Raw genomic sequence first — 57,671 nt, 5'->3', positions numbered from 1 at the left:
GCTGATCGAAGACGAATTGTTCGGCCACGTGAAAGGTGCCTACACCACGGCACACGCGTCGCGCTCCGGCCTGGTCAGCGAGGCCGAGGGAGGCACCCTCTTCCTCGACGACATCGACTGCCTGCCATTGGCGGCCCAGGCCAAGCTGCTGCGCTTCCTGCAGGAACGCGAGTACCGCGCGGTCGGCAGCAACAAGGTGCAGCGCGCCGACGTGCGTGTCATTGCGGCGAGCAACCTGCAGCTCTCCCAGCTGGCCATGCGGGGGTTGTTTCGCCAGGACCTGTACTTCAGGCTCAACGTGCTGTCGCTCCATTTGCCCCCGCTGCGCGAGCGCACCGAAGACATCCGCCCGCTCGCGCTCCATTTCATCGAGCGCTTCGCCACGCAGTGCAAGCGACCTCTGAGGGGCTTGTCTCAGATCGCACTGCAGCGGCTCATCAACCACACCTGGCCCGGCAACGTGCGCGAGCTCCAGCACGTGATCGAGCGAGCGGTCCTCCTGGCTCAGAATTCCCTGCTGACGGCCGCCGACATCGAGCTGGGCGACCACTCCCGATCGGCCCTCTCGCCGAATTCCTTCCAGGCCGCCAAGGCGCAGGTGGTGCAGCAATTCGAGCGCGGCTTCATCGAGCAGTTGCTCGCCGAACACGCCGGCAACGTGACGCACGCGGCGCTTGCCGCCCAGAAGAACCGCCGTGCGTTCTTTGCGCTGATGCGCAAGCACAACATCCAACCCCAGCGCTTCCGCCCCTCCCCCGCTTGAGGCGCGGACGGCGCCCCACTCCCGCTCCTCCCTCACCTCGTGCGCGTGCCCTCGCCGTGGTGCGAGTGCGCCGCTGCGGCGGGCGGGTACCCGCTCGTCCGGGCGAACGGGCAGGACATTCCAGAGAACACGTGGACAAACTTGTCCGCCCTCTCGTGCAGCCTGCCGATGCGCCCGGCGCAGCACGCGACGCCGCGGATCGGCAGGACAAATCCATCCTCGTCCTCGAGGCATCGGCCCGTGCGGAGCCAATCAGATCAAGCACTTGCGCACATGCAGGCGGTGGCACATCACTTGCGAAGTCAGACGCAAATGCCACGCGCCTGCCGCCATGCCACATGCCACCGTGAACCCGGCGATCGTGCGGGCGGTGGCGCGCTATCTCAGTGCGAATCCGCTTGCGAGCGACACGTCTCAAGGCATCGCGCAATGGTGGCTGCACGACCGGCGCCATTGGCCCGAGGCCGACGTGCTCATCGCGCTGGAGTGGATGCAACGGTGGCAGCTGCTCGAACGAATCGTCGCCCCGGATGGGCGCGTTCGTTTTCGTCGCGACGCCGCAGTTCCCGACGAGGCATGGCAGCAGCGTCTGCAAGGCGCGCTGCAGACCCTGCCGCCGATTCCTTGACCCCTTCCCTCCCTGGAGCCCGTCATGCCTGAAGTCAAAATGTCAGTCAGCCTCAAGGTCGCCGGTGGTCCCGCGCTGGCGGTCAATTTCGCAGAGAACGTCGAAGCCTACGACGTCATCGAAGTGACCGTGCCACCCGCCACGCCTGAGCTCGAGGTCCAGCTGCAACCTGCCGCGGCGTCACGTGTGAACCTGATGCTGGTCCAGTCCGATCGCTACGGACCCGAGATCACCTACATGGCCAGCGACGGCGCTGCCGATTCCGACCCGGTGACGCTGCACGGGCCACAGCTCTTCGGCCGTGGCGTGCTGTCGCTGTTCGGCCTCGACGTCCTCACCCTGAAGTTCGGCAACGCCCATCCAGCCCCTGCGGCCGGTGCCGCGCCGCTGGCCGCTCGCATCCAGATCGTGGTGGGTCGCGACGCAACGCCCTGACCGCCCCCCACTCTGCCCTTCGACTCCGACGAGGAACCGCCATGCCAAGCTACCTGACCCCCGGCGTCTACATCGAGGAGCTGCCCAGCGGCTCGCGCCCGATCGAGGGCGTCGCCACCTCCACGGCCTGCTTCGTCGGCTACACCGAACGCGGGCCGATCACCGTGCCCACGCTGATCGGCAGCTGGGACGACTACGAGCGCAGCTTCGGAAGCCTGCGCCGGGCCACCACACCCGTGATCGGTTCGGCCGCACCGCTGGGCGACCCGATGGGTCACGCAGTCAGCACCTTCTTCCTCAACGGCGGCGGCAAGGCCTACATCGTGCGCCTGGCCACCAACGCGCTCGCGGCCACGGCCGACATCAACAGCGGCAGCGTGCTGCTCACCGTGACGGCGGCCAACCCCGGCACCTGGGGCAACGGCCTCGTGCTGCGGCTCACCGAACGCACCGAAGGCGGCGCGACGGTGTTCGACGCGCGCGTCGGCCGCGTCGTCAACGGCGATTTCGAGGTGCTGGAGGCGCTGGGGTCGGTGGTGCCGGAAACCGGCCAGGCCAACACCATGGGTGCGGCCCTCGGCGCGGCCTCGAAACTGGTTCGTGTCACCGTGCCGGCCGGTCGCGAAGCCGCCTTGCGCACCCACCTCGAAGCCGCGGTCACCTTCACCGACGTGACCCTGGCCGGCGGCAGCAACGGCACCGCGCCCGGCAGCGACCAGTTCGAGGACGCCTTCGCGGCGCTCTCGCGCGTGCGCGACGTCAACATCCTGCTGTTGCCCGGACAGAGCTGGAGCGCCGCCACCGGCCGCCCGCTGCTCGAGCAGGCGATCGCGCATTGCGAGTCGCAGCGCAACCGCATGCTGATCGTCGACGTGCCGCCCGGACAGGAGCTGGACGACGAGAACGAGGTCAACGCGCTCGACCTGCCGACCTCGACCTACGCCGTCACCTATTACCCGTGGCCGCTGGTGGCCAACCCGTACTACAGCAACGACGTCAACCCGACCACCGGCGCCGGCCCGGCCGAACCGCGCACCGTGCTGGTCTCGCCCTCGGCGATGGCGGCCGGCCTGTGGGCCAAGACCGACACCCGGCGCGGCGTGTGGAAGGCGCCGGCGGGCATCGAGTTCCCGCTGCTGGGCGCCAACGCGCTCGAGTTCACGGTCGACAACACCGAGCAGGACTTCCTCAACCCCGCAGGTGTCAACGCCCTGCGCCGGATGCCGGGATTCGGTCCGGTGGTCTGGGGCACACGCACCCGCTCGACACGCGCCAACCCCGAGTGGCGCTACGTGCCGGTGCGGCGCACCGCGATCTTCATCGAGGAGAGTGTGTTCGGCGGCATCCAGTGGGCGGTGTTCGAGCCCAACGACCACCGCCTGTGGTCTTCGCTGCGCGCCAACATCGAGTCGTTCATGAATGGCCTGTTCCGCGCCGGCGCATTCCAGGGCGAGAAGGCCACCGACGCCTTCTTCGTCAAGTGCGGCCTCGGCCAGACGATGACGCAGGACGACATCGACCGCGGCCAGGTCATCGTGCTCATCGGGTTTGCGCCGCTCAAGCCCGCCGAGTTCGTGATCGTGCGCATCCAGCAGAAGGTCGGCCAGCAGTAAGCCGGCGAACGACGAACAGCAGCCTCAAGGAGAGCGTTCATGGCAGCCCCGATGTTTCCGGTCAACACGCACCGCTACGACCCGTACCGCACCTTCAAATTCCAGGTGCTGATCGACGGCAAACCCGTGGCGGGCCTGAAGAAGATGGGGGCGCTGAAGCGCAAGACCGAACCGATCAAGTGGCGCGCAGCCGGCGACCCGACGCAGGAACGCATCCTGCCCGGCGGCACCAGCTACGAGCCGCTGACGCTCGAGCAGGGGCTGTCGCACGACCCGGTGTTCGAGAACTGGGCCAACCTCGTCAACAACATCACCGGCGATGCCGCGATGTCGCTGAAGAATTTCCGCAAGGACATCATCATCAACGTGCTCAACCTGCAAGGCCAGGTGGCGCTGTCGTACAAGGTGTTCCGCGCCTGGGTCTCGGAGTACCAGGCCGTGCCCGAGATGGATGCCGGCACCATGAACGCGGTCGGCATCCAGACCATGACGCTGCAGCACGAGGGCTGGCAGCGCGACACGGCGGTCGCCGAGCCTGCGGAGACCTGAGCGGCCGGGCCATGAACCATCCGCCCCGCCCTCCCGCGCACAGGCCGCTTCCCGGTGGATTGGGTGGCGGTGATGTCCTGGCGCGCGACTACGCCTTCCGGCCACTCGACGGCACGCTCGAACTGGCGTTGGCCACCGCGGCCGGCGAAGCGCGCCACACACCGGACGCCGTGACGGGTGTGCTGGCGAGCGCGCTGGCCACGCTGGCCGGCGGCGAACCGAGCCGCGAACGCGTGGCGGCCCTGTGCATGGCCGACCGGCAACTGCTGATGCGCGAACTCGAACACCACCTCGGCGTCGCGCAACGCTGGCTCAGTGCCGCCTGTGGCGTCTGCCGCGCGCGCTTCGACCTGCAGATCGATCCGGCCGCGCTGCCRGTCAAGGCGGCTGCCGCCGGTTACCCGCAGGCGCGCATCGCGTGGGATGGCCACGACTACGTGCTGCGCGTGCCCTGCGGCCAGGACCAGGCCTGGCTGGCCGAGACGCATCCGGCCGATGCGGCGCGCGCACTCGCCGCGCGCCTGGTGCAAAGCGTCGACGGTGTGCCGGTGAACGGCTTCGACGCCGCATCACTTCCCGAAGGCTGGTTGCACGCAGTCGACGAAGCCCTCGACGAGATGGCGCCCGCCGTCGCCACGCAGGCGCTGGCCTCGTGTCCCGAATGCGGCCAGGCCAACACCGTGGCGCTCGAGCCCTACGGTGCACTGGCACGCACCGACGCCGATCTGCTCGACGACATCCACCGGCTGGCGAGCCAGTACCACTGGAGCGAGCGCGAGATCCTCGCCTTGCCGCGCGCCCGCCGCAACGACTACCTGCGCCGCATCGACGACGAGCGCGGGTTGACACACTGACGGAGCAGCCGGACATGGGACTGCTTCTCGACACCGTGAACGACGCCTGGCGACCTCTGCCAACCGGCGCGCTCGTGCTGCGTCGCTCCGCCGCGGCCGACCACGACCTGCCGTCGGAAGACGTGGGCAGCTCGGCCGATCCCGGCGCGTTCACGGTCTACCGACTTCAGAAGGAGGGTGGTTCGCCACCCGTGGCGCCGCTGCAGGGGCCTTCCATCCTCGGACAAGGAGCGCCTCACGGTGCAACCGGACCCGAGGGTGTTGTGAATAGCATCGTCCACCCATTGGTTAGCCGAAAGGACGGCCTCGAAAGAGGAGAGAAGATCACGCGAGAAGTTCACGCACAGGATGCTTTGTCGAATCAGCGGTTGGAGTCGTCGTCCGTTTCACCGGGTCTTTCGGGTGCACAGTCTCCCGAGTTTTCCGCTTCGGTTTCGTCTTTGATCGCAACGAGCGATGAAGAAGCTGTACCTGCCGTCACCAACGCGCCTGCTCAACGTAGATACGGAAAAATTGGTGGGAGCCAGGTGGCCCCTGGTGCCCCTTCTGAAGACCTCTCCGGCAAGCCGGCGCATGGGGCGGCCGTCCGCGTCGCGGCAGCCGCCGTTGTCGAAGCGATCGACGCCATCGACGAGGCCGCCCCGGTCGACGCGTTGAACAGCCTCGCGGCGATCGACACCATCGAGTCGCAGGCCGTCACGACGCAGACGGTGTCTCGTGCGGACCGCGCGAAGCCCGAAGCCGGCACCGCTCGCGCCGTGCCGGCGCAGGTGTACGCGCAGCCGCAGCCGCGGTCGCAGCCCGCGAGCCGCGCGCAGACACCGACGACCGCATCCGGACCCCGCGCCGCCATGCGTGCGGACCCGCCCGCCGCCGCCGGACTGCACATCGGCCGCATCGACGTCACCGTGCTCGCCCAGGCGCCGCGCCCGGCCCCGGCGGCGCCGACCAGCCCGCTGCTCGACAGCCAGTTCCTGAGCCGCAACTACCTGCGCAGGACCTGAAGCCATGGCCGTCGGCATCTCCTCTCTTTCCGCCGTCTGCCGCCAGTTCGGCCAGGTGGTGTCGGCCGGCATCAACGACGTGGTCGACAACTCGCGCATCGAGGTGCTGGTCGGCACGCCCGCGGCGGCCGCCACCGCCACCGGCGAAAGCGATGCGGACCACCGGCTCAACCTGTTCTTCTTCCGCTTCGAGCCGTCGGGCTTCTTCCCCGACACCCTGCCCGGCCAGACCTGGCTGTTGCGCATGCACTGCCTGATGACGCCGTTCTGCGCCGACGAGGACAGCATCTCCGCGGGCGAGAACGACCTGCGCGTGATCGGCGACGTGATGCGCCTGCTGCACGAACGTCCGGTCCACCTGGTGACGGTGGAAGACGAATTGTTCGAGGTGCAGTCCGTGTTCTGCACGCTGGGGCTCGATCAGCTCAACCAGCTGTGGTCGACCCAGGGCGACACCGTGTACCGGCCCTCGGCCTTGTTCGAGGTGTCGCTGGCGCCGGTGATCCCGCGGGTGGCCGCGGTGCCGCCGCCGCTGGTCGGCAGCCTGGGTCTCGGCGTGCGTGCCACCCTCGCCGCGCGCCACGGCCTGCCGGCGTCCGGGCAGATCGGCACCCATGTGCCGGTGACGCGGCGCGCCCAGCCCGACACCCGCAGCGGCGAGTGGATCCCGGCCCTGTGCCTGGTGAGCGCAGGCCTGTGCCTGCGCTCGGTGTCGCTGCCGCTCGGCGAACTCGCCGGCTTCGAGCCGCGCGCCTGGGTCGCCGGTTTGCCGGGCGCCGAGGTGTCGCTGCATTGGCAGGTGTGGAGTTCGGTCGACGGTTGGGTGCCCGCCGGCGCGGTGGACGAATTCGCCGTCATCGACATGGTCATCGATCCGGGTGCGGTGGACAGCGCCAGCACGCGTTCCCTGACCCTGCCGTTCGACGACCGCACCGGACAGATGCTGCTGACGGTGCAGCGCGAATTCGTGCGGCCCGCCGACGGCGTGACCCTGACCTTGCGCAGCGAGCCGGTGCTCATCACTGTCTTCGAAGGTCCGTGATGAACGCGCCGCGCCTCGAGCTGCCTGCGGCCTGCCTGCTCGGACCCGAGTGGGATCGGCTGCACCTGCTGGGCTACTTCGCGTCGCTGAGCCGGCAGGGCCAGGCACTCGGCGAAGAACAGGTGGCGCAGCTGCGCGAGCTGCAGGCCCAGGTCGACGTGTTGCGCGGTCCGGGCGGCACCTGGCAGCGCGCCCTCGGCACCCTGCCCGACCGGCTGGCGCTCGACGTGCTGGCCTGCGTGGCCGGTCCCGAACTCGAACCCCGCTTCGGCTGGGTGGTGCAGCAGCTGCAAGGCGGCTCGCCCTATCCGTCACGCGCATTGATCCAGGAACTGCTGGCGCTCGACCCCACGCAGGCCCATGCACTGCGCGCCGCGCTCGAACGCGACAGCCCGCTGGCCCGTTCGGGCTGGCTGCGCGGCGTGCACGACGATCCCTACAAGCCGCTGCAGCCCGACGCGCGGCTGATGGCTCGGCTCGGCGACCATGCCCACAAGCCGCCGCCCCCGCCGGGCGCCGAGCTGGTTCCGCTGGTGGCCGGCTGGCAGGACCTGGTGCTGCCGCCGGACCGCCTGCAGCTGCTCAACGAGTACCTGCTGTGGATCCGCGAACGCGACACCGTCGTCGGCCGCTGGGGCGGGCAACGCGTGGGCGGTCCGGTGGCCCTTTTCGCAGGTCCCTCGGGCACGGGCAAGACGCTCGCGGCCAGCGTGATCGCCGGCGCCCTCGGCTGGCCGCTGTTCCGCATCGACCTCGGCCGCCTCGTCAGCAAGTACGTCGGTGAAACCGAAGAGAACCTCAACCGCCTGTTCGAAGCGGCGCACGAACGACCGATGGTGCTGCAGTTCGACGAGGCCGACGCCCTGTTCGCCAAGCGTGGCGAAGTGAAGGAGGCGCGCGACCGCTACGCCAACATGGAGGTCAGCCACCTGCTGACGCGCATCGAGTCGCACGACGGCCCCTGCATCCTGACCACCAACCTGCGCCGCCAGCTCGACGCGGCCTTCCTGCGTCGCATCCACATCGTGGTCGAGTTCCCGCGGCCCGATGCCGCGGGACGCACCCTGCTGTGGCAACGCCTGCTGCCGCCGCGGGCGCCGCGCGCCGGCGACCTCGACGCCGAACTGCTGGCCGCTGCGGTGCCGCTCACCGGTGGACAGATCCGCAACGCCGCGCTGCACGCCGCCTACCTCGCGGCCGGTGAAGGCGGCGTGGCCATCGAACGCCGCCATGTGGCCGTCGGCGCCTGGCGCGAGCTGTCCAAGGACGGACGCGAGAACTCGCGCACCGACATCGGCGCCCTCGCCGCCCACCTTCCGCCGGAGATGTTCCGTGACTGAGATCGATCGCCTGTCCTTGTCCCTGCCCGCCGGCTTCGATCAGCGCGCCACACGCCTGGCGCGACTGACCGCGCAGGCCCTGGCGCGGCACGAGCTGCCGGCCCGCGGCGTGCTGCCCGCGGTCAGCGTGGCGCCGTTGCAGCTGGACGCACGCCGTTCTGATCATGCCCTGGCCGACGTGCTGGCCCGCCACATCGCGGCCGGCATCGGCGCGGCCGCAGGAGGCCTGTGATGCTGAACGAAACCCGCGGTTTCCTGCTCGAGTACGCGCTGTCGCTGCCGCCGTTGATGCTGGCCTTCGAGTTCAACCCGCAGCAGATCACGCGCAACCGCAGCGTGACCATCACGCTGGGTTCGACGCCGGCCACGCGCGGCGGCTATGACTTCGCGTTGCCCACCGAGACAGCGCGCGTGGCGCAAGGCGTGGCCATCGAACCCGAAAGTTTCGATGTCGAGATCCTGCTCGACGTGACCGACCGCATGAACGACGGCGACCCGATCGCGCGCACCTTCGGCATCGAACCCGAACTCGACACGGTGCGCAGCATGTGCGAGCCCAAGGCGCAGGGACCCGGCGGACTGCAGATGCTGTCCAGCCTCGGCCTGGGCGGCGCGCGCGCCTTCCAGAAGAGCGAGACCGCGTCGGTGCTGCTCTTCGTCTGGGGCACCCACGTGCTGCCGGTGTTCCTGAAGGCGGTCGACGTGACCGAGTCGCAGCACCTGCCCAGCCTGGTGCCGTACCGCGCCACGGTGAAGCTCACGCTGCAGGTGATCGAAGGCCGCAATCCCTTCTACATGGCCGAGAAGGTGCGACAGGTCGCCTCGGCCGCGCTCAACACCGGCCGCACCGCCGCGGCCGCCATCGGGGGGCTGCTCTGATGTTCCTCAAGAACTCGCGTTACCTCGCCAGCCAGCGCTTCGCGCCGGACGCCGACGGCATCCTGCCCTTCAAGGGCGTGCGGCCACGTCCCATCGGCACCGCCACCGGCGTGGTCGAGCACGGCCTGCAGGCGGGCGAACGCATGGAATCGCTGGCCACGCATTTCTACAACGACGCGCGCTTGTGGTGGCGCATCGTCGACGCGAACGCCGACGTCCTCTGTGCCGCCGAAGTCGAACAGCTCGGCCTCGATCCGCTGCCCGGCGAGCCACGCGAGCTCGCCTCGCAGGATCCCGCCGAGACCGAATACGGCGAAGTCCTGCTGGTGCCCAAGGCGAAGGAGTGACACGTGCTGCTCGACTTCCTGTCCGGCAAGGAACGCGCTCCCGCCGAGTGCGTGATCGAGATCGACTCGCGGCCCATCGTCGAGCTGTATCCCTTCCTGATCGAGGCGACGGTGGAAACCAGCCGCACCGAACCCGCCACCGCCTCGCTGGTGTTCGAGACGCGCCGCGACGAACACGGCGAATGGACGGTGCAGGACGCCTACGGCCTGGACCCGCGCGAGCCCATCCTGGCCGACTGGAAACCGATCACCATCCGCGCTGCGTTCGGCGTGCGCGAGGAAGAAGTGCTGCGCGGTTTCATCCGCCAGATCCGCACCGAGTACCCTGAGGACGCTGGTGCCGCACGCGTCACGGTGGAATGCCAGGACGAGTCGATGCAGCTCGACCGCGAGCACGTGCGCAAGGCCTGGGGCACCGAGCAACTGCCCTCGAGCGACCGGCTCATCCTCACCGAGCTGCTGGCGCCGTATGCGCCGCTGGCTTCGGACCCGGAAAGCGCCGCCGGACAGGACGGCCTGGTCGGCCTCAACCAGGACGGCACCGACATCCAGTTCCTCAAGGCCCGTGCCGAAGCCAACGGCCACGAGCTGCTGTTCCGCCGCGGCCTCGTCTACTTCGGCCCGATGCGACTGACCGGGACGCCCCAGCCGACGCTGATGGTCTACGCCGGTGCCGACACCAACTGCCTGTCGCTGAACATCACCAGCGACTCGCACCAGCCCGACGCCGTGCAGTTCCAGGCGCCGGCCGCCACCGGCACGACCGGCCGCACGGAAACCGTCCAGCCCGACCTGCCGCCGCTCGGCAAGGCCCGCGCCACCAGCAGCGAACGCGGCCTGCGCCCTTTCACCTGGACGCTGAGCGCCGAGGCCGGTGCCGACGAAGCCCGCCTGCGCCTGCTGGCGCAGCGCAAGGCCAACGACTTCGACATCCACAAGGTGCAAGGCGAAGGCGAACTCGACGGCACGCTGTATGGCCACGTGTTGCTCGCCGGCCAGCTGGTGGGCGTCGACGGACTGGGCAGCCGCCTGTCCGGCCAGTACTACGTCGACACCGTCGGCCACACATTCAACGCCCAGGGCTATCGCCAGCGCTTCAAGCTGCTGCGCAACGCCTACGGCGACAACCTCGAAGGCGCGTCGTCCCTGATCGGCGCCGCGCTTTCGGCCGTGTTCTGAAGGAGCGCATGCCATGGGCGACATGAACCGCGAACTGGCGCAGGTGCTGCGCGAGCGGCGTGCCGTCGGCAAGTTTCGCGGCATCGTGGTCGACAACGCCGACCCCGACAAGCGCGGCCGCGTGAAGGTGCGCGTGCCGGCCCTGCTGGGCGAGAACGACACCGACTGGGCGCTGCCCTGCTTTCCCTGCGGCGGCCTGGCCGACCAGGGCTGGTATGCGGTGCCGCAGGTCGACGCGCAGGTGTGGGTCGAGTTCGAAGGCGGCGACCTCAACTACCCGATCTGGACCGGCACCTTCTGGCAACAGGGCAGCGACGTGCCCGCCGAAGTGCAGGACCCGCCCACCACCACGCTGGTCAAGACGCCCAAGGGCCACAAGCTGCTGCTCGAGGACAAGGACGACAACGAGGCCATCGAGCTGGTCCACCTCGGCGGCGCCACCATCACCATCGACAAGAACGGCAGCGTCGCGCTCACCGACCAGGGCGGCGCCAAGGTCACGCTCGATGCCGACGCCGGCAAGATCCTGATCGAGGACGCCAACGGCAACTCGATCGCCATGAGTTCCAGCGGCACCAGCGTGAAGGACGGCAACGGCAACGAGATCGAGATGGCCGCCTCGGGCGTCAAGGTCAAGGGCCAGCAGATCGTCGTCGAGGGATCACAGGTGATGCTCGGCGGCCAGGGCGGCGAGCCGGTGATCAAGGGCCAGAGTTTCCTGACCCTGTTCGCGACCCACGTGCACACCTGCACCGCACCGGGCAGCCCCACCTCGCCGGCCATCCCCCAGGGCGAGATGTCCAGCCTCTCCACCAAGGTGATGGTGTCCTAGCATGCCCCGCTTCGGTCACCTGCCCTCGCGCCGACTGGCGGACCCGCCCTACCTGGCGTTTCCGCTGCGCATCGAGCATGCGCGTGGCGACGGCTCGGCGCCGCGCCCGCGCCTGGCCACGCGTGCCGAGCATGTGCGCGGGCAGATCGAGCAGGTGCTGTTCACCGTGGCCGGCGAGCGGGTCTACCGCCCCGAGTTCGGCGCCGGCGCGAAAGCCCTGCTGTTCGAACCGAATGCCACGCCGCTGTGGCAGATCACGCAGCGGCGGCTCGCCGCCTCGCTGGCCGAGGCACTGGCCGGTGAGGTCGATCCGAAGTCGCTCGAGGTCGAGGTGCGTGGCGACGATGCGCAGCTGCATATCCGCGTGGCCTACACGCTGGCGGCCATCGGCGAGCGCGAAGACCACCTGTTCCACGTCGGAGGCATCTGATGGCCGACACCCCGCTTCCCGTGTTGAGCTACAGCACCGACGGCTGCCCCGACTGCGGCCGCCGCGAGGTGCCGCCGCCCCGYGTGCTGCCGGCCATCGGCGACGACTTCGACTGGGACGTGCGCGACCACGACGGCCTGCGCCTGTTCATGCTCGAGGAGCTCGCGGCACGTTTCCCGAACCGCACGCGCTGGACGCCGGCCGACGTCGAAGTGGTGCTGGCGGAGATCCTCGCCTCGCAGCTCGACAAGCTGTCGGACATGCTCGACCGCATCGCGGCCGAGCAGACGCTGTCGACCGCGCGCCGGCCCGAGAGCGTGCGCCGCCTGCTCTCGCTGATCGGACACGACGCACTCGGCCTGGCCTGGAGCCGCCGGGAAGCGCCGTTCGAGCTCGATGCGCATGTGCTCTCCGGCGTCCCCGACCCGCTGCCCGACAACGCCCGCAGCCGGCTCGAACAGTACTGGCTCGACCACCCCGACAAGATGGACGAGGCGCGTGCCACCGGCCCGCGACAGATCCGCACGCAACGCCGCATGGTCACGCTGGCCGACTACGCCTTGCGTCTCGAAGGACCGCCCAACCATCCGCTGGTGCAGCGCGCCTATGCCTGGGCCGAATGGGACGGCGCCTGGCAGGTGGTGCGCGTGGCGGTCATCGCGACCGACCGCCGCGGACTCGACACCTTCGCCACCTACCCCGACGACCTGTGGGCGGCGATCGACATCTTCCACGACGAGCGCCAGGTGCCGTTGCCCGCGCGCGCATCCAGACCCAGTGTGCGCGCCGTGCTGCAACCCTTTCTCGACACCTACCGCATGGTTGGCCAACCGGTCGAGCTGGTCGCCGCGGTGGAAGTCGGCGTGGTGCTGTTCCTGTCGATCCAGGTGGGGCGCCACCACTTCCAGTCGGAAGTGCGGCACGCCGTCGAACAGGCGCTGGGCACCGGCCCGAACGGTTTCTTCCGGCCCGGACGGCTGCGCTTCGGCGAGGACCTGCGTGCCTCCGACATCATCCAGGCGCTGGTGGCGCTGGACGGCGTCGACAACGTCTGCCTCAACCGCTTCAAGCGGCTGGGCAACCGCTTTCCCGACCAGTCGACCTCCGGCCACATCCCGCTCGACGGCCTGGAAGTCGCGGTGTGCGACAACGATTCGGCCGACCTGGCGCGAGGCTACTACCGCCTCAAGCTGCACGGCGGCCGGCGTGGCTGAGGAATCGTCATGGCAACCCCCGGCACCAAACCCGACCTGACCCGCTTCAACCGCGCGGGGCTCGCGCGGGTGCAGTACGTCGACGCCAACGCGGCGGTGCTGCTCGAACGCCTGCGTGCCGGCCTCGCGGAACGTTTCGCACACTGGCCCGCCGTGCAGGCCGACACCTCGCGCGACCATGAGGCGATCGTCTTGAACGAACGCCTGCTGACCCAGTACCACGCGCCGCGCGACGACATGTTGTGGCAGCTGACGCGCAGCTTCTCGCGCGCCACCCACGTGCTGACCGCCACGCTGGACGCCTATGCGAACGAAGGCTGGATCGGCACGGCCACGCAATGGGAGAGCCTGCGTCGCCTGGTCGCGATGCTCGACTACGCGCCGCATCCCTCCGCTTCGGCCTACACGCCGATCGGCCTGTTCTACAAACCCGGCGTGGCCGGCCGCATCGCGCCCGGTTTGCAACTGCGCCACGCGCCGCCCGACGGCTCGCCGCCGCTGGTTTTCGAGACGCTGGAAGAACAAGACGGTGACGCCGCGCTGAACGAACTGCGACTGGCCGGCCACGACCGCAACCCGGCCACCTTCACCGGCACCCGCCTGCGGCTCGAAGGCAAGCTCGAGAAGCTGAAGGTCGGCGATCCCATCGTGCTGGAGGACGAGCGCACGGGCCGCGCCTCGACCCACCTGGTGCATTCGGTCGACCCTGGCGAGACGCAGACCGAAGTCGTGTTCTCGCCGCCGGTGCGGCACGCCGAACCCCACACGCTCGGCTGGTTGCGCGTTCACGGCGTGCCCAAGGACAAGCTGGCCGTGAAGGCGCCCATCACGCACGGCGCGCAAGTGGAGCGCGCCCTGCAGCTGGCCACGCCGGCCGACGGCCTGGCGCCGGGCGACATCGTGCTGGTCGGTCGCACCGGCGCCAAGCCGCTGTACCGGCGGGTGCAGCGGGTCGACACGGCGGCGCGGCAACTCGTGTTCCATCGGCCGCTGGGCAACGTGGACCTCGACCGCGCGAGCATCGCGCGCCCGGTGCCGGTGCCGATCTCGCGCCGCGAGACGGCGCGCGAGACGGCCGAAGGCACGGGGCTGCGTTTCCTGCGGCTGGTCGGTGACTGGAGCCGGCTGCTCGGCCTGTGGCTGGCCGACATCCGCCTCCACGACGGACGCGAATACCTGCCGGTCTACGAGTGCGTGCGCGCCGAGTACACGCCGGTGGTCGACGGCAACGACGAGCGCGAGGGCTACACCGTCATCGGGCTGGCCTGGGACCCGGAAGAAGACGGCGTGTCCGTCGACGGCTTCGAACCCGATTTCTCGATCGGCAACCCGCAGTCGCTGCTGGCCCCGCCGCCCGGCGACGGGCCGTGGCGGCCCGACACCTTCCTGCAGCAGAGCGAACACGGCACGCTGAGCGAACCGCTGGTCGTCGCGGCACCGAAGCACACCCGCGCCGGCGACTGGGCCGTGCTGGTGCGCGGCACGCGGCTGGCCTGCGCGAAAGTGCGCAGCGTCACCATCGACAGCGATGCGAACGAGGCCCGCATCGCCAGCATCGACGGCTGGCACAACCAGCCCGAGGGCAGCGCCCAGCCCTTCTTCGTCACCACCACGCATCTGCGCGGCCACTTCGACGTGGTCGCGCGCGCCGTGGGCTGGAACATCAACGGCACGCCGATCACCGGCAGCACCGAAATCGTCCTGCCCGCGCTGCCGCCGGGGCTGCGTGCCGGGCTGGCCGTCATCGCCGCCAACCCGACACGTGCGCTGCGCACCGTGATCGACGAAGTGAAGGTGGCGTCCACCAGCATCGTGCTGCGCGACGCGCTGCCGCGTGCCAGCACGGCAGGCAATCTGCGGGTGTACGGCAACGTGGTGCTGGCGGGTCACGGCGCTGCCCGACCGATGCGGGTGCTGGGCAGCGGCGACGCGACGCGCAGTCGTCAGCGTTTCCTGTTCGACGCGAGCGACACCAGCTTCGTCGCCGACGCGCGCATGCCGGCCGGCGTGCGTGCCGACGTGCAGGTGCAGGTCGGCGACGAGTTCTGGACCCAGGTCGGCAATCTCAACGACTCCGGCCCGGCCGACGCGCACTACCAGACCCGTTTGAACGAAGACGGCCGCCTGTGGGTCGAGTTCGGCGACGGCACGCACGGCCGGCGCCTGCCCACCGGCGCCAACAACCTGCGCATCTTCTGGCGCCAGGGCGTGGGCACGACCGGCAACCTGCCGGCACACGGGCTGTCCGGCCTGGTGAAGCCGCACGCCTTGCTGGCCGGCTTCGCCCAGCCTCTCGCTGCCGCGGGTGGTGCGGCGCGTGAAGGGGTCGAGGCCATCCGCGAGAACGCCGCGTCGTCGCTGCTGGCGCTCGAACGTGCGGTCTCGCTGGAAGACCACGCGAGATTGATGCGTTCGCATGCCGCGGTCGTGCAGGCACGTGCCTTCGCGCCGGCCACCGGACTGGCGCGGCGCGACCGGGTCGAGGTCCACGTCGTGCCCGCGGGCGCTGCCACGCTGACGGCCGAGCTGAAGGCGGAACTGACCGAGTTCGCCACCGCGCACTCGGCTCCCGGCGTCGATGTGTCGGTGCATGCGTACACGCCCTTGCTGATCGGTTTCAGCGTGGTGATCCGCGTGCGCCGCGAATCCTTCGACGCCGACCTCGTCGCCGCACAAGTGCGCAACGCCTTGCAGGCGGCGTTCGGAATCGACCGGCGGGCGCTCGGCCAGGTGCTCTACCGCGGCGAGGTCTTCGCCGTGGTCGAACAGGTGACGGGTGTGGAGAACAGCGACTGCCGCATCGTCATCGATGCGGCCACCACCGCGCTGGCGCGGCGCGTGGCCATTGCCGCGCCCGACGTCGTGCTCGCCGTCGTGCCCCAGCCCACGCAGTGCGTGCACGTGCCGCACACCACGCCCGGCCAGCCGATGCCGCACATCGACGTTCGTGTGGAGGCCTTCGCGCCATGAAGACCATTGCCTTCGCCGCGTTGCAGTACCGGCACCTGCCCGAGGTCTGGCGCGATCGCGACAACACGCGCACCGACGGCAGCGGCGCCTTCGTGCCCGGCGACCTGCACCAGCTGGTCTCCGTCTACGGCGAACTGCTCGACGCCTTCTATCGCACGCTGCGCCAGCGCTACTACGACAGCTTCCCCGGCTTCGACGACGGCGTGCCCGACGACGAAGGCCGCCTGCGCGGCTGCCAGCCCTGGGTGCTGCCCTACATCGCGCAGCTGCTCGACGTCGCGCCGCTGTCGCCGCTGGAGAGCGGCCGCCGCGCCGAAGTCGACGAGGCGATCGGCTGGCGCCAGCGCAAGGGCACGCTCGACGTGGCCGAACGCATCGCCGAGAAGGTTGCCGACTTCGAAGCCGAGATCCACGAAGGCTGGCGCCGCGTCGCCGTCGCCGCGCGGCCGGGCCTGGCGCTGCTGCCGGCCGCCAGCTTCGGCGAAGCCGAGCTGCAGGTGACCGGCAGTGCGGCCGCGAGTGCCTGGCTGGCGCCGGCACGTGCACGCCACCCGGGCCTGCCCAACGGCACGGTCGACCTGCGCCGGCATTCGCGCGCCGTGCGCAGCGACGGCACCGACCCCACCGTGCAGCTGACGCGCTATCCGCACATCGAGTTGTCCGGCCTGTCGCCGAGTGCCGCGGCGGCCGAGCGCGAACGCGTGCGAGAGAAAGGCCTGCTGTGGCGCCAGGTCCATCGTCACGGCGTGCCGTGTTTCCCCGGCAGCTACCAGGACGTCAGCGCGCGCACGGTCGACCTGCGCACACCCGACTGGCGGCGCGGCCATGCGCATCCGAAGCGGGTGGTGCTGCACCTGCCGCCTTTCGAGGGCCTGTTCCCGGGCAACGCGGTCGGCAAGGCCTGGTCGGTCATCGCCGCGGTGGTCGATGCCTCGCTGCCGCTGCCTGCGGCGCTGCCGCTGCAACTCGAATCCGCCGACGGCACGGTGACCCTGCGTGCCGCGCAGGCCACGCACCGTGTGTGGGTGCGCGGCCCGGTGGTGCTGGCCGGAACCGGCCGCTGGCGTTTCGTCGACCTCGACTTCGACACCGCGCCGCTGGCCCCGGCCGGCCACGTCGAGCTGCAGAACTGCCAGGTGCAGGACATCGACGGCTTCGCCTTCCAGGGCAGCGCCACGCAGGCGAGCTGGGCCCTCGACCTGGCCACGCCGGTGCAGGCGCTCGCCGCCCTGCCGACGGGGCACCCGGTGGCCCTGCAGCTGGAGGCCGACGCCATCACTGTGCGCCGCCGCGAGGCGAGGACGCCGGTGCGGGTGACCGGCACCGTGAACCTCACCCTGGTGCGCCGCTGGCGCTTCGAGGACCTGTGGCTGGACGGCGAACTGAAGATCTCCAGCGGCCGCGTTTCACTGGAACGCTGCGCGTTGCGGCGCGTGCATTCGCACATCATCGATGCCTTGCAGCCGGTGCTCGTCGCCCGCTCGTGCCTGTTCAACGAGTTGCTGGCACCGCGCGGAAGCGTCGAACTCGAATACTGCAGCGTGCTCGACCGCTGTGTGGCCGAGGCCTTGTGGGCGAGCGACTGCATCTTCATGCAGTTCCCGCGCAAGGACCTGCCTGCGGCCGACACCGACGTGCCGAAGGCCGGCTGCCTGAGGTATGCCCGCCTTCCCGAACCGTCCGACCTGCCGCTGTGGATGGCCGGCATGGTCTCGCACCTGCGCGTCGCGCTCGGCACCTGCACCTCGGCCACGCCGGTGTTCGTCTCCGACACCTTCGGCGAAACCGGCTGCGGCGTGCTGCATCCGGCCAGCGCCACGGCGCTGCGTCACGGCGCCGAGGACGGCGGCGAACTCGGCGCGCACCACGAGCAGAAATACACGCTGCGCGAACAGGCCGTGATCGACAAGCTGGCCGACTACCTGCCCCTGGGCATCACGCCCGTGCTCGTACCCGACGACACCTTGCTGTGCGCGCCGCCGGCTGCCGCCTGAGCCGGTTTCTTCCGAAGCATCACCTGAACCCACGAGGCCCTTCATGAAGACCCAGATCTCCAGAGACAGCTTCCGCCCCGCGGCCGGCTTCTCCGGCGTGTACCTGCAACAGGGACGCATGATCGTCGACGCGGACTGGAACGAAGCCACCGACATCGGCAAGACACGCCTCGAAGCCGCCTTGCGTGATGCGATCGCCTCGGGGTCGCCGCGCACCGGCGGTCTTGCCATCGTCAAGCCGGCCGCCACGGTGCTGATCCGCCCCGGCGCCTTGTACGTCGAAGGCGTGCCCGCGCGGCTGGACGGCCCGGCCGCCGGCCTCGCGCTGACCGCCCAGCCCGACTACCGCAACCCGCCCGTGCTGCCGGCCAACGACTACCGCCTGTATGCCGATGTGTGGGAGCGCCCGGTCAGCGGGCTCGAGGACGATTCGCAACTCGACGCCGGCCTGCACGGCGCCGACACCGCCACGCGTACGCGCACCATGCTGCAGGTCAAGTGGTGCGCGGCCGGCATCGATCCCGCCAACGCGAGCGTCAACCCGCCGATCGGCACCGCGCCACTCGCGCTGCGGCTGCGCCAGGTGGTCAATGCGCTGGACAGCTGCGACCCCTGCGCCGCCGAGGTCGAGGTCGACGAGCGCATCGGCAACTACCTGTTCCGCGTCGAAGTGCACGATGTGTTCGACGATGCCGGCAGCCGCATGCTGGTGCTCAAGTGGTCGCGCGACAACGGCGCCGAAGCCTATGCGCCGACGAGTTTCCCGGCCGGCTTCGACCAGGGCGGCTGGGTGTGGGAGTTCTTCGACGTCGACAGCGAGAACCTGCTGGGTCACCACTTCCCGGTCGGGCAGGCGCGGCGCCGCGGCGTTCTCTCCAACAGCTTCACGGTACCGGGCGGCTCCGCACCCAGTGCCTTCGTGCGCCAGTGGGACGGCTTCGCGAAGTTCAACCTGACGACGCGCACGCTGGTCGAAGGCCGCGATCGCGGCGTCGTGCTGTCGGGCGCGCTGGCCGGCGATGCCCACGGCCATGTGTCCGTGTCGGCGACCGCGCTGTCGGTCAATCTCGAACTGATGGAGCTGCACCTGGTCTTTGCCGGCGCATTGTCCCTGGCCGGCGACTACTGGCAGGCCCCGGTGCGCGAAGCCGTCGACACCAGCGGCGACTGGGTGCTGGGCGCCAGCGCCGTCGCAGGCGAAGCACCCCGCGGCATCCGCCACCACTACTTGCCGCTGGCGGTGGTGGATGCGGCCGGCAACCTGGTCGTGCAGACCGACCCCGAGCGGCGGCGCATGAACTTCCCGCCACTGAGCGACATCCGTGCCATCGACGTCGGCTTCACGCCCACCTGCGCCGGCCTGTACGGCACGGCGCCCAACGTGCAGGCGGCGCTCGATGCGCTGTGCGGCATCGGCGCCGAGGACATCGGCTACACCCTGCCCGGCTGCGGCACGGCGCCGGGCGCCGCACCCACCGTGCGCACCCTGATGGCTTCGGTGCCGAACTTCCCGAACCTCGACCTGGTGGAGAAGAACCCCTCGGTCAAGGACATGATCGACGCCTTGATGTGCCACCTGAATGCGGCACGCCTGCCCTACGACGGCACGGCGGCGGCGGTGCTGGCGCGCTGGCGCGACCTGCTGGAGAACCCTGCAGCGACCGCACCCACGACGGCGCAGCAGGCCATCGACACCCTGCTGCTGCAACTCGACAGCACCGACATCCCGCACGACCTGGTGGCCTGCACCGGCACGGCCGGCATGGTGCGCACGGTGCGCGAGCTGATGGGGGCACCTGCCGGCATCCAGCCGGTGGCCCAGCTGCTCGAAGCCTTGTACTGCCACTTCAACGCGACCCACCTGCCACTGAAGAAGGACACGCTGGCCTGCCCCGACCTGCGCACCGATGCCAATGTCGTCACCGTGCAGGACGCCATCGACAAGCTGTGTGAACAGGCCGGCGACTGCTGCACGGTCACCGTGGCGGCGGGGCAGCTCGAGAGCCGCCTGACCGAGTTCGCCGCCAGCAGCCTGCAGGACCTGTCCTTGTGCCTGCTGCCGGGCACCCACACGCTGGCCGCGAACGTGACGATCAGCGGCAAGCGCAGCCTGCGCATCGGCGCCTCCGCGCCGTCGGCCAGCACCTTGTCGCTGGGCGGGACCACCTTCACGTTCACGGGCACGGAGTTCGTGCTCGACAGCTTGCAGGTGCAGGCCAGCGGCCTCGGACACATGCAGCTCAACGCGTCGCGCGTGACGGCCACGCGTTGTTCCTTCTCGCGTTCCAGCGCCATCGAGGGCGCGCTGCCGATGGTGCGCGTCGGCACGCGCACGCAGCCGGTGCAGCTGACCTGGCGCGACAACATCATGAACGACGTCTGGGTGCGGCAGGAGCGCGGTTTCTCGGTGCTGGTCAACGTCAACGCGATGGGCAACGAGGCCGTCGTGAAAGCCTTCCAGGGGCTTTTCGCCGACGAGACGGTGTACACCGACGCCCCCCGTTTCGAGGCCGGGCTGGACAAGGTGCTCGACGTCTTCGTCGAACTGCCGCGCGACGAGCGCATGCGCATTGCCGACGTGATCGGCCGCAACATCGTGCGCGGCAGCACCCCGGTGCCGGTCAAGCGGGCCGTGAAGACCGCGGCGAAAAAGACAGTCGCGGCGGCCAGGGGCACGGCCGGCAAGGCCGCCGCCAAGGCTCCGGACGGCCTGGTGGCGTCGAGCGCGAAGGTCAGCACCACCCTGAGCCGGCTGAGCGGCATCAAGCTGATCGAGGCGCAGAGCGACGCGGTGCTGCGCAACGAACTGACCCGCGGCACGGTGTCGCGCGCCGCGCTGCGCGACGGATTCCTCAACGACGTCTTCGACCTCGTGCTCGAAAGCGGCTTCAACATCGCGCTGGGCATCAGTTCGCACCGCGGCGACGCGACGCTCGCCGACAACCGGATCGCCGGTGAAGTCGTGCTGATGAACGAACTCGAGCGTGCAGGCACCGGCGCGCCGGCAAGCCAGGTCGGCGCCGACCCCGAACTGGCCGTGCGCCTGGTCGACGGCGACATGTGGGTCGCAACCGGCGGCGGGCGGCTGCATTGCAGCGGCAACCAGATCCAGCGGCTGTGGGCGCTGTTGCCCAGCGCGGCCATCCAGGATGGCCGGGTGCTCGGCGTGCAGATTCCCGGCTGGAACACGGCCACCCTGACCGGCAACCAGCTCGGTGACTTCGGACAGTCGGTGGTGGCGCGCATGCTGAACCTGTCCGGCAACCACATCGCCAACGGCAATCCTTCCGGAGTGACGCTGATTGCCCGCCTGTTCTCGGTGAAGCTCGCCATCACCGGCACCACGGCGCAGTTCGCCGATGAATTCACGCCCGTCTTCGTGACGGTCAACGTGTCCGCAGGCAGCGAGACGGGGGCCGCGGTCGGCAACCTGGTTCTGGTTCGCAGGTTCCCAGGCGTATGAAGACCCTTCACCAACGCCGAATCGCAGCCCGGGCAGCACGCTCCGGGCGCGGGCCCGCCACCCCCGGACGCAGCGCCGAGGTCGCCGAACGCAACCGCGCGGCCGTCGCGAAAGCCCTCGCCGCACCGGTGCAAGCCAAGCTGCAACTCGGTTCGTCCAACGATGCACAGGAACACGAGGCCGACCGCTTCGCCGCGCAGGTGATGAGCCCGGTCGCGGGTGGCGGACAGCAGCTCGTGCAACGCCAGTGCAGCTCCTGCGCACAGGAGGACGAAGTCCAGCGCAAGCCGGCCGATGGGCCGGTGCCCGAAGAGGAAGAGAAGGACGATGAAGTGCAACGCAAGGCCCATGCAGAGGGCGCCGGCGGCGGCACGGTGGCCGATGCCACGGCCTCGGCCATCAACAGCCAGCGCGGCGGCGGCGCGCCGCTGCCGAGCGGCGAGCGCAGCTTCTTCGAGAGCCGCGTCGGTGCGCCGCTGGATCACGTGCGCGTGCATGCCGATGCGCCGGCCGCGCAGCTGGCCGGCGACCTCGGCGCGCGCGCCTTCACCGTCGGCCGCGACGTGTTCTTCGGTGCCGGCCAATACCAGCCCGGCGGTTTCTCCAGCCGCTGGCTGATGGCGCACGAACTCGCCCACGTGGGCCAACAGGGCCAGGGGGTCGTGCGGCGCTGGACCATCGGCGCGGCCCCGGCACCGACGGACTGGGAAGTCGTCAGCGACCCCGAGCAGCTGCGCCGCGTCGGCCAGGCCGAGAACATCGTGCGCGGCGTGCTCGGCTCGCGCAACTGCCAGAACTTCTTCGACACCGGCTGCGGCGGCACCAACGCCCTGCGCAACGCCTTCGACAACGCCAACGTCTTCCTGAGGCCGCAGGACGACAACGTCTTCGGCGAGCGCAGCGGCAACAACATCGCGTTCAACCTGCGTGCCTTCCGCATCGGCCGCTTCATGCTGGCCTCCACGCTGCTGCACGAGATGTTCCACACCTGCGACCCGACGGCGCGGGCCGACCAGAACCAGCGCGAACTGAACTCCGAGAACGCGGTCGAGGCCTGCCGCATCCACACGCCCTGGATCGACACCATCTCGCCGCGTCGCGCTGCGGCGGGAACGGACGTCACCATCCTCGGCTGGAACTTCGGCCCCGCGCAGTCGAGCGCCGACTCGGTGCAGATCGGCGGCGTCAACGCCAGCATCGTCAGCTGGGAATTCACCACCGACACCTCGTCGCGCGTGCGCATCGTGGCCACCGTTCCCGCCGGCGTGACCTCGGGATCCGTCGTCGTGATCAACAACGGCGTGCGCAGCAACGTGGCCACCATCCGGGTGACCTGAGCCGCGACGGCGCCCGGGCGAGACGATCTTGCAGGCACCGGCACTCGCACTCGCGCCCCGTCAATCGACGGGACGCGGCCCCGCCAGACGGGCGCCGCTGATCGCGCCGCCGTTGCACCTCAAGCTGAGCCCGAAACTCAAACTCGGCGACCGCGACGATTTCGCCGAACGCCAGGCCGACCGCATGGCCGATCGCGCGCTGGCGCACGATGCGCCGGTGGCGTCCGATCCGGTGGCGGCCTCTGAAGCCGCGGCCGCGCTGCAGGCCCCGGCCACGCCGGCCACGCCAGCATCACCGCTGCCGCCGGCCGACGAGTCCCGCCCCGGCCTGGTGTCGCGTGTGCTGCGGGCCTTGCGCGTCGGTCGACCGCTGCCTGMGCGCGAACGCGCCGACATGGAAACGCGTTTCGGCACCCGCTTCGACGGCGTGCAGATCCACACCGACGCGCCGGCCGGCGCGGTCGCCGCCGAGCTGAACGCACACGCTTTCGCGCTCGGTGAACACGTCGCCTTCGCCGACGGCGCCTACCGTCCCGAAAGCGCCAGCGGACGCCAGCTGCTCGCGCACGAACTGGCGCACGTGGTGCAGGCCCGCGCGGCGCAGGGTGCACCTGAACCGGCATTGCGCCGCGACGGCGACGACGACACCGGTTTCTTCGAAGGACTGTTCAACTCGGCCGGCGAGTTCATCGCCGACCAGGGCTGGTCGCTGGTGCGGCGGTATGCACCCGACCTCGAACCGATCCTGCGGCGCGGACCGATCAACTGGCTGCGCGACCAGCTCGTCAGCGCCTTCGACGGCATCGTCGGCACGATCAATCGCCTCAACCCCTCGGCCACGCTCGACCAGCTCGGAACGGTGTTCGGCGGGCTGGTCGAACGCGCGAGCACCATCGTCGCCGCGCTCGCCTCAGGCAACTGCCAGCCCCTGTTCGATGCGATCGGCGAGCTCAAGACCTTCGTCACCGAAGTGGCCGGTGTCGCCTGGGAGCGATTGACCGAGTTCCTGCAACCGGTGGGCGACTTCTTCAGCGACCTGTGGTCGGGCTACGGCGCACCCGCCGTGCAATGGCTGCAGGAGTTCGCCGGCGATCTGTGGGCCGGCATCCAGCAGCTCGGGCAGGACATCTGGGACTGGACGCAGCCGATCCGCGATGCCGCAGCGGCGGCCTGGGACTGGGTGAAGGAGCAGCTCTTCGGCAGCGAGGAAGCCGACAGCGAAGGCAACAACTCCGAAGGCCTGGTCGGCTGGGTCGTGCGCAAGGCCACCGAGGCCTGGGACTGGGTGAARGAGCAGACCCAACCGGTCTGGCAGCCGATCTCGGAAGCGGCGCAGAAGGTCGCCGAGCTGATCCCGCCGCCCTTTCTGCGCGACCTCGGTTCGCAGATGCAGCAGCTGTCCGGCGACCTGAACAACACCGCCGGCGAGATGGAAGAAGGCGCCGCGGGCCGCCCGATCGCCGAGAACCGCGCGGCGCTCGCGAACGCCCTGCCGTCGGTGCAGCAGATCATCGCGAGCGTCCGCAGCGCGCTGGTGGGCGCGGGCCAGTGGCTGCTCGACAAGCTCGGCGCGCTCGGTGCCGGTGTCGCCACCGTGATGGGCCGGCTGCGCGCGAGCAGTCTGCTCTCGCTGCTGGCCACCTCGCTCGGCTGGCTGGAAGACGCGGCCCGGCGGCTGCTGGGCTGGGCCACCGACCAGGTGCTGGGCCTCTTCAACTCGCTGGTGCAGGGCTTCGACAGCCTGACCCCCTTCTTCGAGAACATCCTCGACACCGTGCGGCGCGTGATCACGGTGATGGGCGACCTGTTGCGTCTGCCGCAGCTGGTGCTCGGTACCGTGTGGGGCCTGATCCCCGAGTGCATCCGCGAACCGGTCAAGAACTTCCTGGTGCAGCAGATCCTCGGCCGCATCCCGGTGTTCGGCCAGCTCTTCACCAACCCCGACCTGTGGACCCGCGTCCAGCAGACGGCGCTGGAGATCCTGCGCCAGGTGTTCGTCGACGGCAACATCCCGCGCGCGGCGTGGACCTTCTTCCAGGCGATGCTGCGCATCATGGGCCTGCCGCCGGAGCTGGTCGTGCGCATCCTGGCCAAGGCCGCGCAAGCCATCGGCGACGTGTTGTCCGACCCGCTCGGCTTCCTGATGAACCTGCTGCGCGCGATGCGTGCCGGCTTCGGCCTGTTCTTCGGCAACATCGGCACCCACCTGCTCAACGGCGTCGCCGGCTGGCTGTTCGGCCACCTGTCGGCCGCCGGCATCCGCCCGCCGGCGGACTTCTCGCTGCGTTCGGTGCTCGGCTTCGTGCTCGAGGTGCTGGGCATCACGGTGGACAACGTCTTCCGCCGCCTCGCATTGCGTGTCGGCGACACCGTGGTGCAGCGCCTGCGGCGCATGCTCGACGTGGCCACCGGCGTCTGGTCCTTCGTCACCATCCTGGTCAACGAAGGGCCGGCCGGCCTGTGGGCCGAGATCCAGGAGCGCCTGTCCAACCTCTGGGACAGCGTGGTGACGGGCGTGATCGGCTGGGTCACCGACCGCGTCATCACACGCGCCACGCAATGGCTGCTCTCGCTGCTGGACGCGACCGGCATCATGCCGGTGATCAATACGCTGATCGCGGTCTACAACGCGATCGAATCCTTCGTGCAGTACCTGCGCGAAATCCTCGAGGTGGTGTCGCGCGTGCTGGACGGCGTGATCGGCATCGCGCACGGCGAGATCGACGAAGCCGCCGGCTTCCTGGAACGCGCGCTGGGCGATTCGCTGCCGATCGCGATCGGTTTCCTGGCCAACCAGTTCGGCCTCGGCAACATCGCCGAGCGCATCCAGGAACTGATCGCGCCGGTGCAGGAGCGCATCAACGGCGCCATCGACTGGCTGATCGACCGCGCCATCCGCATGGGGCAGGCGCTGCTAGACATGGCGCGCCGCGGCGTGAGCGCGGTGCGCGGCGCCGCAGCGCGGCTCGGCCAGTGGTGGCGCGAACGTTTCGGTTTCCGCGGCGCGGACGGCCAGGCCCACAACCTTTACTTCCGCGGCGAAGCACGCGGCGCGCAACTGATCGTCGAGTCCGATCCCGAACCCTTCCGCGACTTCGTCGCGCGACAACCCGACGGTCCCGACAAGACCGAGGCCTTGCGGCTGTACAACCTGCTGCGCCAGAAGCAGGACCAGGCGGTGGCCTCGGGCGCGGCCACCGGCGGTGCAGGCCATTCCACCGGCAGCGGCACCGCCGCCGCCGGTACGGACCTCAGCGCCGAGATCAACACGCTGATGGAGAACCTGGCGACCGTCACCGGCCGGCTGATGACCGGCCGCTCCGGCGCCGACGAACCACCGGCGTGGGGACCGACCTCGGGGCCGGGCTACGGCAGCGACGTGTCCGTGCCGACCATGGGCAACGCGGCGCTGGCGGTCTGGCCGAGCGGCAGCGCACCGACCAGCGCCACCGAAGGCCTCGGCGACTGGCAACGCCTGCTGAAGCGTCGCAACGACAACACCGGCAACTCGTCGTATTACGTGCGCGGCCACCTGCTGAACCACAACATCGGCGGACCGGGCGGCACCTGGCAGAACCTGACGCCGCTGTCGCAGGAGACGAACAACCGCGGCGGCATCGAATCGATGCTGGGTCGCTTCGAGACGCCGATCAAACGTGAGATCGGCGCCGGCAAGACGGTGCGCAACTTCCACGTGCGGCCCAACTACCCCGGCGTCAACCGCAGCGCCCAGCTGCAGGGCATCGACCAGGAACTGGCCATCGCACGCGGACAGAGCACGGAAACCCGCGTGGATGACGGCCTGGACGAAGCCGAACTGGTGGCCATCCGCGGCGCTGTCGAGGCGGAGCAATCGATTCCACGTTCGATCACCTGCAGCGCCGTGATCGAAACCGCCGCCGGCAACCGGCAGACCATCAACGAAGTCATCGACAACACGCCCACGCTGACCAGCGGTTCCGAGTGGGCCAGGTATCGCGTCAATCCATGAGGTGCACGATGAACACATCCACGACCCCGGACAGGTGCGGCGCTGAACCCTTCGCGTTCGCCTTGCTGCAGTGGCCAGCCCTGGTGGGCGTGCTGTCGCTCGATGGCAGCGGTTGGCTGCAGGCACTGAGGATCACGCTCGGCGCCTGCCTCGCCATCACGGTACTCGCGGCCTATTCAGGCCGCCGCGGCCCGGGCTTCGGCAACACGATGTTGTTCCTGCTGGTCTGCGTGGCCGGGGCGTGGTGGAGCCATCCGAGCGCGTGGGCACTGGCCTGGCTGGCGCCGCTGCTGGTGGGGCTGAACGCCGCCCAGCGGGCGCTCGCACGCCGCACAGCCGCTCCAATCGGGGAGCAATCTGAAACTGCGCTGATGCGCCATGGCTGATGCCGGCGCCATGAAACCCGATGGCCTCACTTCTGTTGGAGCCCGTCACCCGAGCGCGAGGTGTTCCTGAATCTCTCGGCCAGTTTTGCGTCGATCATCTGGCGCACCCACGCTGCAGGGGCTCAAGTTCCGCCCAGTTCGACGGTGGGACAACCTCAGCCCACTGTGCGATGACTGTGCACCCTCTGTAGTGGATGCGCTGCGGGTTCGACATGATGGACTGTGAGCAAGCCTGGGTACTGTCAGCATGCGCTGGGCATGGCAGTTGAGAAGTCGGAGACCCTCCCAAACGCCACTGCGCCGACATGACTCCTCCTGGCAGGGAATGGAGCCGCACCGGGACTGCTCGGCCCCTTTCGGCACCGAGACCTTGCCCGATACGGCCACCTGTGCTGGCGAGCGTGCGGCACTCGCCTTTCGCAGCCTGATGGCCTACAGCACCAAGGGCCCGCTTCCGATGGCTGGTTCACAGCGCCAGGCGTCAAGCTCGGCGAGCGCTTGCCGATGATGGTGATGCTTCACGGCTGCCATCACCGGCTGAAAGTCGTAGAGCTCAATCTGTCGGCGCAGGGCGGCCTCCAGCTCGGCACGGGATTCATGCAACTCCTGCGCTTGCAGGTCGAGTTCGACCTGATGCACCTGCAGTTCGTGCAGCAGCGTCAGCGCCTCGGACGCCGTTTCCGGCGAAGATGCCAAGGTATGCAGCACGGCCAGGGCATCGGCAGCGCGGGCAACCTGCGGCGCTTCGCGACGGAAGGCATGGAGCTCTACGGCGTGCTCACCGGACTGGACGGCGACGGCGACACGCTGCGCTTCGCACCGCGGCTGCGCGAGGTGCTGGACCAGGCCGATCGCACCTACGAGGGCATCAACGCCTCGATCGACCGCCACGTCGCCGAGCGCGGCCTGCAGGCGCCGCCCGGCGACGCCTACCGGCCGCTGTGGCAACCGCTCGAGGAGCGCGAATCGCTGTCACTGCGCGGCGCGGGCATCACGAGCGTCGTGTGGTGCATCGGCTTCGCGCCGGATTTCCGCTGGCTCGATGCGCCCGTCTTCAACGGGCGCGGCCATCCCGTCCATGAACGCGGCGTGACCCGCGTCCCCGGCCTCTACTTCATCGGCCTGCCCAGGCTGCACACGTGGGGATCGGGGCGCTTCTCGGGCGTCGCGCGCGACGCCGCCTTCGTCGTGCAGCGGGTGGTCGAAGGGCGCGCGGCACATCAGTGGCGGCAGAGAATGCCTGATCTCCATCGAGATCGAACGTCGGTCATCTAGAATCGATCATCGATACTCAGCCGGAGCTCAGCCGCATGGCAACGAGCAGGAAAACGCTTCCGAAGAAGCAGGCGCGTGTCGCCGAACCGCCGCCGGCCGACGCGCTCTACAACGTGTCGCTCGACAAGGGCCTGCAGGTGCTGCGGGCATTCGACGCCGCGCATCGCACGATGACGCTGGTCGAGCTGGCCGCCCTCACCGGCATGAGCAAGGGCTCGGTGCAACGCACCGTGCACACGCTGCAGGTGCTGGGCTACATCGGCAAGCATCCGCAGACGCGCCGCTTCCAGCTGCTGCCCCGGGTCATCGAGATCGGGTTCAACTACCTCGCCGCGCATCCGCTGATCCGCGCGGCGCATCCCTACCTGTCGCAGCTGGCCAATGCCAGCGGCGAGACGGCCAGCCTCACCGAGGCGGTGGACCAGGAGATGGTCTACGTGGCCCAGTTGCTGGCACCCAAGTTCATCCCGGTGCTCACGCCGGTGGGCATGCGCATCCCGATGTACTGCACCAGCTCCGGCCGGGCCTTCCTGAGCCGCCTGCCGGAAGCGCAGGCCCGCACGCTGCTGGAGGCTTCGGCGCGCGAGCGGCGCACGGCCGCGACGCTGACCGACGTCGACGCGATCATGAAGCGCGTCGCCCTGTGCCGCAAGGTCGGCTACGCGACCAACTGCGAGGAGCTGTTCCTCGGCGACATGGGCCTGGCGGCGGCGGTGATCGACAGTGCCGGCCGCCCGGTGGGCGCCGTGCACGTGTCGCCGCCCACCAGCCGCTGGACGATGGACGAGGCGCAGAAGCAGCTGGCGCCGATGGTCATCGAGTGCGCGCGCGCGATCTCGCTCGCGATGACGCACTGATGACAACCCCACGTCACTGCGTTCCTGCCCCCCGAGGGGGCGCTCAGCCGACTTGGGGCGGCCCGGCGTCGGCTGATCACGTCGCCCTGTCGAGCATCGCGTGCAGCAGCACGTTGGCGCCTGCCGCGATGTGCTCGGGCAGTGCGTCCTCGATCTCGTTGTGGCTGATGCCGTCCTTGCAGGGCACGAAGATCATGCCGGTGGGGGCCACCCGGGCCACGTAGACGGCATCGTGGCCGGCGCCGCTGACGATGTCCATGCAGGGCAGGCCGAGCGCCTCGGCGGCCCGGCGCACGCTGCCCACGCAGGCCGCGTCGAACGCGCAGGGGTCGAACTTCACCACCTGCGCAATCGCCACCTGCAGCCGGCCGGCATCGGCGATGGCCGCGAACTCGCGCCGCATCGCGGCGTCCATGCGGTCCAGGCCCGTCTGCCGCGCGTGGCGAAAGTCCACCGAGAAGCGCACCTCGCCGGGCACCACGTTGCGTGAATTGGGCGTCACCTGGACGAAGCCCACCGTGCCGCGGCCGTCGGGCGCCTCCGCCAGCGCAATGCGGTTGACCGCCTCGACCATGCGCGCCGTGCCCAGCATCGCATCGTGCCGCAGGCCCATCGGCGTGGGGCCGGCGTGCGCGTCCATGCCGGTCACCGTCACGTCGTACCACTGCTGGCCGAGCGCGCCCTGCACCACGCCGATCGGCAGGCCCTGCGCTTCGAGCACCGGCCCCTGTTCGATGTGCGCCTCGAAGTAGGCCGCGAACATGCCGCCCGGGACCTCGCCGCAGGCCTGCGTGCCGCGGTAGCCGATGCGCTCGAGCTCGTCGCCCACCGCCAGCCCGGCCAGGTCCCGCTCGCCCAGGATGCGCGCTGTGTCGAACACGCCGGCGAACGCACCCGAGCCCATCATCACCGGCGTGAACCGGGTGCCCTCCTCGTTGGTCCAGAACGCGACCTCGATCGGTGCGCGCGTGCGGATGCCGTGATCGTTCAGGGTGCGCACCACTTCGAGGCCCGCGAGCACGCCGAAGTTGCCATCGAACTTGCCGCCCGAGGGCTGGGTGTCGATGTGGCTGCCCGTGGCCACCGCGCGCGCGGCGGGGTCGGTGCCGGCGCGCCGTGCGAACACGTTGCCCACCTCGTCGATGCGCACCGCCATGCCGGCCTCGTGGAACCAGTGCAGCACGAGATCGCGGCCGTGGCGGTCCTCGTCGGTCAGCGCGATGCGGCGCACGCCGCCCTTGGGCGTCGCGCCGATGCGCGCCAGGTCCATCAGCGATTGCCACAGGCGCGCTCCATCGACCTGGAGCGCGGCGGGTGCGGAAAGGGTGTTGTTCACGGGGTGAGGTGCAGGTGGAAGGTTGAACGGCAGCGCCTGGCGGACAGCAAGTTTCGAGCCAATGATATGGACAAACAGTCGCTAGATATCGAAAACGAGTCTTGCAATATCGATTATCGATACATGACAAGCTGTTTGGCACAGCGCTTGCATATCCGGTGTCGAGCCCGTGAACCCCTTCAACCCCACCCGGATGGTGACCCGATGAGCCCGAACCCGTTGTTGTCTTCGCGCCTGCGCAATCGCATGGTCGTGCCCGCGATGGCTTTCTCGCTGCTGTGCGGCACGGCCGCCATGGCGCAGGAGAAGGTGCTTCGCATCGCGATGACGGCGGCCGACATCCCGCGCACGCTGGGGCAGCCCGACCAGGGCTTCGAAGGCAACCGCTTCACCGGCATCCCGATCTACGACTCGCTCACGCAATGGGACCTGTCGAAGGCCGACGCCCCCAGCGTGCTGATCCCGGCGCTGGCCACGTCCTGGGCGGTCGATGCCAAGGACAGGACGAAGTGGGTGTTCAAGCTGCGTCCCGGCGTCAAGTTCCACGACGGCTCGGCGTTCAATGCCGATGCGGTGGTGTGGAACGTCAACAAGGTGCTCGACAAGTCGGCGCCTCAGTTCGATGCCAGCCAGGTCGGCGTGACCGCCTCGCGCATGCCCACGCTGCGCAGCGCGAGGAAGATCGACGAGCTGACGGTGGAGCTCACCACCAGCGAGCCCGATTCCTTCCTGCCGATCAACCTGACCAACCTCTTCATGGCCTCGCCCGCGCACTGGGACGCCAAGCTCAAGGCGGTGCCTGCCGCCACCACCGATGCCGCCGAGCGCGCCAAACAGGCCTGGACGGCCTTTGCCGCCGATCCTGCGGGGTCCGGCCCGTTCAAGGTCACGCGCTTCGTCTCGCGCGAGCGGCTGGAGCTGGCCGCCAACAAGGCCTACTGGGATGCGAAGCGCACGCCGAAGATCGACAAGGTGGTGCTGATCCCGATGCCCGAGGCGAATGCGCGCACCGCCGCGCTGCTGGGCGGCCAGGTCGACTGGATCGAAGCGCCCTCGCCCGATGCGATGCCGCAGATCCAGCAGCGCGGCTTCAAGATCTACTCGAACGCGCAGCCGCACGTCTGGCCGTGGCAGCTGTCGTTCGCCGAAGGCTCGCCCTGGCTCGACAAGCGCGTGCGCCAGGCCGCCAACCTGTGCGTCGACCGCGGCGGCCTCAAGCAGCTGCTGGGCGGCATGATGGCCGAGCCCAAGGGCACGGTGCCGCCGGGCCACCCGTGGTGGGGCAACCCGGCGTTCGACATCCGCTACGACGTCAAGGCGGGCCAGGCCTTGATGGCCCAGGCCGGCCACTCGGCCGCCAGGCCGTTGAAGGTCAAGGTGCAGATCTCGGCCTCGGGCTCGGGCCAGATGCAGCCGCTGCCGATGAACGAGTTCGTGCAGCAGTCGCTGAAGGCGTGCTGGTTCGACGTGCAGTTCGACGTGATCGAGTGGAACACGCTGTTCACCAACTGGCGCAAGGGCGCGAAGGACCCGTCGGCCAACGGCGCCAGCGCCGTCAACGTGAGCTTCGCGGCGATGGACCCGTTCTTCGCGATGGTGCGCTTCGTCAGCACCAAGACCTTCCCGCCGGTGTCCAACAACTGGGGCTACTACGGCAATGCCGAGGTCGACAAGCTGGTGGCCGATGCCCGCACCGCCTTCGACGACACGGCGCGCAACGCGGCGCTGGCCAGGCTGCACGCCCACATCGTCGATGACGCGCCCTTCGTCTGGATCGCGCACGACGTCGGCCCGCGCGCGATGTCGCCCAAGGTGAAGAACGTCGTGCAGCCGAAGAGCTGGTTCATCGACATCGCGACGATGACGATGGACTGAGCATGCTTGCCCACCTGGCCCGGCGCATCGTGCTTGCGCTGCCCATCATGCTCGGCGTCGCGCTGGTGTGCTTTGCGCTGGTGCACCTGGCGCCGGGCGATCCGCTGGTGTCCATCCTGCCGCCGGATGCGTCGGCCGAGCTGCAGGCGCAGCTGAGGCAGTTGTACGGTTTCGACCGCAGCTACCCCGAGCAGTTCGTCGCCTGGCTGTGGCGGGCCCTGCACGGCGACCTGGGCGTGTCGATCGCGACCAACCGGCCGGTGGTCGGCGAAGTGCTCAAGGCCGTGATCAACACGCTGCGGCTGGCGGTGGTGGCCACGCTGATCGGCTTCGCGCTGGGCTGCCTGTTCGGCTTCGTGGCCGGCTACTTCCGCCGCTCGTTCATCGACCGGCTGGCCTCGATGCTGTCGGTGCTGGGCGTCAGCGTGCCGCACTACTGGCTGGGCATGGTCCTGGTGATCGTGTTCTCGTCGCAGCTGATGTGGCTGCCCGCCACCGGTGCCGGACCCAGCGGTTCCGACGACTGGGCCTGGGACGGGGCGCACCTGCAGTACCTGCTGCTGCCGGCGCTGACGATGTCGGTGATCCCGATGGGCATCATCGCGCGCACGGTGCGGGCGCTGGTCTCGGAGCTGCTCGACCAGGAGTTCGTCGTCGGGCTGCGCGCCAAGGGCCTGACGGGCTTCGGCATCTTCCGGCACGTCGTGAAGAACGCGGCGCCCACCGCGCTGGCGGTGATGGGCCTGCAGCTGGGCTACCTGCTCGGCGGCTCGATCCTGATCGAGACGGTGTTCTCGTGGCCGGGCACCGGCTTCCTGCTGAACTCCGCCATCTTCCAGCGCGACCTGCCGCTGCTGCAGGGCACGATCCTGGTGCTGGCAATGTTCTTCGTGCTGCTGAACCTGCTGGTCGACATGCTGCAGACGCTGCTCGATCCGCGCATCGCGCGTGGGTGAGGAAAGTGAGGAAAGGATGGCCGTGAGCACCCTTGTCATGTCACCGGTGGCCTCGGCTGCACGGCGTTCGCGCGGCTACTGGGCCTCGGTCGGCCACCGCTTCCTGCGCGATCCGGTGGCCGTCGGCGCCGCCATCGTCGTGCTGCTGTGGCTGGGGCTCGCGCTGTTCGGGCCCTGGCTCGCGCCGGCCGATCCGTACCAGGCCTCGATGCTCCAGCGGCTCAAGCCCATCGGCACGCCAGGGTTGCCGCTGGGCAGCGACGAGCTGGGCCGCGACATGCTGTCGCGCCTGGTCGTCGGCGCGCGGCTGTCGCTCTTCATGGGCATCACGCCGGTGCTGTGCGCCTTCGTGTTCGGCGCGTCCATCGGCATCGTCGCGGGCTATGCGGGCGGCTTCGTCAACGCCGCGATCATGCGCACCGTCGACGTGTTCTACGCCTTCCCGTCGGTGCTGCTGGCGATCGCGCTGTCGGGCACGCTGGGCGCCGGCGTCTTCAATTCGCTGGTGTCGCTGACGATCGTGTTCATCCCGCAGATCGCGCGCGTCGCCGAAAGCGTCACGACGCAGGTGCGCGGGCGCGACTACGTCGAGGCGGCGCGGGCATCGGGCGCCGGCGCCTTCACGATCGTGCGCGTGCACGTGCTGGGCAACGTGCTGGGGCCGATCTTCGTGTACGCGACCAGCCTGATCGCGGTGTCGATGATCCTGGCCTCGGGCCTGTCGTTCCTCGGCCTGGGCGTGAAGCCGCCCGAGCCCGAGTGGGGCCTGATGCTCAACACGCTGCGCACGGCGATCTACGTGCAGCCGTGGGTGGCCGCCTTGCCGGGCGCGATGATCTTCATCACGTCGATCACCTTCAACCTGCTTTCCGACGGCCTGCGCTCCGCGATGGACAACAAGGCATGAACGAGAGCCTTCGCCCGGTGCATGACGACGTCGGCGGGCCGGCGCAGCCACTGCTGACCATCCGCGGCCTGCAGAAGCACTACCCGCTGTCCAAGGGCTTCCTCGGCCGCGGCGGCGGCAGCGTGCGTGCCGTCGACGGCGTCGACTTCGAGGTGCGCAAGGGCGAGACGCTCGGCGTGGTGGGCGAGTCGGGCTGCGGCAAGTCGACCACCGCGCGGCTGCTGATGCAGCTGATCCGGCCGACCGCGGGCGAAGTGGTGTTCGACGGCCGCACCGTGGGTGGCCGCGAGCTGCCGCTGAAGCAGTTCCACCGCCAGGTCCAGATGGTGTTCCAGGACAGCTATGCCTCGCTGAACCCGCGGCTGACGATCGAGGACTCGATCGCCTTCGGGCCCCAGGTGCACGGCAGCGGCCGTCGGCCGGCGGTGCAGCGGGCCCGCGACCTGCTGGCCCGCGTCGGGCTCGAGCCGCAGCGCTTCGCCGAACGCTATCCGCACGAGCTGTCGGGCGGGCAGCGCCAGCGGGTCAACATCGCCCGGGCGCTCGCGCTGCAGCCGCGGCTGCTGATCCTCGACGAGGCGGTGTCGGCGCTCGACAAGTCGGTCGAGGCGCAGGTCATCAACCTGCTGCTCGACCTGAAGGCCGAGTTCGGCCTCACCTACGTCTTCATCAGCCACGACCTGCAGGTGGTGCGCTACCTGAGCGATCGCGTGATGGTGATGTACCTGGGCGGCGTGGCCGAGCTCGGGCCGTCGGAGTCTCTCTACGCCGGGCCGCTGCACCCCTACACGCGGGCGCTGCTGTCGTCGATGCCGTCGATGGACCCGGACCACCGCACCGAACGGGCGCTGCTGGCGGGCGATCCGCCGAACCCGATCGACCCGCCCGCGGGCTGCCGCTTCCATCCGCGCTGCCCCGACGCCGCACCGGTGTGCAGCCAGCGCGCGCCCGTGCTGGCAGAACGGCGCGGCGCACACACCGTGGCCTGCCTGATGCACGAACCGGACAGCGGCCACCCGGCAGCGACCTAGGACCAAGCGATGGAAGAGCCGATGGTGGAACTGCATGACCTGGGCGTCGTCTTCTCCGGCGGACGCACGCCGGTGCAGGCCGTCAGCGGCGTCAGCCTGCAGGTGCAGCGCGGGCAGGTGCTGGCGCTGATCGGCGAATCGGGTTCGGGCAAGAGCGTCACGCTGCGCACGCTGCTGCGCCTGCATCCCGAGCGGCGCACCCGCATCAGTGGCAGCGTGAAGGTGGCGGGCCGCGACGTGCTGGCGATGTCGGCCGGCGAGCTGGCGGCGTTCCGCGGCAAGGTCGCGTCGATGATCTTCCAGGAGCCGCTGCTCGCGCTCGACCCGGTGTACTCGGTGGGGGCGCAGATCGTCGAATCCATCCGGCGGCACGAGAAGGTGTCGGCGGCCGCCGCGAAACAACGCGCGCTGGCGCTGTTCGAGCAGGTGCGCATCCCGAGCCCCGAGCGCCGGCTGGCGGCCTACCCGCACGAGATGTCGGGCGGCATGCGCCAGCGCGCGATGATTGCGCTGGCCCTGGCGTGCCGGCCGCAACTGCTGCTGGCCGACGAGCCGACCACCGCCCTCGATGCCACGGTGCAGATCCAGATCCTGCTGCTGCTGCGCGAGTTGCAGCGCGAGCTCGGGCTGTCGGTGATCTTCGTCACCCATGACATCGGCGCGGCGGTCGAGGTGGCCGATCGCATCGCGGTGATGTATGCCGGCCGCATCGTCGAGGAGGGCAGCGCCCGCGAGCTGATCCGCTCGCCGCGCCATCCGTACACCATCGCCCTGCTGGGCAGCCGGGCCCACGGCGCGCTGGCGCGCGGCACCCGGCTCGAGACCATCGGCGGCGCGCCTCCCGACCTGTCGGCATTGCCGCCGGGCTGTGCCTTTGCCGAGCGCTGCAAGCTCGCGGTGGCCGAATGCCGCAGCCTCCAACCCGAGCCGGTGCTGCTGTCGCCGGGCCACCAGGCGCGCTGCCTGCGCACCGATGCCGCGGCCGGGCTGGTGCGCGCGCTGCCTTGACGGCCGAACGCCTGGCTCACCAGGCCTGATCGACGACGGCCGCCCGGGCCGGTCGGTGCACGTCGCAATCGACCTGCGGCGCCGCCCGTTCGAGCACCACGAAGTCACCGGCATCGACGGCCAGCAGCGCGTGGTGCCAGGTGCCCGGCGCGAGCGTCACGCCCTGTTCGCCATCCGTGATGAAGGCCGCCAGGTCCGGCGCCTCGGGCAGTGGGCCGGCGGCCGCCACCACGATCACGAAGCGGCGCGCGCCAAGTGGCACGAAGCTCTGGCTGCCGAGTGCGTGCCGTTCCATCTCGTCGACGCTGTGCGGGAAGCGCCGGGCCGTGGCGCGGAAGATCGCCAGCGCCGGCCGCCCACCCTGCAGCTGGAGCTGCAGGTCGTCGACCAGGTCGAAACGCTGCGACGTGCCACCGTTGATGGGCCGGCCCGTGCCGCCTGGGGCTTGCAGCACGGTGCCGTAGGGTGCGAAGGCTGCGGATGTCAGCGGCTGCGGGACGAGACGACGGGGCGGCGGCAGGTTCATCGGGCAGATTCTGCCCGCTGCCTCCGTCAATTCGCTGGCTGCCGCCGGCGTCGCCACACCGTTCAGTCCTTCAGGGGCGAAATGCCTTGCACCGGCCCGATCAGCCGTTCGAACAGGCTCTTGAGCCGCTCGACACGGGCACGGTCGCGCATGAACGCGCGGAAGTCCTCGGGGCTGGTGTTGTGCTGGTCGATCGTCTTGTAGCCCGCCGGTGGCGCGACGTCCTTGCGGATCGGAAACGGTCGCGGATTCGAGGCCCGCGGCAACGACAGCGTCCAGCTGACGTACAACTTCGCTGCGGCCGGGTGCTTTGCATCCTTGAAGATCGCGCCGGTCTGCGCCCAGCTGAGGAACGGATCGCTGCTCGGCAGCACGAAGCGGACGCTGGACGACTCCACCGGCAGGAAGTCGCCGGAGGTGCCGGTCGACACGGCGTACTTGCCCGCGTCGTTGTCATGTGTGCCGGTCTCCTGATGGGTGCTGGGGATGAACGAGACTCTATTGACGCTGGGCCGGTTGATAAACGGCGCATCCATGGAATGATCTTTGCGCGCTTCGTCGCAATGATCGTTCAGTGAACCCGGAGGTGCGGGGCGTACAGTAGATCGCTACCGGTCCGATCGGGCATCTTGCGCAAGATGTCTGCACCCAGCGAGATCTGCGAATGACCGAAGAACTGACCCGCATCCAGGTTCTCTGTGTCGACGACCACCCGCTCGTGCGGCAGGGCATCGAGACACTGCTGTCCGTGGAGACGGACATGGCCCTGGTGGCCGAAGCGGCGAACGGCCGCGAGGCGATCCAGCAGTTCCGGGCGCACCACCCCGACGTCACGCTCATGGATCTGCAGATGCCCGGGATGGGCGGGCTCGATGCGATCGGCGCGATCCGGGCCGAGTTCCCCGACGCTCGGATCATCGTGCTCACCACCTATGCCGACGACGCCCAGGCGCAGCGCGCCTTGCAGGCCGGCGCTCGCGGCTACCTGCTGAAGAGCGCCTTGCACAAGGAACTGCTCGACGCCATCCGCGCGGTGCACGCCGGCCGCAAGGTGCTTCCCTCGGAAGTGTCGTTCGAACTGGCCGAGCAGATCACGGACGAAGGCCTCACGCCGGCAGAGATCAGCGTCCTGCGATTCATCGCGCAGGGCAACGCCTACAAGGAGATCTCCCGGGCACTCCGGCTCAGCGAAGAGACGGTTGAAGGCCAGGTGCAGAACATCCTGTCGAAGCTGGACACCCAGGATCGTTCGCAGGCCGCGATGACCGAACTCCATCGGGGCATGGTCCAGACCGAGCGTGATGCCCGGCATGCCGCCGAGGCCGCCAATCGCGCGAAGAGCGAGTTCCTCGCCAACATGAGCCACGAATTGCGCACGCCGCTGAATGCCGTGCTCGGCTACGCGCAATTGCTGACCCTGGACGGCGGCCTGAGCGCACGGCAAGCGCGCGGCGTGGACGTCATTCATCAGAGTGGGGAGCACCTCCTCGCGCTGATCGACGACATCCTCGACCTGGCACGCATCGAGGCAGGCCGCACGGAGCTGAACCTGGAGTCGGTGAACCTGGCGAACGCCTTGCAGACGGTGGTGAACCTGATGCAGGTCAAGGCCCACGGGAAACGCCTGGCTTTCGTGTTCGATGCCGGGGCAGGCTTGCCGCAGGCGGTTCTGGCCGACGAGCGCCGGCTGCGGCAGGTGCTGCTGAACCTGACAGGCAACGCGATCAAGTTCACCGACCAGGGCACGGTCACGTTGCGCGCCAGTGCCGAGCCGACAGGCGCGGCGCAGGTGCTGCTGCGGCTGGACGTCGAGGACACCGGCGTCGGCATGCGCCCCGACGATCTGGACCGCATCTTCGAGCCCTTCGAGCAGGCGGGCGATGTGCACAGCCGCAGCGGCGGTACCGGGCTGGGCCTCGCGATCACGCGCGCGCTGGTGAACGACATGGGCGGTCAGGTGCAGGTGAGCAGCGAGTTCGGTCACGGCTCCCGCTTTCGGGTGGAGCTGCCGTTGCCGGTGGCCCAGCCGGCGCAGTCTGCCCCCCGGAAGGTGCATGGCGTGGCGCGCTACCCGGGGCCGCCGCGGCGCGTGCTGGTGGTCGACGACGTGGCGGAGAACCGCGCACTGCTGTGCGACTTCCTCACCAACGCCGGCTTCGACGTGGCGCAGGCCTGCGACGGCAGCGAATTGCTGGCGGCCGCGAGGAGCTTCCGGCCGGACCTGATCCTGATGGACAGCGTGATGCCGTTGGTGGACGGCATGGAGGCCACGCGCCGGCTGCGGCGGGATGCCGACCTGAACGCGGTGCCCGTGATCGCGATTTCGGCCTCGGCCACCGCAGAGCACCGTGCCGCCTGCCTGCTGGCCGGCGTCAACGTGTTCCTGACCAAGCCCGTGTCCCTGGAGATGCTGCAGGCCCACATCGCAGAGCAGCTCGGCCTGCCACGGACCGACCCGACCGCAGGCGCTGACTGAGCGGCGGCGTGAATCCGATCTGGGCAGGCGCGAGCCTCGGAGGCCACATGAAGCGTTGGGGCCGTGACGCCGTTGCGCTGTTCTCCGCGCTTGCCACGCTGGCGATCTGCGGGTTCGCTCGAGCGCAGGAGATCCGCGTCGTCGACGTTGCTCTCGCCGTGGGTGCACCGATCCAGTTTCACCCGCTGCCCTCGCCCTCCGCGCCTCCCGGGGTGCGACGGATGGCGCAGGACCGGTACGGGTTTCTCTGGATGAGCACCGCGGACGGATTGCGGCGCTACGACGGCTACGGGTTCATGAAGGTCCCGGATGGCCAGAGCGCGAACAGCGTCGGCTTCCTCATCGGCAACTCGCTGGCGAGCGATCGCGCGGGTCGGCTGTGGATCGGTGCCGACGACTCGCTCAATCGGTACGACCCTGCGACCGGCAGCTTCACGCAATACCGGTCGCCCAACGACGGCTGCGGCACCGTCGCGATCGCTCACGACATCATCGAGGATCAGGACGGGGTGATCTGGCTCGCGACGGACGACGGCGTGACGGCCCTCGATCCGGTCACGTCGAAGACGACCTGCCATCGGCCGCGCTACACGCCCGCGGTCGGCGAGACGCGCGTCATCGCGATGGCTGCCGTGCAGGACGGCACCCTGTGGGTCACCAGCAGCGAGGGGCTCTACACGCTCGATCGGCGCTCGGGCAAGGTCATCCGCCACATCAGGCTCGAGACGGGTTCCGGACGCAAGTTCGTCCCCACGGGCTTTCCGTCGAGGCCGTTTCAGGACAGCAGTGGAACGCTGTGGTTCGGTCTGTCCTCCGGAGGTGACCTGGCCTCGGTCAACGTCGCCGACGGCGAAGTCACGGTCTATGCGTTCCGCAACGGCGAGCAGACGCCGAACGCCTCCTCCGGCGTCGTGTCGATCCAGGAGGATCACGACCGGGCGCTCTGGCTCGCGACCAACAAGCTCGGCCTCGTGAAGCTGACGCCGGAACGCACGCACGCGATCTGGTACCAGAGCAACCCCGACGATCCCGACGGCTTGCGCGACGACCTCGTCGTCGGCCTGTTCAAGGATCGCAATGGGAGCTTCTGGTCGACGACGAAGGCGGGGATCGTCTACCGCTTCGACACCGAGCGTCTGCGCTTCCGGTCGTACCGCCACCAGCAAGCGGTCCCGCAAAGCCTGGGCAAAGGCGCGGTGACCGCGGCGTACGCGGAAGATCCGGACACCCTGTGGATCGGCACCGAGCGCGGCTTGAACCGTGTCGACCGCACGACGGGTCAGGTCACGCAGGTCGACCGGCCGGCCTTCGCGCGAGGGGTCAGCGCGATCGCGAAGGACCGCTCCGGCACCCTGTGGTTCGGCACGAGCAGCAACGGTCTCGTTCGCTTCGATCCCGGTTCGGGCCGGACCACGACCTACGCCCACGATGCATCCAATCCGCGATCGCTGAACCACAACCGGGTCACGGCGTTGCGGGTCGATCGCGGCGGCAGCCTGTGGGCCGCGACGGATTTCGGCCTGAGCCGCTGGGAGCCCGCGACGGAGCAGTTCTCGACCTTCAGCCCGCAACCGAAAAGCCTGGTCCAGTACCGCTCGATCGCGGAGGACGCGAGCGGTGTGCTGTGGCTGGCGACGTCGTCACGCGGCGTGCACCGTTTCGATCCCCGCGAAGGCACCTTCAAGGTCTTCGCCACCGAGCTCCGTGCCGCGCAGCCGCCCGGCCACAACCGCGTCAATTCGGTTCACGTCGACCGCGCGGGCACGGTGTGGGCCGCGACCTTCCGCGGGCTGGGCAAGCTCGATCCTCGCGACGCGACATTCAAGGCGTACGACTCGCGCTCCGGGCTTCCCGCGGACACGGTGCTCGGCATCCTGGAGGAAGACGACGGACGCCTGTGGGTCAGCACCCCGAACGGGCTGTCGCGCTTCGATCCGCACGCCGAGACCTTCACGAACTATCACGCGTCGGATGGCCTGTTGAGCGATCGGTTCGCTGCGCCCGTGGTCGCCGCCCAAAGCTCCAGCGGGGAGATGTTCTTCGGCTCGCAGAAGGGGCTGGTGGCGTTCTTCCCCGGGCAGGTCGTCGAGCGCCAGCTCGCGCTGCCGGTGTTCTTGACCGGCTTTCGCTTGTTCGGCGAACCGGTGCTGCCCGGAAGCGCGCCGCTGATGCGGCCCATCTGGTCCGCTGCTTCGCTGGAGCTTGAATCGCGCAGCATCGTGTCGTTCGACTTCGCCGCCTTGAACTATGCCGATCCGGCGCGCACGCGCTACCGGTACCGGCTCGAGGGCTTGGAGACGAAATGGAACGAGACGGACAGCGCCCGGCGCAGCGCGACGTACACGATGCTGCCGACGGGCAATTACACGTTTCTGGTCCAGGCGCGCGGCGCCCGCGGAGACTGGAGCGACAGCGAGCTCGCGCTCAGGATCCGCGTTCCGCCGCCGTGGTATGCGACGTGGTATTTCCGGGTCCTCGCCGCCGCATTGCTGCTCACGACGCTCTGGCTCGCGTACCGCTTGCGCGTGCGCCAGTTGCACCGCCGATTCGCGATCGCGCTCTATGCGCGGCTCGGCGAGCGTGCACGCATCGCGCGCGAGCTGCACGACACGCTGCTGCAGACCTATCAGGCGTCGCTGCTCTGGTTCCGTACGGCCCTCAACGCCCTGCCGGAGCGGCCGCTCGAAGCGAAACAGCGGCTCGAGCTCGCTCTCGAGCGTGCAGAGTCGGCGATCGTCGAAGGGCGCGAGGCCGTGCAGGGCCTGCGCAGCTCGACGGTCGAGGTCAATGACCTCGCCGAGGCGATCGCTGCGATCGGCGCCGACTTGACCAACGCCCATCCGGCGGCCAACGCGCCTGTCGCCGGCGTCGCGGTCGACGGAGCGACGCGCCACTTGAACCCGCTCGTGCGCGAGGAGGCGTGGCGCATCGCCGGCGAGGCGCTGCGCAACAGCTTCCGCCACGCCGAGGCACGGCACATCACCGTCACGCTGCACTACGGCGTGCGGCAGTTCCGGCTGACGATCGCCGACGACGGCAAAGGCATCGAAGCGGCGACGATCGCGGGCCAGCAGCCCGCCAGCCACTTCGGGTTGCCAGGCATGCGCGAGCGCGCCGGCATCATCGGTGGGCAACTGGAGGTCCGCAGCACGATCGGGCGCGGCACCGAGGTGGAGCTCCGGGTGCCCGGCCGCACCGCCTACGATGCGGCCGCGCAGACCTGGCACTGGTGGGATGCATTCCGGCGCGGGCGCCCCCCCGCGGAGAACGCCGACCGCTAAGGCATCAGCACCTGAGGCACGGATCGGTTCCTGCCGAACGCGCGTCACGGGCGCTGATGTCCGCCTCCGCATCCGCGATGTGCGCCACCAGTCCGCTCTGGCCGGCCGCGACATGAGCCGCCAGGACGTGGCCGTCCGGATAGTCGCCACCGTTCTGCGGCCGGAAGGGGATGGGCGCTTCTTCGAAGAGACGTTCGACGCGCGAGCGCCAGGCTTGCCTGGCCGCAGCGACCTCCTCCGCAGCGATGCGTCCCGTGCCATAGACGGCGAAGGTGGGCAGCACGTCGAAGCCGGGGAAATGGAGCGAGCCGTGCGTGATGGGGAAGAGCAACTGCTCGAGCGGCCCGTTGATGCCCCGCGGCGAATAATCCCTGGCCGGGCCGCCGACCGCGACGGCGAGCATCGCCCGCTTGCCCTTGAAGGCACCATCGCCATAGCGGTACTGGTTGCCCGCGTTCCGGTAGCCGTACGCGAGGCCGTAGGCCCACACCCTGTCCACCCAGCCCTTCATGATGGCCGGCATGCCGAACCACCAGAGCGGGAACTGGAAGAGCACCGCATCGGCAGCCAGCACTTTCTGCTGCTCGGCGGCAATGTCCACGACCTGATGTCCACCGAAATAGGCGTGCCCGGACTCCGAAATGAACGACAGGCGATCCGGGTCGGCCCGGCTGGGGAAATCGTGTTCGTCGAACACGGCCTTCCAGCGCATGTCGTACAGATTCGACTGCAGCACCTCGTGCCCCTGCTGCCGCAGCGTTTGCAAGGACACCTCCACGAGCTGGCGGGTCAGCGATGTGGGCTCGGGGTGCGCATGGACGATCAAGACCTTCTTCTGCATCGATTCACTCTTCATCGGTGGTGCCGGTAGGGCGATGGCGCAAGTCTCGGCAGTCGCGAACCATCTGTGAAATCGAGGCTTTGTTTGGCTACTATCCATGGCATGGATAGCATGCGCCTCGACCTCAACCTGCTCGTCACGCTGGAGGCCTTGCTGGTGGAGCAGAACGTGACCAAGGCGGCCGCCCGCCTGCACCTGAGTCAACCGGCGGTCAGCGCGCAGTTGAGCCGCCTGCGCGACGCGTTCGACGACCCGTTGCTCATCCCTGCGCAACGCGGCATGACGCCGACCGCCAAGGCCATCGAGCTGCTGGACCCCTTGCGCCAGGCCTTGGACCTGGTGCGCGCCACCGTCGCCACGCACCGGAACTTCGACCCGGCCAAGGCGGAGCTGACCTTCACCATCGCCTGCACGGACTACCTGCAGGCGGCCGTGGTCAAGCCGCTGGTCGTGGAGCTGCGCACCCGGGCACCCGGCGTGCGCGTGGCGCTGCGCAACCTGGACCTGCCGCAGCTGGAAGCGCAGATGGCGCGGGGCGACGTGGACCTGGCGCTGATGACGCCGGAGGTCGCGCCACCGGGCCTGCGGACGCGGCACCTGTTCGATGAGCGCTATGTGCTGATCGGCCGGCGGGACCATCCACGGCTGCGGCGCAAGATCTCGGTCGCGCAGTTTGCGCAGCTGGAGCACGTGATCGTCTCGCTGCGCGGGGCCGACTTCGTCACGCCGGTGGACAGCACGCTGGCGGCGCTGGGGCACAAGCGCAAGGTGGTGCTGTCGGCGGCTTCGTTCCTGTTCGTGCCGGAGATCGTGGCGGGGTCCGACTTCGTGGCCCTGGTGCCGGAGCTTCTGGTGCGAGACCGAGGGGACAGGCTGCTGCTCGTCGAGCCGCCGTTTCCCGTGGAAGGGTTCGCGGTGGGGATGGTCTGGCACGAGCGGGGGCATGGGCATGCGGGGCAGCGGTGGGTGAGAGAGGCCATCGTTCACGGTTTCGACAGTCGAATTGGCATCCCGCGCGGGTCCCCTTCCGGGCCTCAGCACGCCCGCCGCGGCGCACGCTGAGGCGTAGCGTGTGCAGCCCCCTACCCCCATGAAGAAATCGGCCCTTTCAACCGCGCGAATGGCGGGCCTGGCGGGCGAGCGCAGCATCTGCTGGAAGATGCAGGCAAACCCGCAATCCAGGTGCACCACGGTGAGCCGTCAGCGTGCCACCGTGCGCCTCGGCGATCTGCCGACAGATCGACAGGCCAAGACCGGCACCGTCGTTGCGCCGCGTGTCGCCGCGCCAGAACCGCGCGAAGAGCTTCGGCAGGTCGTCCTCGGCAACACCGGGCCCGGCGTCGCTGACGCACAGCCCGTCGTGCGTCGCCTGCACACGCACCACCGTGTTGCGCGGCGCATGCTGGATGGCGTTCTCCACGAGGTTCTTCAGCAGCGTGAACAAGGCGCCGCCATCGGCTCTCCACGGTGGGAGGCCGGCCGGCACCTGCAACGCGATGTCCACGCCCGCCACATCCGCCAGGCGCTGCAGGTAGCTGCCCATCTCATCGAGGAGCAGGCGCGGCTCGACGCTGCCGAAGCGATAGTTCTGCGCCTCGCGCGTCTCGGTCAGGATCAGCAGCTGCTGCACCTGGCGAGCCATGCGCTGCACATCCCTGAGCAACGTGGCCCGGCTCACGAGATGGGGCTCCGCCTCGATCTGCGCACTGATCATCGCCAGCGGTGTCTTGAGTTCATGCGCTGCGGTCGCCAGGAACTCCTGCTGCAGTTCGAAACCCCGCTCCAGCCGCTCGAGCGCGCTGTTGAAGCTGTGCACAAGCGGACGGATCTCCGACGGCACCCGGGCTTCGTCGAGCCGCGCATCGAGCGCCTCGGGGGTGATCCGGGCGACCTGCGCCGAGGTCTGGACCAGGGGCCTGAGCAGCCGCGCCAGCGTGATGCTGGTGATGACCGTGACCACCACCAGCAGCACGCCGCCACCGACCAACGCGCCCGAGCCGACGAGGGGCAGCCAGAGGTCGTTGCGCAGGCGGTCGTTCAGGCGCTGGCTGGCGGCGAACTGCACGAGCCACCGCTGTCCGTCGTGCATCACCGCCACGGTCCGGCCGCGCAGCGCGACACCATCCAGGTTGGCCGCGAACAGGCCCTCCTCGACCGACGAGGTCAGCGGGCGCCGGTCCGCACTCGGCGACAGGACCACCGCGCCGGCCGGATCCAGCACGCGGTAGGTCACTTCCGATCCCATGCTGCGATACATCCACGCGAACTGCTCGGAGTGAGCCACCTCCACGGGGTGCCCCTGYGCGTCGAACTGCAGCGCGCCGATCAGGTCGGCCATCGCCACGCTGCGCCCGGACATCAGCGGCTGCCCGAAGACCGACACCAGGACGCCGGCCACCAGGCCCAGGCTCAGCACGCTGCCGAGCAGATGGGCCAGCACGATGCGGAACGACAGGCTGTCAACCCAGTCCGGTCTGACGAAGCGCATAGCCCTGCCCTCTCATGTTGACGATCTCCGCGGCAGAGCCGATGACACCCAGCTTGCGGCGCAGCCTGTGCAGTGCCACGTCGAGTGCGTTGGGCGTGACGGCCTCCGACAGGCCCCATGCAGCGGCTTCCAGCTTGTTGCGGCGCACTGTGTCGCCGGCCGCCTGCACCAGCTGCAGCATGATCTGCAACTCGGCAGGCGCCAGGACGATCTGCTGGTCGCGGCATTCCAGCTGGCAGGCCTGCGTTCGCAGCTTCAGATCGCCGTACACGGGCTCCAGGCTGCGCCAGGTGCTCGCGGGCCGGCGAAGGAGCGACCGTATGCGCGCCACCAGCTCATCCATGGCAAACGGCTTCGGGAGATAGTCGTCCGCGCCGGTTTCCAGCCCATCCACCCGATCGTGCAGCGCGTCGCGCGCGGTGAGGACCAGGCACGGCAGCTGCGAGCCGGCCGAGCGCAGGCTGCGCAGCAGCACCAACCCGTCGCCATCGGGCAGCCCACGATCCAGCACCAGCGCGCCGTAGTCGACATGGCGCATGGCCGCCCTCGCCGCATCCATGCGGTCGAACACGTCGGCGGCCACGCCTGCCGCAGCCAGCGCGTTCGAGATCAACCCGGCCAACGCCAGGTTGTCTTCGATCAACAGGATCCGGTTCATGTCCTTTCTTATACCTGCGTCAGAACGCGCAGGTCAGGCCCAGGATCCCGGTGGCATTCGACTTTCGCTTGACGATCGGGCTGTCCGCAGCGTCGCCCAGGAGCTGCCCGGCGACCACGCCGCCGACGATCGCCCAGCGTTCGGTCAGCTTGTAGTTGGCCAACGCCCCGAACGTCGCTTCCTTGACACCGCCTTTCAACGAATACTGCGGCAGGCCGGAGCCGGCCGAGCGTGCCGCGTCCACGCCGAAGTAGCTGTTCATGTACTTTGCGTTGCCCGCGCTGACGGCCACGCTCGGAACCAGCGTCAGCCGCCCAGTGGCTCGCCACGGGTAGGAGACTCGCGCTTCGAGCTGCAGCCCTCGCTGCTTCTCGGTCAGCGCCTGGGTGTACGAGAACGTCGCCGCCGCACCGCCCAGGCGCGTCGTCACGAACACCCTGCCGCCCAAGGCGTCCTTCACCTCGCCAAAGCCCTCGGGCATGGATGGGCGAGCCGTTGAGGAACGAATGCTGGTGCGCATGAGGAGCACTACCCTGTCGAAGTTGAGAAGGTAGGCATGCTCTGCATTCGACGCTTACCGAACACTTTCCGACGGGGCCGCAAACCGCCTGCTTGTTGCGGATGCGACTTCTGCTCGATGCGGCGGCGCTAGACGAAGAACGCCTCGAGCGCCAGCCGGTAGGCGACGCGGCCGCCGCGGTCATGGCCCGCGACCGCGAAGCGCGTGAACCCGAGATGGTCCATCAGGGCGACCAGGTCCTGCGCCATGGTCCGCTCCTCGATGGTACGACGACGCGGCTCAGTCCGAGACCTTCACCCAGTCGTAGTAGGCCGGACCGCCGCCACCGTTGTAGGTGCCCACGAAGCCGACGGCGTTCGCCGAGTTGTTGCCGACCCAGTGGTTCAGCATCAGGCGCATCGGAGCCGAGAACGCCGTGTTGACGCGCCGGAATTCCATCTCCACGCCGGCATCGTTGACGTGGAACCAGCGCACGAAGGTCGGACGCCATTCGAAGCCGATGGTCCGCCAGCCGGTGGCGATGGCGAACTGCTGGAAGTTCTGCTGGCCCGCCGTCCACACGTTGGTGTGCAGGACGGTGCCCCCCTTGATGAACTCGAGGTCGATCTCGAAGTGGTTGGACGTGCCCGCGTTGCCGGTGTACAGGAAGAACGAGCTGTTGCCGCCGGGGATCGTGCCCGGCTGCAGGCGGGTCACGAACTTGCCGTACTGGAAGCTCTGCCAGGTGCGCACCTCGGCGCACTTCACCGCGTTGCGGTTGCTGCCATTGACGTTCAGGTCCAGCCCGCCCCACCCCGTCAGCCACGCTTCGCTGAAGGCGAAGGTGCAGCCGAAGATGTCGCCATTGGCCCAGTTGGCGGTCTCCCAGTTCGATCCGTTGGGACCGCCCGTGCCGTCGAATCCGTCGAAGAAGTTGGTGGCCTGCGCGTTCAGGTGCAGGCCCAGGGCCAGCACCAGGGCGAAGGCGCCCTTGACGATGGAAGTGATCATGCTTGTCTCCTTGTTGTGGGTTGTCGTGCGCGATCAGGGGGCGAGCTTCACGGTGCCCACGCTCAGGTTGTGCGCGCCCGTGGTGGTCGCGGCGTTGATCACGTCGACCGCGAAGAGACCGCCCTTGACGGTGCCGACTTTCGAGCCGATGCCGTTGCAGTAGTCCGGCAGCGGAAACATCGCGTCGCTCAGGTCGATGACGAGTTCGGACAGGCTCGAGTTGACGATGGCCTGGGCCGTCGCCGTGCAGCCGTCACCGGCCACCGGGCTCGGTTGGAGCTTGATCGACAACACGCCGTCGCTCGACGATTTCAGCTGGATCTTCAGCTTGGTGAAACCCGCGGCATTGAAGGCGGTGACCGGCGCCGCGCCGGTGTTGCCGGGCGCGTAGAGCCGGATTGCCGCACCGGCGTAGGCCTGGCTGCCCGACAGCGTCGCGCTGAAGCTCGCCTCGCCCGGTGCATACGCCGCCGCACCGGCAACGAGTTCGCTGCCCTTCTCGGCAAAGGCGTAGGTCTCGATCTTGCCGGCCTCGCTGGTGTCCGTCGCGCTCGAAGGCGTCGCGAATGCGACGTCGCTCGACGAAGGGCCTGAGGGCGGTGCCGGAACGGGAGCCGGCACGGGCGCCGACGGTGGCGCAGAGGCCGCCGGCGTGGCGGTGCTGGACCCTCCCCCGCCGCAGGCCGTGAGCGCCACGGCGCTGAAGAGTGCCGTCAAGGCGGTGCATGAACGCCGATAGATCTGATCCACTGATGTCTCCTGTGAAGTGACACGTGGATGGTGTTCTCACCCTGCCGCCGGCACAGTCGCGTCTTTGCGCTTGACCGTGCCGTTCTTGCGCTCAGGGCTCAATAGCACATCATCAAGCCGAACTTGTTGCGCTCGCAGGTGACGACGCGCGTGCGCGCGGCCGGCGTTGCAGGTGCCGCAGGCTCGGCCGCCTTGCGCGGCGGCACCGGCCTGGCCGCGGGACGGGCAACCGGCGCCGCGGCGTTCACCGCGACCTTCGTCGACTCGTACGCCGTCTTCCAGGTCGCAAGCCGCTCGCGCGACAAGGCGGCCAGCYCGTCCTTCTGGTAGATGCGGACATGGTCGACGAGCATCGGCTCGGTGCCCGGTCCGGCTTCCAGGTTCAGCAGGAAGGGCCATTGCTCGAAGACCTCGCGCGCACCGGCGGGCACGTCGGCGCGGAGCACCGCTTTCACCGCCACGTCGTCGACGGCCCATCGGATCTTCACCGGGTCCCATTCGAGCGAGAGGCGGTGGAAGCCATCGCCCGAAGGCGTCAACTCCACCGGCGCATGGAACGCCGGCTCGTCGGCGATGCCCTGCGCATACAGGCCGAGTTGGAGGTCGGTCCCGTCCTTCTCGATCAGTGCGATCTCGCCGGCTTCCAGCCAGTCGAGCGATGTCAGCGGTGCGCCTTGCAACGAGATGCGCGCGGCACCGGCCGGCAGCTTCACGCGCAACTCGATGCGGCCGTAGATCATCGCGCCCGTCGGCCGCACGCGCAGGCTGCTCGCGGGCGGCAGCAGCAAGCGGCCGTTGCCGTCGAACTGCGGGCTCGCGCCGCCGGGGGCCTTGTGCACGCGCCAGCGTTTCTCGTCGACCCGCACCGTCGCGGCCGCGTTGAACTCATCGGCCCAGGCGAGCCGCCATGCGCCGTCCCGCATCTCGCGGGGAACGACCGCCGGCGGCAGCGGCGCTGCCGCGGTCGCCGCGTCGCCCGCGGCATTCAGGAACTCGATGCGCCCCAGCTCGAAGCGCACCGGCTCCGGCGACGGTTCGTTGGCCGTGACCTCCACGCTCGCGACGGCCGGCAGGGTCTGCGCGATGCTCGCGCCGTTGCCGGCGCAATAGGGCTCGGGCTCGAAGACCGCCAGCGGGATGTCGATGTCCATCGTGCCCCGCACCCGCTGCAGCAGCACCGGGTAGCAGCCGGTGTTCTGCAGTTTCGTGTCGGTGCCCTTGATGCGGATGCGAAGCACCTGTTCGGTCGGCGACACGAGCCGGATGCGCAGGTTCCGGAAGGCCGAGAGGTCGACCGCCGCCCCACCGCGGCCCGCCCCCACGTCGACCCCCAGCGTGCTCCACGCGCTGCCGCGCGCACGGCTCAGGCGGCCGGACACGCGCACCCCGCCGTCGTAGACGCCGAGCGCGTCGGCCGCGACATCGCCGGGCTTCTCGGAGATCTGCAGAAGCGTCACCGGCGGCCGCTCGCGGCCGGCCGGGGGCGTCCTGAAATCAGCCCACACCACCGACGCTGGCTCGGCACCCCAGGCCGGCACGCCCAGCCACGCCGCGGCAAGCGCCGCCAGGTACCACGCTGCGCGCTTCATGCCGCGCTGACCGGCATGCACAGCTCGCAGCGCACGAACGGCGAACCGGGCGGCGGCGAGCCGGGTTCGCAGCGCTGGATGAAATGTCCTTCCGCGAGTTCGAAAGGGGATGCCGGCAGCCACTCGGTGAGCAAGGTGTTCCAGCCGCGCCCGATCTCGCTCGACGGGCCTTCGTAGCGCAGGCAGGCCGCCCAGTGCGCCGGCAGGCTCTTGCGCATGGCCCGCAGGCCGGGGTCCTGCCAGCCGGCGGGCAGCTCGACGCAGGCGTCCATGCGGCAATGCGCTGCGAGCGTGATGGCCGGGTCGTCGAGGCCGATGGACAGCATCGGCCGGTCCGACAAGCCCATGCTGTCGACCCAGGGCACGAAGCGCGTGTGCAGGACCTCCGAGCTGTGGCCGTAGTCGCCGCGCTCGCGCATGTAGAGGCATTCCTTCGCCTCGAAGTGCCGGAGTTCGACACGGCAGCTCGCGGCGGCCCGGCCGTCGTCGGCCGGCCTTCGCCAGTCGATCCACCCGCCCGCACGCCAGCGGGACGGCGTCATGCCGAAGTGCTCGCGGAAGGCACGGGCGAAGGCTTCCGGCGAGGCGAAGCCGCAATTGAGCGAGACGGCCGTGACCTTCTCGTTCGGGCAGTGGCGCAGCCGGCCGGCCGCCGTCTCGAGGCGGCGGCGGCGCACGAACTCCTTCGCCGTCTCGCCGGTCCAGGCGAGGAAGAGCCGGTGGAAGTGGAACGGCGAGAACGCCGCGCAGTCGCTCAGCCGCTCCAGGCTCAGGTCCTTCGACAGGTGCGTCTCGACGTGGTCCAGCACCTGCTCCATGCGCCGCAGGTGGTGGCTGCGCAGCGAGGGTTGCTCACGCGGGCGCACGAGCGCCTTCAGCGGCCCGGCGCCCGCGGGCAGAGGGCCTTGCGCAAACCGGAGCTGCGCAGCGGCGTCGGCGACCAGGAGGTTCGTGTTCATCGGGCAACTCCTCGGTGGGGGCCAAGATTCAGCGCGCGTCGACCACGCGCCCTTCCGCATCGAACAGATGGCAGTGTCTCGRGTCGGGCCGGAGCCAGACCACGTCGCCGGCGCTCAGCGGGCGGCTGCCGCTCGCGAGCTTGATGGCCACCGGCTCGGCATGGCCGGCCAGGCGCGTATGGACGATGTCGCAGTCGCCCAGGTGCTCGACCTGATCGACCGTGGCCTTCAAGCCGCCGCCCGCCGCCACGAAGCGCAGGTGCTCCGGGCGCACGCCCAGCGTGAGTTCGCGCGCGGCGCCGGGCAGGCTCTGGTCCGGCAGGAAGACGCTGCCGGCGTCGCCCATCGACAGGCGCAGGCCGGAGGCCTCCTGGTGCGCCATGCCGGACAGGAAGCACATCTTCGGCGAGCCGAGGAAGCCGGCGACGAAGCGCGTCTTCGGCTGGTGATACAGCTCGAGCGGGCTGCCGACCTGCTCGATGCGCCCGGCATTGAAGACCGCAATGCGCGTGCCCAGCGTCATCGCCTCCACCTGGTCGTGCGTCACGTAGATCATCGTCGTGCCGAGTTCGCGGTGCAGCCGGGCCAGCTCCATGCGCAGCTGCACGCGCAGCGCGGCGTCGAGGTTGGACAAGGGCTCGTCGAAGAGGAACACCTTCGGATGCCGCACGATGGCCCGGCCGATGGCCACGCGCTGGCGCTGGCCGCCGGACAGCTCCTTCGGCTTGCGTTCGAGCAGCGGCACGATCTGCAGCATCTCGGCGGTACGCATCACCGTCTTGTGCGCCTCGGTCTTGTCGAGCCCGGTGAACTTGAGCGCGAAGCCGATGTTCTCGGCCACCGTCATGTGGGGGTACAGCGCGTAGTTCTGGAACACCATCGCGACGCCGCGGTCCACCGGCGGCAGGTCCTGCGACTCTTCGTCGCCGATGAAGATCTTCCCGGCGCTCACGTCCTCGAGACCGGCGATGGACCGCAGCAGCGTGGTCTTGCCGCAGCCCGACGGCCCCACGAAGACCATGAACTCGCCGGAGGGGACATGCAGGTCGATGCCGTGCAGCACGCGAGGGCCCTGGCCGTATTGCTTCTCGATGCCCTGGAGGGTCAGGTGAGTCATGTCAGTGTTGCTTCGCAGTGATGCAGGTGATGCACCTCATCCCTTGACGGCGCCTGCGGACAGGCCCTCGATGAGGCGGCGTGAAGAGGCGGCGAACAGGATCAGCAGCGGCAGCACCGTGATGGCCGAGCCTGCGCTGATGGCGCCCCAGGGCGTCTGGCCGGTGCCCTGCAGCGAGCGCAGCACGAGCGGCGCGGTGAACATCTCCTGCTGGCTCATCACGAGCAGCGCGCCGACGAAGTTGTTGTACGAACCGATGAAGGTGACGAGGCCCAGCGTGCCCATGGCCGGCCCGATGAGCGGCACGACGACGCGCCAGTAGATGCCGAACTCGCCGCAGCCGTCCATGCGCGCCGCCTCGACGAGCTCGCGCGGCAGCGCCGAGCCGATGTACTGGCGCATCATGAACACGCCGAAGGCCGAGCAGGCGCCGGGCACGATGAGGGCGCGCGTGCTGTTGAGCCAGTCCATCTCCTTCATCAGCAGCACGAACGGGATCATGCCGACGAAGGCCGGCAGCAGCATCGTCGCCATCAGGCCGGCGAACAGCGTGTCGCGCCCCGGGAACTCGTACATCGCGAAGGCATAGCCGCCCAGCGAACACAGGAACAGGTTGAGCGCGGTGGCCGCCACGGCGACCCACAGCGACAAGCCCAGGCTGTGCCAGAAGTGCGGGCGCAGCGCGACCAGCTGGTGGATGTTGTCGACCAGCGCCGAGCCGAACCACAGCGGCGGCGGCATCGAGAGGATGTCGCTGTTGGTGTGCGTCGCGAAGACGAACATGAAGTAGAACGGCGCCAGCATGATGAGCGCCCCCATCATCACGATGGCGTAGGGCAGCCACCCGGAGGGCCTGAGCTTGCGCAGCAGCCGTGCGCGCCGGCTGCCCGAGGCGGGGGCCCTGGCGATGGCCGGGGCGGTGAGTTGAGATGCGGTCATGGCCGGTCAATCCTTGCGCCCGAGGGTGCGGTTGTTGAGCCACGTGAGCGCGGCGATCACCATGAACATCAGCCAGGCGACGGCCGACGCGGTGCCGAAGTCGCCATCGTTGAGGCCCACCTTGTACATCTGCATCGCCACCGTCTCGGCCACCTGCCCCACCCCGCCGGTGCCCCCGGTCAGGATGAAGGGCTCCTCGAAGAGCTGCAGGTTGCCGATGATGGTCAGCGTGACGGCCAGCAGCATCATCGGGCGCAGCAATGGCACCGTGATGTAGCGGAACTGCTGCCACAGCCCGGCACCGTCGATGGTCGCGGCTTCGTACAGGTCCTTCGGGATGGTCTGCAGCGCCGACAGGTAGAGCACGGTGTTCCAGCCGACGAAGCGCCACCAGACGATGAAGGACACGATGGGCCGCGTGTACTCCGGCCGCCCCCAGTCGACGTTCTGCACCGGAAACAGCCAGGCGAGCGGATGCAGGCCGAACATCTCCAGCCGGCCCAGGCCGGTGAGCACCTGGTTGATGACGCCGAAGTCGCGCGAGAACAGCGACGAGAACACCAGCGTGATCGCCACGGTGTTGGTGATGTACGGCAGGAAGTACATCGCGATCACCGGGTTGCGCGCGCGGCGGAACTTCGTGTGGATGAAGAACGCGAGCGGCACCGCGATCAGGTGCTGCGGCAGGCCGGAGACGATGCCCAGCCAGAAGGTGTTGTACATCGCGCGCCAGAAGTCGCGCGCGTACAGCTCCGACCAGAACCGCCCCGAGAAGAATTGCGACCAGGGCAGGTCATCGAACTGCAGGACGAAGGCGTAGTTGCCGAGGCCCTCCCACTTCATGCTCCCCAGGCCCGCCGTCAGCTCCCAGCGAAAGAACGACGCATACGCGGAGAACAGCAGCGGAAACAGGCCGAACGTCAGGAAGAGGATGAAGAACGGCGCGACGAACACATAGGGCATGAAGCGCCACGGCTTGAGCCGGCGCCGCTTCGTCTTCTTCACCGGCGTTCCGTGCGGGGCGGGGACTGCGGACATGGGAGGACTTCCGGGCTCGGGGGATCAGCGGCGAACGCGGCGTTCGATCGCCTTCTTCGCATCGGCCAGCGCCGTCTTCACGTCCTTGTCCTGCTCCAGCACCTTGTCGAACTCGGCGCTCACGACTTCGGCGGCCACCGGGTCGAGCTTGTCCACTTCGGTGGCGGGAATCTTCGCCGCGGTGGCCCGCCAGGCCTGGCGTGCCTTCTGGCCGCCGAGGAAGTCCATCGGCTGGTCGACGAACGGGTCGGTGGTGGCCTCGACGAGTGCCGGGAAGGCATCGAGTTCGCGGAAGGCGGCGATCTGCACCTCCTTGCTGGTCGTCATGAACTTCACGAAGTCCCAGGCGAGTTCCTTGTTCTTCGCGCCCTTCGGGATCGCGTAGAAGCTGCCGCCATACGACGCGCTCACGCCGCCGGGAAGGCCGGCCGAGCGCCAGTTGCCCTTGGAGTCCGGCGCGATCCAGTTCTTCAGGTGGCCGGCGAGCCAGGAGCCCATCATCTCCGAGGCGATGGTGCCGCGCTTGAAGCCTTCGCTCCACTCGTTGCTCCAGGCGCCGACCTTCGCGTCGATGCCGGCCGCACGCGCCAGCTTGGCGGTCTCGAAGGCTTCCACGAAGCGCGGCGAATCGACCAGGATCCTGCCCTTGCTGTCGAAGTAGATGCCTTCGCCGTCCTTCAGGCCCGAGCGGATCATGATGTCCTTGATCGCCGCGGCATGCGGGATCAGGTAGGCGCCGGTCTTCGCCTTGAGCGCCTTGCCGGCCTCGATGAACGAGGCCCACGACTGGGTGAGCTGGGGCTCGGTGACGCCGGCCTTGTCCATCAGGTCCTTGCGATAGAACAGCGCACCCGGGCCGATGTCGGCCGGCATTGCGGCGAAGATGCCGCCGCGGCTGGTGGCCTGCGCCACCGTGAACCTGAAGAACCTGTCCTTGTATTGCAGCGCGTTGTAGGGCGGCTTGGACAGGTCTTCCACGCCGCCACCTTCGGCGAACTTGGCGACGAAGCCGATCTCGATGCCCATCACGTCAGGCAGGTTCGCCCCGGTGGCCAGCGCCGTCGTCATCGCGTTGTGGTGGTCGCCGTAGCCGAGCGCGACCAGCTTGATCTCGACCTCGGGGTGGATCTTCTTGTACAGCGGGATCGCCGCCTGCACCGAACGGTCGAGATCCTTGAACGATGCGACGGTGAGCACCGTCTGGGCCGTGGCAAGGCCCGTGGCCGATGCCAGCAGCGTGGCGAGACTGAGCCTGGTTGCGAATTTCACTTCATCTCCTCTGGGGTGGTCCGACGACGCGCCTGCCGTGTCCGTGACAATGCTCATGCAAGCGCTTGCACGGCAGTGTAGGAACTGTGCGCCGGCACCGGCCCGGGGGGGAACCCTGAACGACCTAGCCGATCTTGYGGTTTCGCGGTGGGTCGTGCACCCGAATGGGGCGCACCGTGTCAGCGTGTGACGGGGACCGCCTTGGTCGATTCGCGGACGATCAACTCCAGCTTCGCCATCGTCGCGCGCGGTGGCTTGCGGCCATCGATGAGCGCGACGACGGCCCCCGCGGCCTCCCGGCCGAGGTCGCGCAGCGGCTGCCTCACCGAGGTCAGGGGAGGCAGCGAGAAGGAGGAATGGGACAGGTCGTCATAGCCGACGATGGACATGTCGTCCGGCACGCGCCGCCCGCGCCTGTACAGCGAGAGCATCGCGCCATAGGCGGAGTCGTCGTTGGCGGCAAACACCGCGCTGAACGGCAGGCCGCGATCGAGCAGCATGTTCATCGCCGTCACGCCCCCGGTCTCCACATAGCCGCCCGGCGCCACCAGCCGCTCGTCGAAGGGCAGCCCGGCCGCGACCAGCGTGTCGCGGTACCCGCGCAAGCGCTCGTCGGCATCCTGGCGCCCCGGCGGGCCGGCGATGAAGGCGATGCTGCGATGGCCGAGTTCGAGCAGGTGGCGCACCGCCTCGCAGGCGCCGGCGTAGTGGTCGAAGCACAGCGAATGCACCCGCATCGACGCCGACTGCCGCCCGAGCAGCACCGTGGGAACGCCTTGCGCATGGCGATCCAGCAACTCGTCGTCCAGCTCGGCCACCAGCAGGATCACGCCGTCGACCCGGCGGCCCATCAGCGACATCAGCCGCTGTTCTTCCTCGACCTTGTTCCAGTGGCCGCTCACGAAGATGGCCTCGTAGTGGTGGCTGGCCAGCCCATCCTCGACGCCGCGCATGGCCTCGTTGAAGAACGAGCTGGAGATCTCCTGCGTCAGGACGCCGACGGTCATCGTGCGGCCCTTGGCGAGCCCGCGCGCGACCAGGTTGGGCCGGTAGTTCAGGCGCTTGATGCTGCTCTCGATGGCCGTCGCCTTCTCCTCGGCGACCACGTGGGTGCCGCTCAGGTAGCGCGACACCGTGCTCGTGGAAACCCCGGCCAGGCGCGCCACCTCTTCGAGCGTGACGCTGGTGTTTTCGATGGGCATGGCCCGATGATAGCGCTTGCCCCGCTTGCCCAGGGAAGGAGAAAGCCCATTGATCGGGGGTATCACGCCCGGGAAACCCCGGGGTTTCCCGCTTGCTCCCGCCGATTCGCAAGAACGATCAGGCCAGCAGGTTGCAAGCGCTTGCACGGCAGGCTATCGTGCCGGCCATGAAGCCGACATGCATTCCTCCCCCCACTCCCCTCCGTTCGGTCGCTCGCTGCGTCGGCGTCTTCGCCCTCACGGTGGCGAGCTGGGCGAACGCGCAGGTCGCCACGGTGCGCATCGACCCCACGCGCGCCGGCCCGGCCGTCAACCGGCAGGTGCTGTCTGGTTTCAATTTCGGCAACTGGATGTCGGTGACGGAATTCCGCGAGGAGATCGCCAAGGTTCCGGCCGCTGCGCTGCGCTTTCCCGGGGGGAACATCGGCGACGAACACGACATGGACGAGCCGACGCTGGATGCCTTCAAGTCGCTGCTGTCGCAGATCGCGGGCGAACGCGAGCTGCTCGTGCAGACACGCGTGTTCGAGGGC

The 57,671-nt window shown here is 69.3% G+C and carries 50 protein-coding genes and 1 pseudogene (1 of these 51 running past the window's edge); 33 read left to right on the top strand and 18 right to left on the bottom strand.

The features are described 5' to 3' along the window. The 22 genes from AC1DXV_RS03405 to AC1DXV_RS03300 form a co-directional block, all read left to right on the top strand. Positions 1–763: part of a sigma-54 interaction domain-containing protein coding region (locus AC1DXV_RS03405; protein ID WP_477932486.1), annotated on the top strand (this coding region is incomplete at its 5' end). 623 nt of the annotated region lie to the left of the window's left edge; the window shows 763 of its 1,386 annotated nt. A gap of 346 nt (positions 764–1,109) precedes the next feature. Beyond that, a complete protein-coding gene (locus AC1DXV_RS03400; protein WP_477867206.1) occupies positions 1,110–1,391 on the top strand; it encodes a hypothetical protein in 282 nt (93 codons plus the stop codon). Positions 1,392–1,415: 24 nt separating this feature from the next. Beyond that, positions 1,416–1,826 (top strand): hypothetical protein, encoded by a 411-nt coding sequence (locus AC1DXV_RS03395; protein ID WP_477867208.1) that lies wholly within the window; start codon positions 1,416–1,418, stop codon positions 1,824–1,826. A 41-nt stretch (positions 1,827–1,867) separates the two neighbouring features. After that, positions 1,868–3,439: a phage tail sheath family protein gene (locus AC1DXV_RS03390; protein WP_477867210.1), complete on the top strand. Its 1,572-nt coding sequence runs from the start codon at positions 1,868–1,870 to the stop codon at positions 3,437–3,439. A 39-nt stretch (positions 3,440–3,478) separates the two neighbouring features. Continuing rightward, complete coding sequence (locus tag AC1DXV_RS03385; protein WP_477867213.1) at positions 3,479–3,988, top strand: phage tail protein; 510 nt, start codon at positions 3,479–3,481, stop codon at positions 3,986–3,988. Positions 3,989–3,999: 11 nt separating this feature from the next. After that, positions 4,000–4,842, top strand: coding sequence for a hypothetical protein (locus tag AC1DXV_RS03380; RefSeq protein WP_477867215.1), 843 nt, complete (start codon positions 4,000–4,002; stop codon positions 4,840–4,842). A gap of 14 nt (positions 4,843–4,856) precedes the next feature. Continuing rightward, entirely contained in the window at positions 4,857–5,846 is a 990-nt protein-coding gene (locus tag AC1DXV_RS03375; protein ID WP_477867217.1) for a hypothetical protein, read from the top strand. Between the two features lie 4 nt (positions 5,847–5,850). Then, positions 5,851–6,888 (top strand): Pvc16 family protein, encoded by a 1,038-nt coding sequence (locus AC1DXV_RS03370; protein ID WP_477932484.1) that lies wholly within the window; start codon positions 5,851–5,853, stop codon positions 6,886–6,888. Beyond that, positions 6,888–8,228, top strand: a complete 1,341-nt coding sequence (locus tag AC1DXV_RS03365) for an ATP-binding protein (protein ID WP_477866881.1) — start codon at positions 6,888–6,890, stop codon at positions 8,226–8,228. The genes AC1DXV_RS03370 and AC1DXV_RS03365 overlap by 1 nt, the downstream gene beginning before the upstream one ends. Next, positions 8,221–8,460, top strand: a complete 240-nt coding sequence (locus tag AC1DXV_RS03360; RefSeq protein WP_477866883.1) for a hypothetical protein — start codon at positions 8,221–8,223, stop codon at positions 8,458–8,460. The genes AC1DXV_RS03365 and AC1DXV_RS03360 overlap by 8 nt, the downstream gene beginning before the upstream one ends. Then, the gene (locus AC1DXV_RS03355) at positions 8,460–9,107 is read left to right on the top strand and encodes a hypothetical protein (protein ID WP_477866885.1); all 648 of its coding nucleotides are present in this window, start codon (positions 8,460–8,462) and stop codon (positions 9,105–9,107) included. Before AC1DXV_RS03360 ends, AC1DXV_RS03355 begins: the two co-directional genes overlap by 1 nt. Next, positions 9,107–9,454, top strand: a complete 348-nt coding sequence (locus tag AC1DXV_RS03350) for a hypothetical protein (protein WP_477866887.1) — start codon at positions 9,107–9,109, stop codon at positions 9,452–9,454. Before AC1DXV_RS03355 ends, AC1DXV_RS03350 begins: the two co-directional genes overlap by 1 nt. A 3-nt stretch (positions 9,455–9,457) precedes the next feature. Continuing rightward, entirely contained in the window at positions 9,458–10,633 is a 1,176-nt protein-coding gene (locus tag AC1DXV_RS03345) for a phage late control D family protein (protein ID WP_477932482.1), read from the top strand. Between the two features lie 13 nt (positions 10,634–10,646). After that, positions 10,647–11,465 (top strand): phage baseplate assembly protein V, encoded by an 819-nt coding sequence (locus tag AC1DXV_RS03340; RefSeq protein ID WP_477866891.1) that lies wholly within the window; start codon positions 10,647–10,649, stop codon positions 11,463–11,465. Position 11,466: 1 nt separating this feature from the next. Further along, positions 11,467–11,895 carry a GPW/gp25 family protein gene (locus tag AC1DXV_RS03335; protein WP_477866893.1) on the top strand — a complete coding sequence of 143 codons (429 nt, stop codon included), beginning with the start codon at positions 11,467–11,469 and terminating at the stop codon, positions 11,893–11,895. Beyond that, positions 11,895–13,109, top strand: a complete 1,215-nt coding sequence (locus tag AC1DXV_RS03330) for a baseplate J/gp47 family protein (RefSeq protein WP_477866895.1) — start codon at positions 11,895–11,897, stop codon at positions 13,107–13,109. Before AC1DXV_RS03335 ends, AC1DXV_RS03330 begins: the two co-directional genes overlap by 1 nt. A 9-nt stretch (positions 13,110–13,118) precedes the next feature. Further along, positions 13,119–16,079, top strand: a complete 2,961-nt coding sequence (locus AC1DXV_RS03325; protein ID WP_477932480.1) for a baseplate J/gp47 family protein — start codon at positions 13,119–13,121, stop codon at positions 16,077–16,079. Next, positions 16,076–18,073 carry a hypothetical protein gene (locus AC1DXV_RS03320; RefSeq protein ID WP_477932478.1) on the top strand — a complete coding sequence of 666 codons (1,998 nt, stop codon included), beginning with the start codon at positions 16,076–16,078 and terminating at the stop codon, positions 18,071–18,073. The genes AC1DXV_RS03325 and AC1DXV_RS03320 overlap by 4 nt, the downstream gene beginning before the upstream one ends. 43 nt (positions 18,074–18,116) lie before the next feature. Next, positions 18,117–21,536, top strand: a complete 3,420-nt coding sequence (locus AC1DXV_RS03315; protein WP_477867268.1) for a hypothetical protein — start codon at positions 18,117–18,119, stop codon at positions 21,534–21,536. After that, positions 21,533–22,873 (top strand): eCIS core domain-containing protein, encoded by a 1,341-nt coding sequence (locus AC1DXV_RS03310; protein WP_477932476.1) that lies wholly within the window; start codon positions 21,533–21,535, stop codon positions 22,871–22,873. The genes AC1DXV_RS03315 and AC1DXV_RS03310 overlap by 4 nt, the downstream gene beginning before the upstream one ends. Before the next feature lie 112 nt (positions 22,874–22,985). Continuing rightward, on the top strand, positions 22,986–26,864 hold the full coding sequence (locus AC1DXV_RS03305; protein ID WP_477932474.1) for an eCIS core domain-containing protein: 3,879 nt from the start codon (positions 22,986–22,988) through the stop codon (positions 26,862–26,864). An 8-nt stretch (positions 26,865–26,872) separates the two neighbouring features. After that, on the top strand, positions 26,873–27,250 hold the full coding sequence (locus AC1DXV_RS03300) for a hypothetical protein (RefSeq protein ID WP_477868319.1): 378 nt from the start codon (positions 26,873–26,875) through the stop codon (positions 27,248–27,250). Positions 27,251–27,682: 432 nt separating this feature from the next. Here the strand turns inward: AC1DXV_RS03300 and AC1DXV_RS03295 are convergent, their stop codons facing one another. Beyond that, on the bottom strand, positions 27,683–27,958 hold the full coding sequence (locus tag AC1DXV_RS03295; protein WP_477868321.1) for a hypothetical protein: 276 nt from the start codon (positions 27,956–27,958) through the stop codon (positions 27,683–27,685). On the opposite strand from AC1DXV_RS03295, the pseudogene AC1DXV_RS03290 reads away from it, so the two are divergent. Next, positions 27,959–28,525, top strand: a pseudogene (locus AC1DXV_RS03290) (hypothetical protein); the annotation flags it as partial. A 35-nt stretch (positions 28,526–28,560) separates the two neighbouring features. Then, entirely contained in the window at positions 28,561–29,382 is an 822-nt protein-coding gene (locus tag AC1DXV_RS03285; protein WP_477932472.1) for an IclR family transcriptional regulator, read from the top strand. 76 nt (positions 29,383–29,458) lie between these two features. Here AC1DXV_RS03285 and AC1DXV_RS03280 read toward each other — a convergent pair whose 3' ends face one another. After that, positions 29,459–30,718, bottom strand: a complete 1,260-nt coding sequence (locus tag AC1DXV_RS03280; RefSeq protein WP_477868728.1) for a Zn-dependent hydrolase — start codon at positions 30,716–30,718, stop codon at positions 29,459–29,461. 246 nt (positions 30,719–30,964) lie between these two features. On the opposite strand from AC1DXV_RS03280, the gene AC1DXV_RS03275 reads away from it, so the two are divergent. From AC1DXV_RS03275 to AC1DXV_RS03255, 5 genes are read left to right on the top strand one after another with little or no spacing between them, the layout of a single operon-like run. After that, positions 30,965–32,593, top strand: a complete 1,629-nt coding sequence (locus tag AC1DXV_RS03275) for an ABC transporter substrate-binding protein (RefSeq protein WP_477868732.1) — start codon at positions 30,965–30,967, stop codon at positions 32,591–32,593. A 2-nt stretch (positions 32,594–32,595) separates the two neighbouring features. Continuing rightward, on the top strand, positions 32,596–33,549 hold the full coding sequence (locus AC1DXV_RS03270) for an ABC transporter permease (protein WP_477868726.1): 954 nt from the start codon (positions 32,596–32,598) through the stop codon (positions 33,547–33,549). Between the two features lie 37 nt (positions 33,550–33,586). Continuing rightward, positions 33,587–34,456, top strand: a complete 870-nt coding sequence (locus AC1DXV_RS03265) for an ABC transporter permease (RefSeq protein WP_477868730.1) — start codon at positions 33,587–33,589, stop codon at positions 34,454–34,456. Then, entirely contained in the window at positions 34,453–35,487 is a 1,035-nt protein-coding gene (locus AC1DXV_RS03260) for an ABC transporter ATP-binding protein (protein ID WP_477932470.1), read from the top strand. Before AC1DXV_RS03265 ends, AC1DXV_RS03260 begins: the two co-directional genes overlap by 4 nt. 21 nt (positions 35,488–35,508) lie before the next feature. Continuing rightward, on the top strand, positions 35,509–36,495 hold the full coding sequence (locus tag AC1DXV_RS03255; RefSeq protein WP_477932488.1) for an ABC transporter ATP-binding protein: 987 nt from the start codon (positions 35,509–35,511) through the stop codon (positions 36,493–36,495). 16 nt (positions 36,496–36,511) lie between these two features. Here AC1DXV_RS03255 and AC1DXV_RS03250 read toward each other — a convergent pair whose 3' ends face one another. Both AC1DXV_RS03250 and AC1DXV_RS03245 read right to left on the bottom strand, forming a co-directional pair. After that, entirely contained in the window at positions 36,512–37,021 is a 510-nt protein-coding gene (locus tag AC1DXV_RS03250) for an ureidoglycolate lyase (RefSeq protein ID WP_477932468.1), read from the bottom strand. 62 nt (positions 37,022–37,083) lie between these two features. Next, positions 37,084–37,557 carry a hypothetical protein gene (locus AC1DXV_RS03245; protein WP_477869615.1) on the bottom strand — a complete coding sequence of 158 codons (474 nt, stop codon included), beginning with the start codon at positions 37,555–37,557 and terminating at the stop codon, positions 37,084–37,086. A 128-nt stretch (positions 37,558–37,685) separates the two neighbouring features. On the opposite strand from AC1DXV_RS03245, the gene AC1DXV_RS03240 reads away from it, so the two are divergent. Then, complete coding sequence (locus AC1DXV_RS03240) at positions 37,686–39,497, top strand: response regulator (RefSeq protein ID WP_477869616.1); 1,812 nt, start codon at positions 37,686–37,688, stop codon at positions 39,495–39,497. An 8-nt stretch (positions 39,498–39,505) separates the two neighbouring features. Next, complete coding sequence (locus AC1DXV_RS03235) at positions 39,506–42,778, top strand: sensor histidine kinase (protein WP_477932466.1); 3,273 nt, start codon at positions 39,506–39,508, stop codon at positions 42,776–42,778. Positions 42,779–42,782: 4 nt separating this feature from the next. Here AC1DXV_RS03235 and AC1DXV_RS03230 read toward each other — a convergent pair whose 3' ends face one another. Next, complete coding sequence (locus tag AC1DXV_RS03230) at positions 42,783–43,619, bottom strand: NAD(P)H-dependent oxidoreductase (protein WP_477932464.1); 837 nt, start codon at positions 43,617–43,619, stop codon at positions 42,783–42,785. Positions 43,620–43,721: 102 nt separating this feature from the next. Between AC1DXV_RS03230 and AC1DXV_RS03225 the strand changes: the two genes are divergently transcribed. Further along, positions 43,722–44,681 carry a LysR family transcriptional regulator gene (locus AC1DXV_RS03225; protein ID WP_477932462.1) on the top strand — a complete coding sequence of 320 codons (960 nt, stop codon included), beginning with the start codon at positions 43,722–43,724 and terminating at the stop codon, positions 44,679–44,681. Positions 44,682–44,727: 46 nt separating this feature from the next. Here the strand turns inward: AC1DXV_RS03225 and AC1DXV_RS03220 are convergent, their stop codons facing one another. The 13 genes from AC1DXV_RS03220 to AC1DXV_RS03160 form a co-directional block, all read right to left on the bottom strand. Continuing rightward, positions 44,728–46,107 carry a sensor histidine kinase gene (locus AC1DXV_RS03220; RefSeq protein ID WP_477932460.1) on the bottom strand — a complete coding sequence of 460 codons (1,380 nt, stop codon included), beginning with the start codon at positions 46,105–46,107 and terminating at the stop codon, positions 44,728–44,730. Next, positions 46,079–46,765, bottom strand: a complete 687-nt coding sequence (locus AC1DXV_RS03215) for a response regulator transcription factor (protein ID WP_477869965.1) — start codon at positions 46,763–46,765, stop codon at positions 46,079–46,081. Before AC1DXV_RS03215 ends, AC1DXV_RS03220 begins: the two co-directional genes overlap by 29 nt. Positions 46,766–46,784: 19 nt before the next feature. Next, positions 46,785–47,285 (bottom strand): MipA/OmpV family protein, encoded by a 501-nt coding sequence (locus tag AC1DXV_RS03210; RefSeq protein WP_477932458.1) that lies wholly within the window; start codon positions 47,283–47,285, stop codon positions 46,785–46,787. 128 nt (positions 47,286–47,413) lie between these two features. After that, complete coding sequence (locus tag AC1DXV_RS03205; RefSeq protein WP_477869961.1) at positions 47,414–47,533, bottom strand: alpha/beta fold hydrolase; 120 nt, start codon at positions 47,531–47,533, stop codon at positions 47,414–47,416. Positions 47,534–47,564: 31 nt separating this feature from the next. Next, positions 47,565–48,275 (bottom strand): family 16 glycosylhydrolase, encoded by a 711-nt coding sequence (locus tag AC1DXV_RS03200; RefSeq protein ID WP_477932456.1) that lies wholly within the window; start codon positions 48,273–48,275, stop codon positions 47,565–47,567. A 33-nt stretch (positions 48,276–48,308) separates the two neighbouring features. Beyond that, entirely contained in the window at positions 48,309–49,025 is a 717-nt protein-coding gene (locus tag AC1DXV_RS03195; RefSeq protein WP_477869957.1) for a hypothetical protein, read from the bottom strand. A gap of 98 nt (positions 49,026–49,123) precedes the next feature. Next, a complete protein-coding gene (locus AC1DXV_RS03190) occupies positions 49,124–50,614 on the bottom strand; it encodes a glycoside hydrolase family 16 protein (protein WP_477932454.1) in 1,491 nt (496 codons plus the stop codon). Next, a complete protein-coding gene (locus AC1DXV_RS03185; RefSeq protein WP_477871437.1) occupies positions 50,611–51,573 on the bottom strand; it encodes an AraC family transcriptional regulator in 963 nt (320 codons plus the stop codon). Before AC1DXV_RS03185 ends, AC1DXV_RS03190 begins: the two co-directional genes overlap by 4 nt. Positions 51,574–51,601: 28 nt before the next feature. Next, positions 51,602–52,690 carry an ABC transporter ATP-binding protein gene (locus AC1DXV_RS03180; RefSeq protein ID WP_477932452.1) on the bottom strand — a complete coding sequence of 363 codons (1,089 nt, stop codon included), beginning with the start codon at positions 52,688–52,690 and terminating at the stop codon, positions 51,602–51,604. A 36-nt stretch (positions 52,691–52,726) separates the two neighbouring features. Further along, the gene (locus AC1DXV_RS03175; protein WP_477932450.1) at positions 52,727–53,629 is read right to left on the bottom strand and encodes a carbohydrate ABC transporter permease; all 903 of its coding nucleotides are present in this window, start codon (positions 53,627–53,629) and stop codon (positions 52,727–52,729) included. Between the two features lie 6 nt (positions 53,630–53,635). Then, a complete protein-coding gene (locus AC1DXV_RS03170; protein WP_477932448.1) occupies positions 53,636–54,667 on the bottom strand; it encodes a carbohydrate ABC transporter permease in 1,032 nt (343 codons plus the stop codon). Positions 54,668–54,691: 24 nt separating this feature from the next. Then, positions 54,692–55,936 (bottom strand): ABC transporter substrate-binding protein, encoded by a 1,245-nt coding sequence (locus tag AC1DXV_RS03165; protein ID WP_477871431.1) that lies wholly within the window; start codon positions 55,934–55,936, stop codon positions 54,692–54,694. 179 nt (positions 55,937–56,115) lie between these two features. Then, complete coding sequence (locus tag AC1DXV_RS03160; protein ID WP_477871429.1) at positions 56,116–57,138, bottom strand: LacI family DNA-binding transcriptional regulator; 1,023 nt, start codon at positions 57,136–57,138, stop codon at positions 56,116–56,118. A gap of 92 nt (positions 57,139–57,230) precedes the next feature. Here AC1DXV_RS03160 and AC1DXV_RS03155 point away from each other — a divergent pair. Continuing rightward, positions 57,231–57,671: hypothetical protein (locus tag AC1DXV_RS03155; RefSeq protein ID WP_477932446.1), on the top strand; the 441-nt coding region annotated here is incomplete at its 3' end.

The organism is Rhizobacter sp. P3_C12, assembly GCF_056402735.1.
The sequence above is the reverse complement of the archived record's forward strand: the minus strand, read 5'-3'. Positions and strand labels throughout refer to the sequence as shown.

Bases quoted from the DNA above. Each gene is read 5' to 3' on its own strand.
- AC1DXV_RS03240 (WP_477869616.1), top strand. From the start codon at position 37,686: ATGACCGAAGAACTGACCCGCATCCAGGTTCTCTGTGTCGACGACCAC.
- AC1DXV_RS03245 (WP_477869615.1), bottom strand. From the start codon at position 37,557: ATGGATGCGCCGTTTATCAACCGGCCCAGCGTCAATAGAGTCTCGTTC.
- AC1DXV_RS03300 (WP_477868319.1), top strand. From the start codon at position 26,873: ATGAACACATCCACGACCCCGGACAGGTGCGGCGCTGAACCCTTCGCG.
- AC1DXV_RS03315 (WP_477867268.1), top strand. From the start codon at position 18,117: ATGAAGACCCAGATCTCCAGAGACAGCTTCCGCCCCGCGGCCGGCTTC.
- AC1DXV_RS03365 (WP_477866881.1), top strand. From the start codon at position 6,888: ATGAACGCGCCGCGCCTCGAGCTGCCTGCGGCCTGCCTGCTCGGACCC.
- AC1DXV_RS03350 (WP_477866887.1), top strand. From the start codon at position 9,107: ATGTTCCTCAAGAACTCGCGTTACCTCGCCAGCCAGCGCTTCGCGCCG.
- AC1DXV_RS03270 (WP_477868726.1), top strand. From the start codon at position 32,596: ATGCTTGCCCACCTGGCCCGGCGCATCGTGCTTGCGCTGCCCATCATG.
- AC1DXV_RS03170 (WP_477932448.1), bottom strand. From the start codon at position 54,667: ATGTCCGCAGTCCCCGCCCCGCACGGAACGCCGGTGAAGAAGACGAAG.
- AC1DXV_RS03230 (WP_477932464.1), bottom strand. From the start codon at position 43,619: ATGCAGAAGAAGGTCTTGATCGTCCATGCGCACCCCGAGCCCACATCG.
- AC1DXV_RS03310 (WP_477932476.1), top strand. From the start codon at position 21,533: ATGAAGACCCTTCACCAACGCCGAATCGCAGCCCGGGCAGCACGCTCC.
- AC1DXV_RS03255 (WP_477932488.1), top strand. From the start codon at position 35,509: ATGGTGGAACTGCATGACCTGGGCGTCGTCTTCTCCGGCGGACGCACG.
- AC1DXV_RS03370 (WP_477932484.1), top strand. From the start codon at position 5,851: ATGGCCGTCGGCATCTCCTCTCTTTCCGCCGTCTGCCGCCAGTTCGGC.
- AC1DXV_RS03225 (WP_477932462.1), top strand. From the start codon at position 43,722: ATGGATAGCATGCGCCTCGACCTCAACCTGCTCGTCACGCTGGAGGCC.
- AC1DXV_RS03320 (WP_477932478.1), top strand. From the start codon at position 16,076: ATGAAGACCATTGCCTTCGCCGCGTTGCAGTACCGGCACCTGCCCGAG.
- AC1DXV_RS03185 (WP_477871437.1), bottom strand. From the start codon at position 51,573: ATGAACACGAACCTCCTGGTCGCCGACGCCGCTGCGCAGCTCCGGTTT.
- AC1DXV_RS03175 (WP_477932450.1), bottom strand. From the start codon at position 53,629: ATGACCGCATCTCAACTCACCGCCCCGGCCATCGCCAGGGCCCCCGCC.
- AC1DXV_RS03285 (WP_477932472.1), top strand. From the start codon at position 28,561: ATGGCAACGAGCAGGAAAACGCTTCCGAAGAAGCAGGCGCGTGTCGCC.
- AC1DXV_RS03375 (WP_477867217.1), top strand. From the start codon at position 4,857: ATGGGACTGCTTCTCGACACCGTGAACGACGCCTGGCGACCTCTGCCA.
- AC1DXV_RS03265 (WP_477868730.1), top strand. From the start codon at position 33,587: ATGTCACCGGTGGCCTCGGCTGCACGGCGTTCGCGCGGCTACTGGGCC.
- AC1DXV_RS03260 (WP_477932470.1), top strand. From the start codon at position 34,453: ATGAACGAGAGCCTTCGCCCGGTGCATGACGACGTCGGCGGGCCGGCG.
- AC1DXV_RS03215 (WP_477869965.1), bottom strand. From the start codon at position 46,765: ATGAACCGGATCCTGTTGATCGAAGACAACCTGGCGTTGGCCGGGTTG.
- AC1DXV_RS03395 (WP_477867208.1), top strand. From the start codon at position 1,416: ATGCCTGAAGTCAAAATGTCAGTCAGCCTCAAGGTCGCCGGTGGTCCC.
- AC1DXV_RS03250 (WP_477932468.1), bottom strand. From the start codon at position 37,021: ATGAACCTGCCGCCGCCCCGTCGTCTCGTCCCGCAGCCGCTGACATCC.
- AC1DXV_RS03210 (WP_477932458.1), bottom strand. From the start codon at position 47,285: ATGCGCACCAGCATTCGTTCCTCAACGGCTCGCCCATCCATGCCCGAG.
- AC1DXV_RS03275 (WP_477868732.1), top strand. From the start codon at position 30,965: ATGGTCGTGCCCGCGATGGCTTTCTCGCTGCTGTGCGGCACGGCCGCC.
- AC1DXV_RS03325 (WP_477932480.1), top strand. From the start codon at position 13,119: ATGGCAACCCCCGGCACCAAACCCGACCTGACCCGCTTCAACCGCGCG.
- AC1DXV_RS03390 (WP_477867210.1), top strand. From the start codon at position 1,868: ATGCCAAGCTACCTGACCCCCGGCGTCTACATCGAGGAGCTGCCCAGC.
- AC1DXV_RS03335 (WP_477866893.1), top strand. From the start codon at position 11,467: ATGCCCCGCTTCGGTCACCTGCCCTCGCGCCGACTGGCGGACCCGCCC.
- AC1DXV_RS03205 (WP_477869961.1), bottom strand. From the start codon at position 47,533: ATGGCGCAGGACCTGGTCGCCCTGATGGACCATCTCGGGTTCACGCGC.
- AC1DXV_RS03160 (WP_477871429.1), bottom strand. From the start codon at position 57,138: ATGCCCATCGAAAACACCAGCGTCACGCTCGAAGAGGTGGCGCGCCTG.
- AC1DXV_RS03385 (WP_477867213.1), top strand. From the start codon at position 3,479: ATGGCAGCCCCGATGTTTCCGGTCAACACGCACCGCTACGACCCGTAC.
- AC1DXV_RS03200 (WP_477932456.1), bottom strand. From the start codon at position 48,275: ATGATCACTTCCATCGTCAAGGGCGCCTTCGCCCTGGTGCTGGCCCTG.
- AC1DXV_RS03355 (WP_477866885.1), top strand. From the start codon at position 8,460: ATGCTGAACGAAACCCGCGGTTTCCTGCTCGAGTACGCGCTGTCGCTG.
- AC1DXV_RS03340 (WP_477866891.1), top strand. From the start codon at position 10,647: ATGGGCGACATGAACCGCGAACTGGCGCAGGTGCTGCGCGAGCGGCGT.